Consider the following 57,671-nt stretch of genomic DNA (forward strand, 5'->3'; position numbering starts at 1 on the left):
TGTCGATCTCCTCGACGACCCGCACCGGAGCCTGGACCTCCCGCGGCAGCACGGCCTGGGACTCGGCGAGCTCGAAGTGGTCGGCGACCCGCCCGGCCAGCACCCTGGCCTGCTTGACGAACGTCGTGTAGTTCTCGAGCGTCTCGTTCGCCAGGCGCTGCCGCAGCCACTTCTCGAACTCGGCCCAGTTCTTGGCCGGGTCACCGTCTTCGATGGCCTCTTCGGCCTCGTGCAGCACGCCGCGGGAGCGGGCGCGCAGGTCGTAGTCCACATCGGACGAAATGTCGGCGAAGCCGTCGAAGAGGAGCTGCTGCCACTTGGCGGACTGGCTGCGCAGCGCGTCGACGCGGTCGTTGACGCGCCCGAGCTCCGCGACGAGCGCGGCGGACTGCTCGGGGTGGGCGAGCGCGGTGCGGCGGGCGCGCAGGCCGGCGTGCAGCTGCCCGACCGCGGACCCGACGTGCAGGCCGACGGCGTTGAGCGCGGATCGCTCGGCGTCCCCGACCACGCCCTGCAGGCACTTGACCAGCTCCGGGAAGCCGGACTCGACGTTCATCCCCTGGTCGGCCGAGCGGGCCGCGATGGTGCGCAGCTCCGAGGACACGGCGACGGTGTCGATGCCGATGCCGCACGCTTCGAGGTGGCCGGCGTTGAGCTCGAGGATGCGCCGCCACTGCGGGTAGAGGTCGATCTTGGTGAGGACGAAGAAGACGCTCGGGCAGAGTTCTTTCACCGTCCGGAGGAACCGCAGCTCGGCGCCGGTGAGTTCCTGGGAAGCGTCCGAGAGGAACAGGACGGCGTGCGCCCGCGGGAGCGAGCTCACGGTGACGGCGTTGTGCAGCGAGCCGAGCCCGCCGACGCCGGGGGTGTCGACCAGCACCAGCCCACCGGACAGCAGCTGGCGGCTGATCGACGCGGTGACGGTTTTGAGCTTGCGGACGTTGCCCGGGTTCCCCGCCTCGCTCACGTGGGATGGGAGGTCTTCGAGGGAGATCCGCTCGGTCCACGGCGGCGACGACGGGTCGGCAGGTTCGTAGGTCGCCAGAGCCCCGGACTCCGGCGCGTAGCGGACGACGGTCGGCACCGCGGTCGCGATGTCGTCGTCGACCGGGCAGATCTTGGCGGTCAGCAGTGCGTTGATGAGCGAACTCTTGCCCTGCTTGAACTCCCCGACGACGTAGACGGTGACGTCCGGTTCGGACAGCAGGCGCCGGGCGTCGGTGAGGCGCTGGACGAGATCGTCCCGCCCGTAGGCCTTCGCCCCCTTGACCGCGAGGTCGAGGGTGTCGAGGGCGACGCGCCCCCCGCCACTCGGCTCCTGCATGACCGCTCCTCGTTCTTACGCCGGCTCAGTAGTGGTCGACGTCGTGGTGGTGGTCGGCGTGGTGGTCGTGGTCGTGCCCGCCGTGGTGGTGCTCGTGTTCGTGGCCGTGGTGCTCGTGGCCGTGGTGCTCGGTGGCGGCCTGCTCGTTGAACTGGTTGCCGCCGTGGTGGCCCTGGGCCTGCTCGTTCTGGAAGATGTTGCCGTGGCCGCCCGTGGAGGCCTGCTCGTTGAACTGGTTGCCGCCATGGCCGCCGGAACCCTGCTCGTTCTGGAAGATGTTGCCGTGACCGCCCGTGGAGGCCTGCTCGTTGAACTGGTTGCCGCCATGGCCGCCGGAACCCTGCTCGTTCTGGAAGATGCTTCCCGAGCCACCCGTCGACGCCTGCTCGTTGAACTGGTTCCCCCCGTGACCACCGGAACCCTGCTCGTTCTGGAAGATGTCGCCGGAGCCGCCGCCGGTCGAGGCCTGCTCGTTGAACTGGTTCCCACCGTGACCACCGGAACCCTGCTCGTTCTGGAAGATGTCGCCGGAGCCGCCGCCGGTCGAGGCCTGCTCGTTGAACTGGTTCCCACCGTGACCACCGGAACCCTGCTCGTTCTGGAAGATGTCGCCGGAGCCGCCGCCGGTCGAGGCCTGCTCGTTGAACTGGTTCCCACCGTGGCCACCCGAGCCCTGCTCGTTCTGGAAGATGTTGCCTACGCCGCCCGTGGAGGCCTGCTCGTTGAACTGGTTGCCGCCGTGGCCACCGGCACCCTGCTCGTTCTGGAACACGTCACCGTGGTGGCCGGCCGACGCCTGCTCGTTGAACTGGTTGCCGCCGCGGCCGGAGCCTTGCTCGTTCTGGAAGATGTCGCCGCCGCGCCCACCCGTCGAAGCCTGCTCGTTGAACTGGTTCCCCCCGGCACCACCCGAACCCTGCTCGTTCTGGAAGATGTCCCCACGGCCGCCTGTGGAAGCCTGCTCGTTGAACTGGTTCCCCCCGGCACCCCCGGAACCCTGCTCGTTCTGGAAGATGTCGCCGCCGCGGCCACCCGTCGAAGCCTGCTCGTTGAACTGGTTCCCCCCGGCACCACCCGAACCCTGCTCGTTCTGGAAGATGTCCCCACGGCCGCCTGTGGAAGCCTGCTCGTTGAACTGGTTCCCCCCGGCACCCCCGGAACCCTGCTCGTTCTGGAAGATGTCGCCGCCGCGGCCACCCGTCGAAGCCTGCTCGTTGAACTGGTTCCCCCCGGCACCCCCGGAACCCTGCTCGTTCTGGAAAACGTCGCCCGATGAAGTCGTCATCGTGTGCACTCCTGACATTCGGATCGGTGAAGCCCGTGCCCCTCCGTTGTCCTCAAGTCTTGGGCCGACAACCCCCGCCGTCATGAGTAGCTGCCTACTCGGCTTCGCCGGGCGCACCACCGCCGACTACCTACGGGCCGTCGGCCGCGCTACTCCCCACCTCCGGCTGCCCCACCACCGAAGCGAGTTCCCGCCGCCCCGAGATACCCAGCTTCGCGTAGACGCCGTGCAGCACGTTGTCGACCGTGCGCACCGAAACCACCAGCCGGTCCGCCACGGCGCGGCTCGTCAGGCCCGTCGCCACCAGGCGGGCGATCTCCAGCTCGCGGACCGTCAGGTCGAGCGGGGTGTCCAGCAGCGCCAGCGCCGGCGTCGCGGCGTCCGGGCAGGACGCCAGCCACGACTGGGCCCGCTGGGCCGAACCGACCGCGCTCCCCAGCTTCCCCGCCGCGCGGTGGGCCCGGGCCGCCTCCGCAGCGACCTCCGCGGCGAGCAAGCGCGCCCCGAGGCCGGCGAACGCCGTCGCGACCTCGTCCAGTGCCACCGCGTCCCCCGAGGACAGTGCCCGCGCGTGCGCCGCGTACACCGTCACCAGTGGCCCGTCCAGGTCCGACGAGAACTCGAGGACGCCGAAGCGGACCAGGTCGTGGCGGATCTCGGCCGCGATCGCCGTCCGGCCCGCCGACTCCGCCGCCGACGCCGCTTCCGAGGCCAGCGACGCCGCGCGCGTCAGCTCGCCGCGGGCCGCGCACGCCCAGGCCGTGGCCCACGAGCCGAGCGGGCCGGGCAGGTCGGCCGCCGGGGGCTGCCCGGTCATCGCGCACGCCCGGGCCAGCGCGCCCAAGACCGCCGGGCGGAACTCGTGCGGCTGGTCGTGTCCCTCCACCGCCAAGGCTTCGCGCAGCCGGCGGATCGCCGCCCGCACGTTCCCGTACGCCAGCGCGACCGTGCCGAGGGACGCCGCAGCGGCCGCCAGTGCCGGGGCCCAGCGGTCGCCGACGGCGTCCCGGTAGTCGTCGCCCGCCAGGTCTTCGGCCTCCTCCAGGCGGCCGGCCCGGCACAGCGCCACCACCCGCGCGTGCTCCAGCCGGACCCGCGCGCCCGGCACGGACGCGTCCGACGCTGTGATCGCCAGCCCCTCCTCGACGACGGCGAGGCACGCCTCCGTGCGGCCGGACTCGGCCAGCGCCCCGGCCGCGACCACCAGCGCCCCGAGGCGCAGCACGTCGCCGCGGGTGCGGTCCAGCACCGGGCCGAGCAGGTCCAGCGCCGCCCGGCAGGCACCCTCCGCCGCGCGCAGGGCCGCACGGGCGACCACCAGTTCGTCGGCCGTGCCGGACACCGCCGTCTCGGCCGTGTCGAGCACGGACTCCGCCTCGTCGAAGCGGTTCAGGCCGAACGCCAGGTTCCGCGCCCGCGTCCCGGCGACGCGCGCGTGCTGCGCGTCGGACACCGTCTCGCCGGCGAGCTCGGCCAGCAGCGCGTCGGCGTCGGCGTGCCGCCCGCCCGCGATCCGGACCTGGGCCAGCAGGTACTTCGCGGCGAACCCGCCGCCCAGCCGGACGGCTTCCGCGGCCAGCTGCTCGGCCTGGGGGAAGTCCTTGCGCAGCAACGTCTCCGCCGCAGCGCGGACGAGCTGCGGGTCGGTCGGCAGCCCGGCGGCCAGCCGCCAGCGGACCAGCCGCGGCTTGTCCTCGGCGCGGCGCGCGCCGGTCATGTCCAGCGTCCTGGCCAGGATGCGGTAGGTGTCGCGCTGCCGCAGCGGCGACGTGCGGCGCCGGATGACCTCGGCGTAGAGCGGGTGCGCCAGGCGGACGTTCAGCCGCCGTCCGGTGCGCTCGGAAACCACGAGCCCGGCCCGCTCGGTGGAGGCGAGGACGCTCGCCGCGCCCAGCCGGACCAGCGGTTCGCTGCCGAGGGGCTCGCCGAAGGCCAGCAGTTCCAGCAGCCGCCGTTCGTCGGCGTCGACACGGTCGGTGCGGGTTTCGATCAGCTCGACCAGCCGCGGCGTCGCGACGAGGGCGCCGCTCCACCGCCACAGCCCGTCCGCGCCCGACAGCGAGCCGCTGTCGAGTCCACCCTGGACGAGCTCGCGCAGGAACAGCGGATTCCCGAGGGTCAGGTGCCACAGCCGGTGCTCGGCGCCGTCGTCCAGCCGCCCGCCCAGTGCCGCGGTGACCAGCTCGATGGTCTGCGCCCGGGACAGCTCGCCGACGTCGAGCCGCTCGGCGACGCGGTCCTTCCACATCGCGAACACCGGGTCGGGCACGCTGACCCCGTGCGGCGCGATCACGATGACGAACGCCGAAGCCGTCGCGGCCAGCTGGTGCACCAGCGTCGCGGACAGGTCGTCGAGCAGGTGCGCGTCGTCGACGCACAGCACCAGCCGCCGCCCTTCCGCGCCCCGGGTCAGGTGGCCGGCCACCTGGTTGAGCCGGTGCGCGCGGTCGGCCGTGCCGCCGGCGCTGCCCGGCAGGAGGTGGGCGAAGGCGCCGAACGGGATCGTCGACGCGGACGACATCGCGCGCACCCAGTGCGTGCGCGCCCCGCCGGCGGCCAGCTCGGCCAGCAGCACCTTGGCCAAGCGGGTCTTTCCGGCGCCGGCGCGCCCGGTCAGCAGCAGGCCGCACACCTCGGTGTCGGCCAGCGCGCGGCGCGCGAACGCCAGCTCTTGTTCACGGCCGACCAGCGGCCAGTCGTTCGCCACACCCACTGCCTCCCCGCCTGCGCACAGTCGTTCTCCGGATAATGACAACGGCGGGCCCCGCGAAGTACCGAATCCGCGCAGCGATTTGGCATAATTCGCCGAGCGGCTCGACAAACAAGACATAACGGACACTCGATCCGGTATTCCGTGAGCATTTTCCGGCCATTCTCCCGGCACCGTGATCAACCGTTTTCGCGGAATTCAAGACAACTACTCGCCGGACGGCCAGGATGGGGTCCGCCCCGTTCCCCGAAGTGAGGACCCGAGCATGATCCGCCTGCCCGCACTGGCCTTCGCCGCGCTCACCGCTTCCGCGCTGCTGACCGGGACGGCCCACGCCGCGAGCCCGCCGTTCACCGCGTCGGTGTTCCGGGCGACGCACAACAGCTATTCGGGCAACGTCGACGGCGCCAAGAACTCGATCGCCTACCAGCTCGACCACGGCGTCCGGTTCATCGAGCTCGACGTCCACGACAACGGCTACGCGACCACCCACGACTACGGGGTCGGCCACGACTCCCCCGGCAACCTCGTCGACCACAGCGGCGGCAACCCGGCGTCGAACGACCTCCGCGACTGGCTGACCGCGGTGAACACGTGGTCGGCGCAGCACCCGGCCGCCGCGCCGATCGTCGTCATGCTCGACCTCAAGGACGACCTCACCGACAACCCCTCGTTCGCGGCCGGCAACCTCACCGCCGTCAACCAGGAGCTGGAGTCGGTGTTCGGCGGCCGGCTGCTGCGCGCGCAGGACTACCCGGCCGGGCAGCCGACCGTGGACGCGCTGCGCGGGCGCGTGCTGCCGTTGCTGTCCGGGCACGCCGGGAGCCGCGCCGAGTACAAGCGGGACGTCGGCTACCACCCGGCGGTCGCGCTCAACGGGCGCGGCCAGATCGTCGAGGTGCACGACTCCGGCGGCGGCGCGCTCTGGTACTGGACCGGGACGTACGGCGCCGACGGGCGGGTCACCTGGCTGCGGCACGGCAAGTACGACAGCGGGCAGACGCCGGCGGTCGCGCTCAACGACAACGGTGACCTCGTCGAGGTGCACCAGTCGCAGAGCGCGACCACGCTCTGGTACCACGTCGGCAAGCTCGGCGCGGACGGCGAGATCACCTGGCAGGCGTCCCACCAGTACGACAACGGCGTCCAGCCGACGGTCGCGTTCACCGACGGCACGCACCTGCGGGAGATCCACCAGAGCCAGAGCAGCAGCCAGAACTGGAGCTGGAACGGCGCCCTTGCGGCCACGACCGTCGCCTGGACCGGGAACGCCAAGACGTCCGACGCGCGCTTCCCCAAGGACGTCGCCTCCAACGGCACGCCTCGGGTGCGGGTGTGGACCGGCGCCGACGGCCCGACGCCGTCGAACACGCTGCGCGCGGACACCGCGAGCGTCACCGGCGACCGGATCCGCTACCGGCAGGTCGCGTTCGACGAGTTCCAGAAGGGCGACAGCGCGGAGCTCCAGCAGGGCGCCCTGTTCTACGGCGCCCCGGCGACCGAGTCGGCGTTCATCACCTCGGCCCGGCAGTCGGGCAAGCTGGTCCGCGGCTGGGACTTCGACTCCGCGAGCCAGGCGACCACACCCTTGGCGAACTACCCGGCGACCAACCACCCGTACGACGCCTGGTACCAGTCGCTGCTGACCGGCGCCGCCGAGTAGGCCGTCAGCGCTTCGTCAGGGGCCGGTAAGCGTCCCTGGCGAAGCTCGGCGGCATGAAGAACCTCTCCGTCCTGATCTCCGGCGCGAGCATCGCCGGCCCCGCGCTCGCCCACTGGCTGACCCGCTACGGCTGCACCGTCACCGTCGTCGAACGCGCACCGGCGGTGCGGCCCGGCGGGCAGGCCGTCGACTTCAAGGGCGCCACCCACCGGACCGTGCTCGACCGCATGGGTATCCTCGGCGACGTCCTCGCGCGCCAGACCGGCGGGCAGGACCAGACGATCGTCGACGCCACCGGGCGGCCGCGGGCGGTGATCCCCGGCGAGTTCACCGGCGGCGACATCGAGATCCGCCGCGGTGACCTGGCCGGGATCCTCGCCGCGCACACCGACTGCGAGTACCTGTTCGGCGACACCGTCACCGCGCTGACCGAGACGGCGGACGGCGTCGACGTCACGTTCGCCGACGCCGGGCCGCGCCGGTTCGACCTCGTCGTCGGCGCGGACGGGATCCACTCGAACGTCCGGCGGCTGGCGTTCGGCCCGGAACGCGACTACGTCCGGTACCTCGGGTACCACTACGCGCTGGCCGAGCTCGGCGAGGACGTCGCCGACGGTGAAGCGGTGATGTACAACGAGCCGGGCCGGATGGCGGCGGTCGGCGGGCCCAAGGCTTCGGCGTTCTTCGTCTTCGCCGCACCCGAGCTGGACTACGACCGCGGCGACACCGAGCAGCAGCGGAAACTGCTGATCGACGCCTACCGCGGCGCCGGCTGGCGGGTGCCCGAGCTGATGGCCAAGGTCCCCGGCGCCCGCGAGTTCTACCTGGACTCCCTCAGCCGCGTCACGATCGACCGCTACTCCCGCGGCCGCGTGGTGCTGCTGGGCGACGCCGCCTACGGCAACACCCTGGGCGGGTTCGGGACCGGGCTGGCGATCGTCGGTGCCTACGTCCTCGCCGGGGAACTGCTCGCCGCGGACGGCGACCACCGTGCCGCCTTCGCCCGCTACGAAGACCGGTTCCGCGGCTACGCCGAAGTCGCCCAGCGCGGCAGCGCGGGCCCCTTCCTCGCACCGCCGTCCCCGCTGCGGATCAAGCTGCGGGACTGGACGTTCAAGTCTCGCTTCCTGCTCGGTCTGATGCTCAAGGCGACCGACAAGTTCGCCACGGACATCGAGCTGCCGGACTACGCCTTGGGCTCGTAGGCCAGGTTGGGCCGCAGCCACTGCTCGACCTCGGCCACTTCGACGCCCTTGCGCCGCGCGTAGTCCTCGATCTGGTCGCGGCCGAGCCGCCCGACGGTGAAGTAGCGGGAGTCCGGGTGGGCGAAGATCAGCCCGGACACGCTCGCCGCCGGCGTCATCGCGTACGACTCGGTCAGCGCCATGCCCAGCTCGTCCGATCCCAGCAGCTCGAACAGCTCGCGCTTCTGGCTGTGGTCCGGGCTCGCCGGGTAGCCCAGCGCCGGGCGGATGCCGCGGAACCGCTCCGCGTGCAGGTCTTCCAGCAGCGGCTCGGCGTCGGGCTCGAACCAGTCGCGGCGCGCCCGCAGGTGGATGTGCTCGGCGAAGGCCTCGGCGAGCCGGTCCGCCAGTGCCTTGACCATGATCGCGCGGTAGTCGTCCTGCTCGGCCTCGTACTTCGCGGCGAGCTCGTCGGCACCGTGGATGGCGACGGCGAACCCGCCGAGGTGGTCGCCCACCGGCGCGATGTAGTCGGCGAGGCAGCGGTTCGCGCGGTCCGCCGGCTTCGACGTCTGCTGCCGCAGCATGGGGAACCCGACGTGCGCGTAGTCGCCGTCGAGCAGGATGTCGTCGCCTTCGCGGTGCGCCGGCCAGAACGCGTACGCGCCCTTCGCGCGGAAGCTGCCGTTCGCGATGATCTCGTCGAGCAGCGTGTTCGCGTCGTCGAACAGCTCACGGGCGACCGGCTGCTCCAGGATGGCCGGGTACTTGCCCTTGAGCTCCCAGGCGAGGAACAGGAACTGCCAGTCGACCATCTCGCGCAGCTCGGTGATGCTCGGCTCGACGACGCGGCGGCCGGTGAACGCCGGGGTCGGCAGGCCGTCGAACGACACCTTCTCCGGGTTCGCGCGCGCCTGCTCCAGGGTCAGCATCGGGCGGCGCTGCTTGCTCGCGTGCTGCTCGCGCAGCACCTCCTGGTCGGCCCGGTTCTTCTCGGCCAGCGCGATCGACCGGTCCGCGTCGAGCAGGTCCGACACCACGCCGACCACGCGGGAGGCGTCGAGCACGTGCACGGTCGCGTTGTCGTAGGCCGGGGCGATCTTGACCGCGGTGTGCTGGCGCGACGTCGTGGCGCCGCCGATCAGCAGCGGCAGCTTCAGCCCGCGCCGCTGCATCTCCGTGGCGACCGCGACCATCTCGTCGAGCGAGGGCGTGATCAGCCCGGACAGCCCGACGGCGTCGGCGCCCTCGGTGACCGCGGTGTCGAGGATCTTGCCGGCGGGCACCATCACGCCGAGGTCGATCACCTCGTAGTTGTTGCAGCCCAGCACCACGCCGACGATGTTCTTGCCGATGTCGTGGACGTCGCCCTTCACCGTGGCGAGCACGATCTTGCCCTGGCCGCCGGTCGACGCGAGCCGGCCCTCCTGGCGCGCCTTCTCCTTCTCCGCCTCCATGAACGGCTCGAGGTAGGCGACGGACCGCTTCATCACGCGCGCGCTCTTGACCACCTGCGGCAGGAACATCTTGCCGGAGCCGAACAGGTCGCCGACGATCTTCATGCCGTCCATCAGCGGGCCCTCGATGACGTCGAGGGGGCGGGCCAGCTGCTGCCGCGCTTCTTCGGTGTCGTCCTCGATGAAGTCGACGATGCCGTGCACCAGTGCGTGGGACAGCCGCTCCCCGACCGTGCCTTCGCGCCAGGACAGGTCGACGACGCGCTTGGTGCCGCTGCCCTTGACGTTCTCGGCGAAGCTCACCAGCCGGTCGGTGGCGTCTTCGCGGCGGTCGAACAGGACGTCCTCGACCAGTTCGAGGAGGTCCTTCGGGATGTCCTGGTAGACCGCGAGCTGGCCGGCGTTGACGATGCCCATGTCCAGGCCGACCTGCACGGCGTGGTAGAGGAACGCCGAGTGCATCGCCTCGCGGACGACGTCGTTGCCGCGGAAGGAGAACGAGAGGTTCGAGATGCCGCCGCTGATGTGCACGCCGGGGCAGCGTTCCTTGATCCGGGGCAGCGCGTCGATGAACGCCTTCGCGTAGCCGTTGTGCTCGGCGATGCCGGTGGCGACGGCGAGCACGTTCGGGTCGAAGATGATGTCCTCGCCCGCGAAGCCGGCCTTCTGCGTGAGGATGTCGTACGCGCGGCCGCAGATCTCGACCTTGCGGTCGGCGGTGTCGGCCTGGCCCTGCTCGTCGAAGGCCATCACGACGACACCGGCACCGTAGTCGCGGATGGTGCGCGCCTGGGCCAGGAAGGGCTCCTCGCCCTCCTTGAGGCTGATCGAGTTGACCACGCCCTTGCCCTGCAGGCAGCGCAGCCCGGCTTCGAGCACGCTCCACTTGGAGCTGTCGACCATCACCGGGATCCGCGCCACCTCGGGCTCGGTGGCGATCAGGTTGAGGAACGTGGTCATCGCCTGCTCGGAGTCGAGCAGGTCGGCGTCCATGTTGACGTCGAGCAGGTTGGCGCCGCCGCGGACCTGCTCGAGCGCGACGTCCACGGCGCCCTGGTGGTCGTCGGACTCGATGAGCCGGCGGAACCGCTTGGAGCCGGTGACGTTGGTGCGCTCGCCGATCATCACGAACCCGGTGTCGGCGCCGATGCCGAACGGCTCGAGCCCGCTGAACCGGGTGTGCGTGCGCGGTGCGGGCACCTCGCGCGGGCCGGCTGCCTTCGCGGCGGCCGCGATCTTCTCGATGTGCGCCGGCGTCGTGCCGCAGCAGCCGCCGACCAGGTTGACCAGGCCGTCCCGGGCGAAGCCGCCGATCAGCCCGGCGGTCTCCTCGGGCGTCTGGTCGTAGCCGCCGAAGGCGTTCGGCAGCCCGGCGTTGGGGTGGCAGGCGACGTAGGCGTCGGCGATCCGGGCGAGCTCCTCGACGTGCGGGCGCATCTCTTCGGCGCCCAGCGAGCAGTTCACGCCCACGACCAGCGGTTTCGCGTGCTCGACCGAGCTCCAGAACGCCTCGACGGTCTGGCCCGAGAGCGTCCGCCCGCTGAGGTCGACGATGGTCACGGAGATCCACAGCGGCAGGTCCGGCGCCACCTCGCGGGCAGCGGCGATCGCGGCCTTGCAGTTCAGGGTGTCGAAGATCGTCTCGATCAGCAGCAGGTCGACGCCGCCTTCGGCGAGCCCGGCGATCTGCTCCGCGTAGGACGCCTTGACCTGCTCGAACGTGACCGCCCGGTACGCCGGGTCCTCGACCTTGGGCGACAGGCTGAGCGTGACGTTGAGCGGGCCGATCGAGCCCGCGACGAACCGGCCGCCGAACTCGTCGGCAGCCTGGCGGGCGAGCTGCGCGCCGCGGACGTTCATCTCGTGGACGTGGGACTGCAGCCCGTAGTCGGCCTGGCCGATGCTGGTGGCGGTGAAGGTGTTGGTCGTGGTGATGTCCGCGCCCGCGGCCAGGTACTGCCGGTGGACGTCGAGGATGACGTCCGGGCGGGTGAGGTTGAGCAGGTCGGGGTCGCCGGTGACGTCGTGGGTGTGCTCGCCGAAGCGGTCGCCGCGGTAGTCGGCGGGGGTCAGCCCGGCACCTTGCAACATGGTGCCCCAGGCGCCGTCCAGCACCGCCACCCGCTGGTCGAACAGCTCGCGCAGGCGCGCTGTCGAGTCGAACGCGGTGGACTCTCGCGGGGTGTTCACCGGCAGCCTCCCTCAGTCGGGAGGCGCCCTTGGTTGGTCAATCCCGGCCGAGCGTGGCGGACCAGGTGGTCCGTTGCAGCGCCTCTCGGCCTGTGGTCCACGGTATCGGATCCGGGACCGGGCACGCCATCCCGCCCCACCCGGGTGTCCACTGACTGGGACACCTTCTGTCCACAAAGGATTGACACGTCGCCTCCCCGTTCGTCGCGGGTCCCTCCACCGTGCCCGTGACGTGACCCGTCGCTCTGCTCCCCGCCTGCCCGGTCCCGCCGCGTCGAGCGCGACTCGACCGGCACTGGACAAGGTCACCAAGAGTACTCGATCGGCGACCCTCCGCAGCACCGGCTCGACCTTGAAAACTGAAACACGTTCTAATACGCTCGCCCCGTGGACTACGGAATCGTGCTGTTCACCAGCGACCGGGGCATCACCCCGGCGGCCGCCGCGCGCGTCGCGGAGGCCGCCGGGTTCGCCACCTTCTACGTGCCCGAGCACACGCACATCCCGGTGAAGCGGGAGTCCCCGCACCCGCGCACCGGCGACGCGTCCCTGCCCGACGACCGCTACAGCCGCACCCTCGACCCGTGGGTCGCGCTGGCGACGGCCGCCGCGGTGACGTCGCGGATCCGGCTGTCCACGGCGGTCGCCCTGCCGGTGGAGAGCGACCCGATCACGCTGGCCAAGACGATCGCGAGCCTCGACCACCTCTCCGGCGGCCGCGTCACGCTCGGCACGGGCTTCGGCTGGAACGTCGACGAGCTCAACGACCACGGCGTGCCGGGCAACCGCCGCCGCACCGCGCTGCGGGAGTACCTCGAGGCGATGAGTGCACTGTGGACGGAGGAGGAAGCGGCCTACGACGGGGAGTTCGTGTCCTTCGGGCCGAGCTGGGCGTGGCCCAAGCCGGTCCAGGCGCACATCCCGGTGCTGCTCGGCGCGGGCCCGACGGAGAAGACGTTCCGCTGGATCGCCCGCCACGCCGACGGCTGGATCACGACGCCGTCCGACACCGACCTCGACGGGCACGTGGCGTTGCTGAACGAGATCTGGGCCGCGGAGGGCCGCACGGGAGCGCCGCGGATCTGCGCGCTCGGCGAACGGCCGGATCCGGAGCGGCTGGCGCACCTGGACGCACTCGGGGTCACCGAGACGATCTTCGGGCTGCCGGACCGGGCCCCGGAGGAAGTCGAAGCGTGGGTCGGCCGCCTCGCCGGCAAGCTCGGCCTGGCCGCCCCAGTGGGCTGAAGGGGACGTTCCTGTCATGTGACGACAGGAAAGTCCCCTTCAGCTCATCAGATGAGATGAACGTCCCCTTCAGCCCTTCGCGGCCACCCCTTGCCGCGCGCGGAGGTCGAGCTCGATCTGCTCCAGCGTGCGGCCCTTCGTCTCCGGGACCAGCCACTTCGTGAGCACGAACAGCACCACGTTGATCCCGGCGAACAGGAACATCGAACCGCCGATGCCGAGGGACTTCGGGTCGGAGATGATCGGGAACACCGCGCTGACGATCCCCGTCGCCGCCCAGAGGACCACGCTGCTCACGCCCATGCCGGCCGCGCGGACCTTGAGCGGGAAGACCTCGGACATCATCACCCAGACGACCGCGCCCCAGCCGAGCTCGTAGCCGACCAGGTACAGCACCATCATCACCAGCATCAGGATGCCGCGCAGGCCGGTGTCGTGGACGTTGAGCACGACCAGCCCCGCCGCGGTGAGCGTCAGCACCATGATCACGTTGCCGATGAGCAGCAGCGGCTTGCGGCCCCAGCGGTCGACCACGAACACGACCCACGCGGTGAACAGGAACTTCGTGACGCCCAGGAGCACGCCGGACAGCAGCGCGGCCTGGGTGGCGAAGCCGAGCCCGATGAGCATGGTCGGGAAGTAGGCGTTGATCGCGTTGACGCCGCTGAACTGCTGGCCCACCGCGAGCAGCACGGCGACGAACAGCATCGGCCGCACCCAGCCGGCGAACAGGTCGCGGAACCGCGGCTTCTCCTCGGTGTCCATCCGGATGACGTCGCGGATGGTCGAGATCTCCTCGTCGAGGTTCACCGAGTTGCCGTGGGCGCTGGCCAGCACCCGCCGGGCCTCCTCCTCGCGGCCGTTCTTGACCAGCCAGCGCGGTGTCTCGGGCAGGAACGCCAGCCCGACGAGCAGGATCGCCGCGGGCACGATCGCGCCTGCGAACATCCAGCGCCACGCCGAAACCGGGCCGAGCCAGTAGCTCACCAGGAACGCGATCAGGATGCCGCTGACGATGAAGATCTGGTTCAGCGCGCCCATCGCGCCGCGCAGCCGGGCCGGCGCCAGTTCGGACAGGTACGTCGGAACCGTCGACGAAGAAAGCCCGATGCCGAGCCCGATGACCAGGCGGGAAAGCACGAGCAGCGTGAACGTCGGCGAGAACGTCGCCGCCAGGGTGCCCACGATGACGATCGCCGCGGCGACCATGATCGTGCGGCGCCGGCCGAGCGCTTCGTTGGTGCGGCTGGAGAACAGCGCACCGACGATGGCACCGACCGACAGGCTGGCGGTGATCACGCCCTTGTCCCAGCTGGTCAGCGCCCACAGCTTCCCGATGAACGGGAGCACCCCGGAGATCACGCCGAGGTCGTAGCCGAAGAGGATGCCGCCGAGCGCACCGAAGAAGTACAGGGTGGTCCGGCTGATGTGCCGCGCCGGGGCTGTCTGCGTCATTGCCGGGTCGCCTCTTTCGTAGGTCCAGTCCAGCCAGCGGGCACCACACTCACACGCCGGAAAAATCCCGACAAGACGCTGCGTGATAACAATTCAGAAACCTGATCGTCGTTCACATATGTGACACCGCAAAAGCGACCTCGAATCCACTGTGGACAGTTCCGGCAACGAAATCATCGAACGCTTTACAACGTTCAAAGGCCTGGTTTACCGTCCCTCTGGAAGCGCTCCCAGAGTTGTGGAGGCCGACGTGAGACGACTGCTTTTTCCCAGCGCACCACGGGCTCGCCGGCTCCTCGCGGCGGCACTCGCCCTGCTCCTGCCCACCGCCGTCGCGATCACCGCCGGCGCACCGGCCGCCCCCGCCGCACCGGCGTCCTACGCCTGGCGCAACGCCGAGATCGGCGGTGGCGGGTTCGTCCCCGGCATCGTCTTCAACCAGACCGAACCCGGGCTCGTCTACGCCCGCACCGACATCGGCGGCGCCTACCGCTGGAACCCCTCGACCGGGCGCTGGCTCCCGCTCCTCGACTCGGTCGGCTGGACCGACTGGGGCCACAACGGCGTCGTCAGCCTCGCCACCGACGCCGTCGACCCGAACCGGGTCTACGTCGCCGCGGGCATGTACACCAACAGCTGGGACCCGAACCCCGGCGCGATCCTGCGCTCGGCCGACCGCGGCGCCACGTGGCAGGCCGCGACACTGCCGTTCAAACTCGGCGGCAACATGCCCGGGCGCGGCATGGGCGAGCGGCTGGCGATCGACCCGAACCGCAACAGCGTGCTGTACCTCGGCGCGCCCAGCGGCAACGGGCTCTGGCGCAGCACCGACTCCGGCGTCACGTGGGCGAAGGTGACCAGCTTCCCCAACCCCGGCGACTACGCGCCCGACCCGAGCGACCCGTCGGGCTACTCCAGCGACAACGAAGGCGTCACCTGGGTGACGTTCGACCCCTCGACCGGCGCCCGCGGCAGCACCACGCAGACGATCTACGTCGGCGTCGCGGACAAGCAGAACACCGTCTACCGCAGCACCGACGGCGGCGCGACCTGGGCGCGCCTGGCCGGCCAGCCCACCGGCTACCTGGCGCACAAGGGCGTCCTCGACCCGGTCGGCGGCTACCTCTACCTCGCGACCAGCGACACCGGCGGCCCCTACGACGGCGCGAAGGGCGACGTCTGGAAGTACGCCACGAAGACCGGCGCCTGGACGCGGATCAGCCCGATCCCGGCCGAGTCCGCCGACGACTACTTCGGCTACAGCGGCCTGACGATCGACCGGCAGCACCCGAACACGCTCATGGTCGCCACGCAGGTCTCGTGGTGGCCGGACGTGATCTTCTTCCGCAGCACCGACGGCGGCGCCACCTGGACGCGGATCTGGGACTGGACGAGCTACCCGGACCGCTCGCTGCGCTACACCCAGGACATCTCCTCGGTGCCGTGGCTGTCCTTCGGCGTCCAGGCCGCTCCCCCGGTGCCGTCGCCGAAGCTCGGCTGGATGACCGAGTCCGCGGAGATCGACCCCTTCGACTCGAACCACCTGCTCTACGGCACCGGTGCGACGATCTACGGGACGGCCGACCTCACGAGGTGGGACAGCGGCGGGAAGATCACGCTCAAGCCGGTCGTCGGCGGCCTCGAAGAGACCGCGGTGCTCGACCTGATCAGCCCGCCCTCGGGCGCTCCCCTGCTGTCCGGCCTCGGCGACATCGGCGGGTTCCGGCACGACAGCCTCGACGCCGTCCCGGCCACGATGTACACCCAGCCGGTCTTCACCACGACCACCAGCCTGGACTACGCGGAGCTGAACCCGGCGACGATCGTCCGGGCCGGCACGCTCGACCGGAGCGCCCGGCCGAACGACAACCGGATCGCGTTCTCCACGGACGGCGGCAAGAACTGGTTCCAGGGCGCGGAACCGTCCGGCGGCGCGAGCGGCGGCACGGTGGCCGCGGCCGCCGACGGCAGCCGGTTCGTGTGGAGCCCCGACACCGGCGCGGTGAGCTACTCGATCGGTTTCGGGTCGTCGTGGACGGCTTCCACCGGCCTCCCGGCCGGCGCGGTCGTCGAATCCGACCGCGTCGACCCCAAGCGGTTCTACGGGTTCGCCGCCGGCAAGTTCTCCGTCAGCACCGACGGCGGCGCGACCTTCGCCGCGACCGCGGCCACCGGGCTGCCCACCGGCTCCGCCCACTTCAAGGCGCTGCCTGGGGTGGCCGGCGACGTCTGGCTCGCCGGCGGCTCGGGTGCGACGTACGGCCTCTGGCACTCGACCGACTCCGGAGCGTCCTTCACGAAGCTGACGGGGGTCGCCGAGGCCGACAACATCGGGTTCGGCAAGGCCGCCACCGGCCGGACGTATGCGACGTTATACACGATCGCCAGGATCGGGGGCGTGCGCGGGATCTTCCGGTCGGACGACGCGGGCGCGTCGTGGACGCGGATCAACGACGACCAGCACCAGTACGGCAACATCGGGGCGGCGATCAGCGGGGACCCGCGGGTGTACGGCCGGGTCTACGTGGGCACGAACGGGCGCGGCGTGATCGTGGGCGACTCCGGGGGCACCGAGCCGCCACCGACGACGACCACGGCCACGACGACCACCCCGCCCACCACCACGACCACGCCGGCGCCGTCGGGGTCCTGCTCGGCGGCCTACACGGTCACGAACCAGTGGCAGGGCGGGTTCCAGGCGGCGGTGAAGGTGGGCAACACCGGCACCGCCAGCGTGACCGGCTGGACGGTGGCGTGGACCTACGCGGACGGCCAGCGGGTGACGCAGGCGTGGAACGCGCAGGTCACCCAGACCGGCACGGCGGTGTCGGCGGTCGACGCGGGCTGGAACAAGACGATCCCGGCGGGCGGCAGCGCGGAGTTCGGCTTCACCGGCACGTCCGGCACGTCCAACACCCGGCCCACCGCGATCTCCCTCAACGGCCGGCCCTGCACCACCACCTGAGCCCGCCACGGCAGGTCGTGAGTGGGGAACAGGGTCAGAACGGGCGGGAAGGGGGTTTCAACCCACCCCCAGGCGGTTGAAACCCCCTCCCCGCGCCCCCAGTCCCGGACGCTCCGCCCGAGCAGCCGCAGCCTGCTCGGGCGATGTCCTGGTGTCCACCACTCTCCCTGGTGCCGACAGCGGCCGCCATTCCTGCCGAAACGCGACTTTTTCGCCCGAACCCACCACCGCTGACCTGCGAAAAGGAGGGCACCGGGTACGGATATACCCAGCCGGGACGGCAAAAGTTACCCGGGACGGCGGGCCGTTCAGTCGCTTTCGAGCACGACCTTCCCGATGTGGCTGCCGGACTCGAGGTGCTTGAGCGCCTCTTCGACCTCGTCGAAGGCGAACCGCCGGTCGATCACCGGCCGGAGCCCGGTGTGCTCGATCGCCCGGTTCATCGCCTGGAACGTCTCGCGGGAGGCGTTGGTGAGCCCGCGCAGGGTCAGCTGCTTGACCAGCACGAGGATCGGGTCGGCGGCGCCTTCGTGGGTCAGGACGCCGGCCACGCTGACGTGCCCGCCGTAGCGCGCGGCGATCATCGACTGGCCGATCGTGCCGCCCCCGCCCACGTCGACGACGTGGTCGACGCCGCCGCCGGTCAGCTCGGCCACCGCGGCGCCCCACTCCGGCGTCGTCGCGTGGTTGAGCGTCCGGGCGGCACCCAGTTCGCGGAGCCGCTCGAGCTTCTCGTCCGAGCTGGACGTCGACACGACGTGGGCGCCGCCGAGCGCGGCGAACTGCAGCGCGAACGTCGACAGGCCGCCGCTGCCCAGGGTGAGCACGGTCTGGCCCGGCACGAGCCCGCCTTCCTCGACGACCGCGCGCCACGCCGTGACACCGGCGCTGGGCAGCGTCGCGGCTTCGGCGTAGTCGAGGTGCGCCGGGACGCCGACCAGCGCGTCCTCGGCGAAGACGGCGTACTCGGCGAGCACGCCGTCGAGGGTGCCGGCCAGGTCGTCCGCGGTCTTCTCGGGCGTTCCCGGCCCGGACAGCCAGTCCGGGAAGTAGGTAGCGGCCACCCGGTCGCCGGTGACCCAGGCGCGCACGCCGTCGCCGACCGCGACGACCTCGCCCGCGCCGTCGCTCAGCGGCACGACGTCCGGCTTGACCGGCTTCGGGTAGAAGCCCTTGGCGATCATCAGGTCGCGGGCGTTGACCGCCCACCCGCGCAGCCGGACCAGGACCTGCCCGGGACCGGGTTCGGGCACGTCGCGCTCGCCCAGGACGAGCCCGGCGCCGGGACGGGGCAGGGAAAAGTACTTCACGGGGGCTCCAAGGGTGCGGGGAATCCTCAACGAAGCCAGTGTGTCGAAGTCGCGAGCTCCGCGTCGACGATCGCCACGAGTTCGGGCGTCAATTCGGCGAGCGACGCCGCGAAGTGCCGGACGCCGTGGCCGGCCATGAACTCCCGCTGCCGCGCGTGGGCCGGGCTCGACGGGAACCCGATGAACCCGGCGCCGTGCGCGCGGGCGTCCTCGGCCACCCGGCTGACGTCGTCGACGAACACGACCTCGTCGAAGCCGGCGCCGAGCACGGTCCGGGCGATGTGGTCGACGCCCGGGCGGTGCTCGTTGATGCTCACGTACGGCACCTCGGGGTCGAGCAGGTCCACGAAGTCGCCGAGGTACCGGTCGAAGGTGTGCTCGCGGGTCCGGCCGCCGTAGCAGACCAGCCGCAGGGGGAGCTTCGAGAGCGCTTCCAGGCAGTCCCACGCCCCTTCGGCGACGCGGATCGGATGCTCGGCGAGGTACTCCTGCCGCGCCGCCCAGAGCTGCTTGAGCGTCTCCTCGGCCGGCTGGTCGAGGCCGCACAGCGCGGTGACCTTTTCGGCGACGACGATGTCGCGCAGCCCGATCACGTCCCGCTCGGCCGCGGCGTCGTAGACCCCGCCGTGCTCGGTGACGAACCGGGCGATCATGGCCAGGTAGGTGTCGTCGATGAGCACGCCGTCGCAGTCGAGCGCGACGACGCGCAGCTTTTCGAGCGCGCTCACCGCTGCGCGAACACTTCGCGCGCGGCGCCGATCGCGTTGAGCGCGGCCGGGAACCCGCAGTAGAACGCCAGGTGCAGGACGGTCTCGACGGCCTCCTTCTCGGTGCCGCCGACGTTGAGCAGCCCGTGGATGTGCACCTTCAGCTGCGGCAGCGCCGTGCCGAGCGCGACGCACGCGGCGATCGTGACGAGCTCGCGGTGGCGCAGGCTCAGCCCCGGCCGGCTGTAGAGCTCGCCGAAGGTGAACTCGATGATGTAGGTGGCCAGGTCGGGCGCGATGTCGGCCAGTGCGGCGGCGACCTTCTCCCCCGCCTCGCCGTCGACCGCCTTCATCGCGGCCAGGCCGCGCTCGTAGCGGTCTTCGATCCCCGCCCACGGCACTTCGGCGGGCTCGGGCGCCGGCTCGTCCGCCGGCAGGCCCTCGAACGCCGCCTTGAGCGCCGTGAGCGCGTTGAGCGTGGCGGGGAACCCGGCGAACGAGCTGACGTGGATGACCGCCTCGACCAGCTGGCGCCGGGTGCAGCCGACGTTGAGCGCGGCCTTCGCGTGGAACTGCAGCTGCGAGCCCGCGTAGCCGAGCGCGGTGAGCGCGGCGACGGTCGTCAGCTGCCGCTCCGGGAGCTCGAGCCCGGGCCGGTGGTAGACGTCGCCGTAGATGAACCCGACGCACTGCTCGCCGAACTCGGCCTCGCCGATGCTCGCGAACAGGTCCAGCACGGCCGGCCGGTCCACCCCGCCGAGCTGCTGGATGAGTTTCAGTCCCTGGGCGAAGGACGCCGAACGGTCCGGCTCTTCGGACATCGTGGTGTGGTTTCCCTTCCGGAGTGGGTTTCGGCTCAGCCGAGGTAGGCCCGGGTGGCCTGGTCGGCCTTGCGGCGTTCCAGGGCGTCGATGCGCCCCTGCGCGATCATCGAGTACTCGATGACGGCGGTGGCCACGGTGCGCCCCTGCTGGCGCACCGCCGTGGTGGCGCGGAACTTCAGGTTGGTTTCGCGGCCGAGGTCGGACTCCTCGATGAGCGACTCGACCGTGGCCGGGAGCGGGAACAGGAAGTCCTGGAAGGACAGGTCGATCCGCTTCCAGACCCCCGCGTACGCGGCCGTGGCCAGGCCGGGGCGGATCGCGGTCTCGAACTGGGCGATGCAGATCTGCCGCATCGCCTCGACGATCACGATGCCCTGCACGTGCTCGCCGGTGTGGTGGTCGAGGATGAGCTCGTTGTCGCGGTGGATCCGCAGCTCGGCCAGGCAGTACCCGGCCGACGGGCTGTGCACGCCCGCCAGCAGGACGTTCTCGGGCCGGTCCTTGTGCACGAGCACCGAGCGCTCCGGGACGCGCCGGAACGCCGCCGGGTCCGCGAAGGTCACGGTGATCCCGCTCTTCTCGCGGGCCGCTTCGAGCAGGTCGTGGTCGGTCGCGTCGACGCCCTGGCCGAGGTGGACGACCCAGTGGCCGGCGTCGGTGTCGGCGTCCGGGTCGCCGGCCGCGAGCAGGGCCAGGAGGCCGGACACGGTGAGCACCCGGTCGCCACGGGCGAACTGCGCGAAGCGGTCGGCGACGACGACCACGTCCCGGCGGGTGTGGCCTTCGAGCACCCAGGTGTCGCCGGGCGCGGTGCCGGTGCGCTCCGGCGCCGCGGCTGCGGGCGAGGCACCCTTCAGGCGCGGGGTGTCGTCCGGCGCCACCGAGGGCGTCTCCGCCCGGGTCGGGTCGCCCGTCACGGGCGCGCCGAAGCGTGGGCGTCCAGGACCGCCTCGGCGAGGTTGCGAGCCGTCACCGCCTTGCGCCAGCGGGGCTCGTTCAGCTCCGTCGCGAGCACCTTCAGCATCGCGTGCACCATGTCCGGCTGCTTGCCGACGTCCGCGGCCAGCACCTGCTCCACCTGCGCGGCGGCGCCGTCGAGGTCGCCGAGCCTCAGGTGCGCGCGGCCCGTGTCGATCCGGATCATCGGGTCCATGGCCTCCCAGCGGTGTTCCAGAGACAGCTTCTCGTAGGCCTCGCGGGCGGTCGTGAACTCGCGCAGCGCGGCGGACGCCTGCCCGACCGACAGCAGCGACGTCCCGGCCATGTAGTGCCGCCGGTCCTTCGTGATGTTGAAGAACCGGTCTTCGCCGCCGGCCCCGAGGTCCGGGTCTTCGATCGTGGTCCAGCGCGCGATCGCGTCCAGCACCTGCGGCTCGGCCTGCACCGACGACCAGCCGCGCGCTTCGGCGAGGATCAGCGGCGCGTCCGTGAGGCGCCCGCCGACGTGGTAGCTGAGCCCGTCGGCGGCCAGCCGCGCGGACTCGACGCCGTTGCCCGACCAGAACGCCACCCGCGCCTGCGACGTGCGCACCCAGCGGCGGGCCAGGAAGTCGTCGGCGTACTGGGTGTAGAGCCACGCCGCGGAGTTCAGCTGCCGGGAAAGCCGGTAGCGGCCGAGGTCGCCCGCGATCCACGCCATCATCGCCGAGCACTTCGCCCCGACGAGCAGCAGGTCCTGGGTCTGCTTCGGCCGCTGCCGCCCCTTCAGCAGCGCCGAGGTCCGCTCGTCGATCACGGCGAGCTGGCCGAGGATCGCGTCGGGCGCGGTGCGGGTGTAGGCCCCGCCCAGGAAGTCCAGGTCGGACCACAGGTCGTCGAGCTGGACGTCGTCGACGTTCGTGGTGGTCCGCTGAATCGCGTCATCGAGCGCACTTGCCCCGATCTCGTCGTCCGGGCCGGCTTCGACGCGTGCGGCGGTGCGAGCGGGCGGCGCGGCCGACGGCGCCACCGCGGCCGGTTCCGCGTCGGCGTGGTACTCGGCGAGGTCCTTGGCCGGCAGCTGCTCGAGATCTCGCAGGCCCAGCAGCGATTTCCAGCTCGTGCCGTAGACCCCGGCCAGCACCCGCAGGGCCGCGACGGTCGGCCGCACGCCGCGTTCGGGCCACTGCTCGTACTCCCAGATCCGGGTGCCGCGCATCCCCGCGCGGGGATCGCCGGTCGCGGCGTTGTAGTGGTGCGCCGCGACGTCGAGCGAAAGCTCGGACGCCAGCCGCCACGCGGTGCGCGGCGGAATCCCGCATTCGACCACCAGGTTCTCCGCCACCCGGGCCGGAATCGCCTCTTCGGGGAAGCCCAGTGCGGCCAGCCGCTCGCGCAGTTGTGCACGGTACGGCTTACTCCCTGGCTTGACCTGTCGGCTCATCGTTCACCCAGTGCGGTTCGGAGTACTGGTGCACACGGAAGACAGTACCCCAGCGTGACAGCGGGAGCCCAGGGCGTCACCGATGCCGGGACAGTGTGATTTCCGAGATGTTGAGCCCGCAACAAGGGTTTTGGCACGCGGCTTCGACGCGCGCGCGGGCCGATCCGTTCCACATAGGACTCGAACGTTCAGGCGGAGATGGATGAGAGCGCTCCCATCCGGCCGGGTCGCCCCCTCCTCGCCACCCCGGGGTGATCTTGGACCGGATTCCCGGAATCCACCCCAACGGCGGCACCGGCGGGCCGGCGGCGGTAGCGCAGCGCGACCACCGCACCCGTTGCCCGCCAACGGGTGCGGCCGTTCAGTACGGTTCAGTGCCCACCCGCGGGTGCGGGGGCACCGGAAACCGGGCCACCGGATCGCGGCGCGTCCGGGTCCCGCTTTACAAGAGCGACATGCGGGGGTTACTTTTTCGGCGGCTGGAAGCGCTCCCATGCCAGGTCGCCTCGCCAGAACGCGGCCACCACCCAGGGGCGTCGTGGTGCAGGCCACGGCGCCCCTGTCCGCGTCCCGGGAGGATCCCGATGCCCCGCAGGTTCGCCGGCGCCCTCGCCGCACTCTGCCTCGCCGCGGCGGGCACCACCGCGGTCCTCGCCGCCGGCCCGGCCGCCGCCGCGCCCGCCTGCTCGGTCGCCTACCGGGTCAACCAGTGGCAGACCGGCTACACCGCCGACCTCACCGTGACCAACGGCGCGACCACGCTCCCCTCGTGGACCCTCACCTGGCACTACGCCGGCGGCCAGACCGTCACCTCGGCGTGGAACGCCACCGTCCACCAGACCGGGACCGCCGTCAGCGCGGAAAGCCTGCCCTACAACGCCGCCCTGCCCGCCGGCGGTTCGGTGTCCTTCGGCCTGCAGGGCACCGGCAGCGGCCCCGATCCCACGGACTTCGCGCTCAACGGCGTCGCGTGCGGCGACCCCGCTCCCCCGGCCACGACGACCGCCACCACGCCGATCACCCTGCCCACGACGACGACGTCGGCGCCACCGCCCGCGGGCTGCGCGGACGCCGCGCTCTGCGACGACTTCGAGCAGCAGACCGGCGGTACCCCGGGTGGCCGGTGGACCGTCGGCGCGGCGAACTGCCAGGGCACCGGAACGGTGACCGTCGACGCCTCGGTGGCGCACTCGGGCAGCCGCTCGGTCAAGGTCACCGGCCAGGGCGGCTACTGCAACCACGCGTTCCTCGGCACGGCCGTGACCGGCTCCGGCGCGCTGTACGGGCGGTTCTGGGTCCGGCACACCACGGCGCTGCCCGCCGGGCACGTCACCTTCCTGGCGATGCGCGACAGCACCGACGGCAAGGACCTGCGAGCCGGCGGGCAGAACCGCGCGCTGCAGTGGAACCGCGAGTCCGACGACGCCACCCTGCCCGCGCAGAGCCCGGCCGGCGTCGCCCAGAGCGTCCCGCTGCCCACCGGCACCTGGTCGTGCTTCGAGTTCCGGCTCGACGGCGCGGCCGGGCAGCTCCGGACGTGGCTGGGCGCCGCCGAAGTGCCCGGGCTCGTGGTCGACGGCGTCCCCACCCCCGACGTCGACCAGCAGTGGCTCGCCCGGTCCTGGCACCCGGCGGTGACCGACCTGCGGCTCGGCTGGGAGAGCTACGCCGGCGACGCCGACACGCTGTGGTTCGACGACGTCGCCGTGGGCCCGTCCCGGATCGGCTGCTGAGCTACCGGGCGGCGAGCCGATCGATCTCGGCCAGCTCGTCGTCGGTGAAGTCCAGGTTCGCGGTGGCCGCGACGGTGTTCTCCAGCTGCGCGACGCTGCTGGCGCCGATCAGCGCGGACGTGACGCGCCCGCGGCGCAGCACCCAGGCGATGGCGAGCTGGGCCAGCGTCTGCCCGCGCCGCTCGGCGACGTCGTTCAGCGCGCGGATGGTGCCCAGCGTCTCCCCGGTGAGCCGGTCGCGGGTGAGGAACGGGCTCGCGCCCGCCGCCCGCGAGTCGGCCGGGACGCCGTCGAGGTAGCGGTCGGTCAGCAGGCCCTGGCTCAGCGGCGAGTACGCGATCGAGCCGACGCCGTGCTCGTCGAGGGTGTCGAGGAGCCCGTCCTCGACCCAGCGGTTCAGGATCGAGTACGACGGCTGGTGGAGCAGCAGCGGCGTGCCCAGCTCGCGCAGCACCCGGATGGCGGCTTCGGTCTGCTCGGGCGAGTAGTTGGAGATCCCCGCGTACAGCGCCTTCCCCGAGCGGACGGCGGTGTCGAGGGCGCCCATGGTCTCCTCGATCGGCGTCTCCGGGTCCGGGCGGTGGGAGTAGAAGACGTCGAAGTGGTCCAGTCCGGTGCGGGCCAGGCTCTGGTCCAGGCTGGCGAGGAGGTTCTTGCGCGACCCCCATTCGCCGTACGGGCCGTCCCACATCAGGTAGCCCGCCTTCGACGACACCAGGATCTCGTCGCGGTACGGGCGGAAGTCGGCCGCGTAGTGCCGCCCGAAGTTCGCCTCGGCCGCGCCGGGCGGCGGGCCGTAGTTGTTGGCCAGGTCGAAGTGCGTCACGCCGAGGTCGAACGCCCGGCGCAGCACCGCGCGCTGGACGTCGAGGGGCTTGTCGTCCCCGAAGTTGTGCCACAGCCCGAGCGACACGGCGGGCAGCTTCAGCCCGCTGCGCCCGGCCCGCCGGTACGGCATGTCCGCGTACCGGTCCCCGGCGGCGGCGAAAGGCGACATGGTTCTCCTCGATCGACTGGTCGTGCGCAGTCTAGCTACGCGGCCCGGTTCGGCGACCAGCGAGCTGAAGGGGACGTTCGGCTCATGAGATGCGAGGAAAGTCCCCTTCAGCTCATGAGACGCGCTGAACGTCCCCTTCAGCCCGGCGGCGCCGGGGTCCAGCTACGCGGGGCGAGCGCGCCGGCGAACGACGCGGCCGGTGGCAGCGCGGGCAGCAGCGTTGCCTGGTAGGCGTGGTAGATGTCCGGCTTGCCCGCCCACACCGTCGCGGCCGGGCGGTTCTCCGGGTCGAGTTCGTGGTGCCACGAGCCGCGTTCCCGGTCGGCGAAGCAGGCCTCGGCGTGCGCGCACCACTCCTGGAACCGTTCGAGGTACGCCGGCTCGCCGGTTTCCTGGTGCAGCGTCCACGCGGCGGCGATCGCCTCGGCCACGACCCAGTGCAGCCGGGTGCGCACGACCGGCGTCCCGGCGAAGTCGGTGGTGTAGACGAACCCGGGGCGCCCGTCGACGGCCCAGCCGGTCCGGGTGGCGGTCTCGAACAGCGCCGCCGCGTCCGGGACCAGCCAGTCCGGGGCGTCGCCGCCGAGCGCGCGCTTGAGGTGCACGGCCAGCCGCGCCCACTCGAAGAGGTGCCCGATCGTCGCGCCGAACGGGCGGAACGGGTGCGCGGGCTCGGCCCGGTTGAACTCGAGGCGGACCCGCCAGCCCGGGTCGTAGTGCTCGGGCAGCAGCCAGCCGTGCGCGCGGGCCTCGCCGTGCACCAGATGGTCCACAATGGACAGCGCACGGCGGGCCCAGACCCGGTCGCCGGTGACGTCGGCGGCGGCGAGGAACGCCTCGACGGTGTGCATGTTCGCGTTGGCCCCGCGGTAGTCCTCCAGGTGCGTCCAGCCGCGGTCCCAGACGTCGGCGACGAGTCCCGGTCCCGGTTCCCAGAAGCGGCGTTCGACGACGTCCAGCGCCTCGGCCAGCAGTTCTTCCGCGCCCTCGGCCCCGGCGGCCGCCGCGCTCGACGCGGCCAGCACGACGAAGGCGTGCTCGTACGCGCGCTTCTCTGACAACGTTGTCGACGCGTACCAGCCCCCGTGGTCCGGGTCGCGGAGCAGGCCGGTCAGCGCCTCGACACCGTGGGCGACCTGACCCTCGGCCGGCGCACCCTGCAGTTGTGCGAGCGCGAAGACGTGCGTCATCCGGCAGGTGATCCAGGTTTCGACGGGCCGGTCGAGCACCGGCCGCCCGGTGTCGTCGAGCCAGGCGAACCCGCCGCCGGGGTGCGCCGCGCGGGCGGCGAATCCGAGCAGCCGGAGGGGTTCGGCCCGCACCCAGGCGGGGACCGGAGACGGACTTTCCACGCTGTGCCTTTCTCGGTGATCGACGACCTCCGCCAACGTAGGCCAAGGCGGCCACCCCGGTCACCGCGGGCTGTTCCGGAAGTGACCGCCACCGCGTAAGCTGACCTTGAGAGCGCTCCCAGTCTTCGACGCACGCTACCCGACGAAGGGACAGACGTGACCAGGAGACGAAGTACGATCCTCGCCGCCGTCACCGTGCTGCTGGCGAGCCTGACCGCCATCCTGCTGAACACCGGCACCGCCGAGGCGCACGGCGCCATGATGAAACCGGGCAGCCGGACGTTCCTGTGCTGGCAGGACGGGCTCAGTTCGACCGGCCAGATCATCCCGCAGAACCCGGCCTGCTCGGCCGCGGTGACCACCAGCGGCGCCAACTCGCTGTACAACTGGTTCGCCGTCCTGCGCTCCGACGGCGCCGGGCGCACGCGCGGCTTCATCCCGGACGGGAAGCTCTGCTCCGGCGGCAACCCGGGCTACGCCGGCTTCGACCAGGTCGGCGACTGGCCCCTGACCCACCTGACGTCCGGCGCGACGTTCGACTTCTCCTACAACGCGTGGGCCGCGCACCCGGGCTGGTTCTACACCTACGTCACGAAGGACGGCTGGAACCCGAACCAGCCGCTGACCTGGGACTCGCTGGAGGACCAGCCGTTCCTGACGATCGACCACCCGCCGGTCACCGGCCAGGTCGGCACGGTCGAGGGCCAGTACAAGTGGAGTGGCGCGCTGCCGTCGAACAAGTCCGGCCGGCACATCATCTATTCGGTGTGGAAGCGCTCCGACAGCGCCGAGACGTTCTACGGCTGCTCGGACGTCACGTTCGACGGCGGCCACGGCGAAGTCACCGGCGTGAAGGACCCGGGCACGCCGACGACGACGCCGACCACGCCGACCAGCCCCCCGCCGCCGGACGGCTCGTGCATGGCGATGTACGAGATCACCAACGCGTGGAGCGGCGGCTACCAGGCCACGGTGACGGTGATGAACCACGGCACGACCGCGTACAACGGCTGGCAGGCGGGCTGGACCCTGCCCGCGGGCCAGACGGTCGGCAGCGTCTGGAACGGCACGCTGAGCCAGTCCGGTTCGGTGGTGACGGTCCGCAACGCCGACTGGAACGGCCGGATCGCCCCGGACGGCCAGACGACATTCGGGCTGGTCGTCAACGCGGCGGGCAGCAATCCGGCGCAGCCTTCGCCATCCTGCCGGGGAACCTGACCGTCCGCTGTGGACAGCCCAAGCGCCCCAATGTGGCGTTCGGTGCGTCTGACGCACCGAACGCCACATTGGGTGCACTGGATGCACCCAACGCCACATTGGGGTGCTCCGGGGCTCACGGCCTCGCGGGTCCGGTGCTTCCGCGGGTGATCAGCGCGGGGCGCGGCGCGCACACGTCCACCGCCGCCTCGCCCACCAGGAGCTCCCGCAGCACCACCGCCGCGAGGGCGCCCAGCTCCGCCAAGGGCCGCCGGACCGCCGTGAGCGCCGGGCGGACCAGGCGGCACAACGGCGAGTCGTCCCAGGACACCACCGAAACGTCGCCCGGCACCGCCAGGCCCAGCTCGCGGGCCGCGGCGACGGCGGCGACCGCCAGCACGTCCGTGTCGCAGACCAGCGCCGTCGGTGGACGGGGCACCGCCAGCAGGCGGTGGGCCACCCCGGCGCCCGCCTCTGCCGTGCTCGCGTCGGCTGTGCCCACCTCCAGGAAGCCCATGCGGGCCGCCGCCGCGGTGAACGCGTCCGCGCGGGCGCGCGGGTCGGCGAAGACCGCCGTGCCCGCGATCCGGACCACCCGGCGGTGCCCGAGCGCGGCCAGGTAGCCGAGCACCTCGCCGGCCGCCGCGGCGTCGTCCACCCACACCGACGGGACGCCCGGTGGCCCGGGCGGTCCGCCGAGCAGCACCGCGGGCACACCGGGCGCCGGCACCGCGCACCGCGGCCCCGCGAGCAGCAGCCCGTCCACCTTGCGGTGCCCCGCCCCGCGGACGGGCAGCAGCAGCGACACCGGCCCCAGCTCGCGCTCGACGCCCTCCAGCAGCGCCACCAGGAACGGCTCGACGCCGAGCACGTCCGGGGGCCGGTCGAGGACCAGGCCGATCGCCCCGGTCCGGCCGCCGGCCAGCGCCGCGCTGCTCGGCGCCCAGCCGAGCCGGCGGGCGATCTCGGTGATCCGCTGCCGGGTCGCCTCGGAGACGCCGGGGCGGCCGTTGAGCGCGTAGGAGACGGCGCCCTTCGACACCCCCGCTTCTCGCGCGATGTCAGTGATCGTCGGCCGCTTCACCGCGCTCCTCCGTTCGCCCGGTGTCCGTCCGGACACCCGCCGTCGCGCACCTTGACACCCGCCGCACCCGGAACGAGACTCCCTTCCGGGAGCGCTCCCAATCACGAGGGAGTGAGTCGTGGACGGGGAGTGCGCGCACATGAAGCAGATCCGAAGACGGCTGGCTCACGCCGTCACGTTCGTCCTGCTGGTCCTGACCGCGGGCTGCGGGCCGGCCACGCCCGAGAAGATCACGCTGACCCTGGCGACCTTCGGGCAGTTCGGCTACGAAGACCTGATCCCCGGTTACGAGTTCACCCACCCCGGCCTCACGGTGCGGCAGGTCCGCACCGAACAGGGCGGGCCCTACCACCAGGACCTGCTGGCCAAGCTGCAGAACGGCCAGGAGCTCGCCGACGTCCAGGCCGTCGAGGAAGGCCACCTCGCCGACGTGCTCGCCCAGGCGGGGAAGTTCACCGACCTGGCCAAGGCCGGCCCCGCCGACGTCCGGCCCGGCCGCTGGCTGGAGTGGAAGTACGAGGCCGGCCGCAGCAAGGACGGCAAGCTCGTCGGCTACGGCACCGACATCGGTCCGCTCGCCATGTGCTACCGCAAGGACCTGCTCGAAGCGGCCGGCCTGCCCACCGACCCCGGTTCGGTGAAGACGATGTTCGCGTCCTGGAACAGCTACTTCCAGGCGGGCGAGCGGTACGTCAAGCGCGCCAAGGGCAAGGCGTGGTTCGACTCCGCGGCGCAGAACTTCAACGCCATGGTCAACCAGCTCCCGACCGGCTACCTGGACCGCGACGACCACTCCACGCTGGAGACGAACACCGCGCTGCGCGACGCCTGGAACCAGGTCACCACGGCGGTGAAGCAGGGCCAGTCGGCGGGGCTCACGGCGTTCGCCGACGACGGGAACAACGGCCTGCGCCTCGGCGCGTTCGCGACGAAGGTCTGCCCGTCCTGGATGCTCGGCGTCATCGAACAGCAGGCCGGCGTCGGCAACGCGGGCAAGTGGGCGATCACCGACGCCTTCCCCGACGGCGGCGGCAACTGGGGCGGCTCGTACCTGACCGTCCCCGCCTCGAGCGCGCACCCGAAGGAGGCCGCCGCGCTCGCCGCCTGGCTGACCGCGCCCGAGCAGCAGCTGCACGCGTTCCGGGTGAGCGGGAACTTCCCCAGCCAGGTCGACGCCTTCACCTCCCCCGACCTGCTGAGCGAGATGAACGGCTACTTCGGCGGCGCTCTGAGCGGCCAGGTCTTTGTCGCCCAAGCGCAGAAAGTCGGGAAGCCGCAGTACAAGGGCCCGGGCGACGGCAAGATCCAGGAGACGGTGATCGCGCCCGCGCTCAAGTCCGTCGAGCAGGGCGCCGACCCGGCCGCGGTCTGGCAGCAGGTGCTGATCGGGGTGCACCGTCTGGTGCCCTGAGGCGAAACCCGCTCGCTTCGGTCCGGGCCCGTTGGCAGGGTGGGCGCCATGACCGATCTCGCGCCGCTCCTCGGCCACGCCGTCCGCCGCCCCGGGCCGGACGACCACCTGCCCGTGCTCGCCGTCCTCGACAGCTGGTGGGGCGGGCTCGGTGGTCCCGAAGGTTCCCGGCAACGGGCCCTGCTGCTGCCGAAGCTCATGTTCCAGCACTTCACCGCCAGCAGTTTCCTGGTGACCGGCGACGACCGGATCGTGGCGTTCCTGATCGGGTTCCTCTCGCCGTCGCGGCCGGCCGAGAGCTACATCCACTTCGTCGGGGTCGATCCCGCCGAGCGCGGGCGCGGCCTGGGTGCGGCGCTGTACGAGCGCTTCTTCGCCCACAGCCGCGAAAACGGGCGGTCGGTCGTACGAGCGATCACGTCGCCGGTGAACAAGGGTTCGCACGCGTTCCACACCCGGATGGGGTTCGTCACCGAACCAGGGCCGAAGGAGTTCGAGGGGTTGCCGGTCCAGCCCGACTACGACGGGCCGGGCCTGGACCGGCTGAGTTTCCGCAAGGACCTGTGAGTGGAGCCCGGGCCGGGCGGCGGCTGCGCGGCACCGCCCGGCCCGGAAACCGTTACTGCACCGCCGGGTAGGCGTTCTGGACCAGTTCCTCGAACTGGGCCTGGAACCACTTGCCCGACAGCGGCGAGTTCGGCAGGGCGCCGGTCAGGTTGCCGCCGTTCGCCTGGTCGCTGCCGTGGTAGGTCGGGTCGCACATCCGGTCGAAGCCCTTGCCTTCGTCGTTCGGGATCTGCGAGCTCGCGCCGTCGGACTCACCCGGCGGCTTGATCCAGACGTAGGCGTCGAAGTGCGCCGCGGGCGAGGCCGTCGGCCGCACGCCCAGGCCGGCTCCGCTCTGGTTGCACCAGTTGCCGCGGTGCAGCCGCCGGTCGATCCGGCCGGAGTTGACGTAGCTGTCCACGGTGGACCCCGACGCGCCGCTGGGCCGGGCCGCGCCGCCCCAGCCGTTGCGGGAGGTGTCGACCAGCATGCCGATGCCGCTGGGCAGGCCGGCCGAGACGAACGCGTTGTACATCGCCGTGGCGAACGGCACCTCGGCGAAGTACGGGTTCCACTGGTAGAAGGTCGCCGACTTGATCTGCTGCCCGCCGACGGTCAGGTTCGGGTCGGGCAGGTTCGGCTCGGTCAGCGGGGTGTAGTTCGCCGTGTCGCTGATGAAGCCGTCGATGCTGTTCACCCCGGCCGTCGTGCCCTGCAGCGTCTGCTTGACCAGGTTGACGAACGGGCCGAAGTTGCTGTCCCAGCCCAGCCACGCCGAGTGCGCGATGTCCAGGTAGTTGTAGACGTTGGAGATCGCGTGCAGCTTGTTCAGCGCGTACTGGATGCCCTGCGTGTACGCCCCGGTCGACTGCGCTTCGGCGCACTTGGCCGTCGCCGTGTTGGTGATCAGGTTCGGCAGCGAGTCCGGCTCGACGACCGCCACGACCCGCAGCGGCGCGTACTTCGCGTCGGACAGGATCGAGGCGATCGGGTCGATGTACTCGCTCTTGTACCGGGCCAGGCCGTTGGAACCGGCCTGCAGCTCACCGTTGGACGCCAGCGCAGCGCAGTCGCGGTTCGGCAGGTCGTAGACGACGATCTGGATCGTCACCGGCGTGCCGCCGCTCGCCTGGCTCAACGCCGCGTCGAGGTGCCCGCGCAGGCCGCGCGCGCTCGACGTGCCTTCGATGGCCGCGATCCGGTCGAGCCAGACGGCCGTGGAAGTGTTGGCCACCTTGGCCATCTGGGCGCCGAGCGTGCCGCCCTTGGCCGCGGCTGCCGCGCTCACCTCGGCCGACCAGTCCGGGTTCACGTACCCCTTCGCGCCGGCGTATGGGTTGTCCACGTGGGTGCCCGGCTGCGGCGTGGTCGTCACCGTGGTGGGCGTGGTCGGGGTGGTCGGCGTCGTGGGGGTGGTCGGGGTGGTCGGGGTGGTCGACGGGCCGCCCGTGCTGCCGTCGCAGACGACGCCGTTGAGCGTGAACGTGCCGGGGACGGCGTTCGTGCCGGAGTACGAGCCGTTGAAGCCGAAGCTCGCCGTCGCGTTCGACCCGAGCGCGCCGCCCCACGACGGGTTCTTCGCGCTCACGTGCTTGCCGCTCTGGCTGAACGTGGCGCTCCAGCCCTGCTGCACCTGCTGGTTGCCGGCGAAGTCCCACTGGACGTCCCAGCTCGTGAGGGCGTCGCCGAGGTTGGTCACCGCGAGGTTCGCGGTGAAGCCGGTGTCCCACTGGTTGACGGTGTAGGTGACCTTGCACCCGGTGGCGGCGGTCGCCGGGCTGCCGCCGGCCACCAGCAGCCCCGCGACGACCGCGGCGGCCGTCACCGAGGAAGCCGCGGCGAGCCGCACTTTCCTCTTCGGGGACCAGAATTCACTCCTCATCGAGTGTGCTCCTTCGTGTTCGGTGGACGGGTCAGGTGGTGCACGCGGTCGCGCCGACGGCGAAGCCGCTGGGCGAACCGGCCGAGGCGCCGGTCGCCTGGAAGCCGATCGACGTCGAAGCGCCGCCGGCGAGGTCGGGCGCCCAGGTCGGCGCCTTCGCGGTCGCTTGCTGCCCGGACTGGGTGACGGTGGCGCCCCAGCCGCCGGTGATCTGCACCCCCGCAGGCTCGGTCCAGCCGAGCGCCCAGGTCTTCAGCGGCGAAGTCCCGGTGTTCTTGAGGGTCACCGAGGCGACGAACCCGCCCTGCCAGGTGTTGTCGACGTGGTAGGTGACCGCGCAGCTCACCGCCGGCGGCGGATCGGTCGTCCCGCCGCCCGAACCGACCGGCGGGATCAGGTACGGCTGCAGGATCGCCTGCTTGGCCTGGTTGACCGTGGTCCAGTCGTCGTTGAGGATGCCGCCGGTGTCGCCCGAGTTCGGGTTCCACGACCAGTAGGTGAAGCTCATCCCGGAGGTCCCGGTGCCGGCGTACTTCATCAGTTCCTGCAGCCAGGTCTTGTCGCGCGGGTCGGCGAGCGTGCTGCCGAACTCGCCGAGCAGCACCGGCGCGATGTTCTGCTTCTGCAGGTAGCCGAAGAAGTGGTCCCACAGCGCCGGCAGGTTCGCCGGGAACGAGGGGTCGGAGAACCACGGCTGCGCGAACACCGAAGTCGCGTACTCGTGCGCGGAGTAGACGAGCTTGTCCGGTTTGGACAGTCGCACCGGGAACTGCCGGGCCCCGGAGAGGTTCCCGCCCCACCAGCCGCACTGCGGGTCGCCGGTGCCGCTGACGCAGTCGATGCCCTCGACGACGATCAGCCAGTCCGGGTTGGCGGCCAGCACCGCGTTGCCGGCGCGTTCGGCGGCCAGGCGCCAGTCGGTCGCGGTGTCCCCGCAGCCCCAGCACGCTCCCCCGCCGCCCTGGATCGCGTGCGGTTCGTTGTGCAGGTCCGCACCGATGACCGTGGTGTTTCCCTTGTAGTGCTGCGCGAGCATCGTCCAGTCGGAGATCCAGCGGCTCTCCGAGTACGCGGCCGTGTACCAAAGTGGCGATTGCGCGCCGGAGTCCGGCCGGTGCCGGTCGAGCAGCACGCGCATGCCCTTGGTGCCGGCGTAGGCGATGATCTTGTCGAGCACCTGCAGCCCGGACAGCCCCTGCAGGTCCGGGTTCTGGACGGCGTCGATGCTGGTCGGTTTCGACCCGCTGTCGAACAGCTGGTTCGAATACGGCAGCCGCAGCGTGTTGTAGCCGAGGCCGGCCATCTGGTCGAGCATGTCCCGGTAGTTGCGGCTCCACAGGCCGTGCGGCGAGTAGTTGCCGGTTTCGGCGCCGAACCAGTTGATCCCGGTCATCCGCACCGGCGCGCCGGTCGCGTCCACGAGCTGGGCACCGCTGGCGTGCCAATAGCCCGTCCCGGTTCCCGAGGCCGCACTTTCACGTGAAAGTGCGGACCCCAGGTGGGCACTTTCACGTGAAAGTGCGGGAGTGGGGGCCGCGGCGGCCGGGGACGCCGTGAGAACGGCGCCCCCGACCAGTGCGGCGACCACCAAGGAGAGCAGTCGCTTCATCGAGTGCCTTTCAGCCGAACAGGGCGACGTGCGCGGCGAACGCCGTGGCGATCTCCGACTGCGCCCAGAACCGGTGGTAGGTGAACGTCGGCGCGGCGCCACCGTCCAGGTAGGACTGCACCTTCGGCCACTGCGGGTCGCTCTTGTAGAAGGAGCGGATCGAGGTGAACGTCGAGCTCGAGGTGATCGGGTCGCCGTTCGGCATCGTGCCCGTCCAGCCCGAGGGCACGTACAGCCCCTGGTCCGTGGTGGCGTTGTAGGCGTCGTCGAACCGGTTGTAGTCCGACCGGGTCTCCGGCACCGCGATGCCCTGGGTGTCGGTGTTCGCCGACAGGGCCGTCAGCAGCTGCTCGCCGACCGTCTTGGCCTGGGCGTTGCTCGACCCGGACGCGTAGTAGAGCAGCGTCTTGGCGAGCGAGGCCGCGACCCCGACGTCGTTGCTGTAGTTCTTCACCGTGACGTGCAGGCTCGTGTTCGAGCCCGGGCTGGTCGCGTTCCAGGTGTCCGGCGCGCCGGACCACGTCAGGTCGGCCGGGATCTGGAAGCTCCCGCCGGCACCGACCGTGGTGTTGGCGATCGCCCAGGGGACCCACTTGTCGAGGATCTTCTTGGCGCGGGCGTCGTTCGTCGCCTGGTAGTACTCGGCGATCCGCTCCATGCCCCACGTCTGGAAGCCGAACCACTGGTTGCTCGGCGGGTCGTGCCAGACCGGCTGCTGGTCGTAGAACATCCCGTAGAACGTCGGGGTGCCCGACGGCGGGGTGCCGTACTGGCCGTCCCAGCTGTTGGTCGCGCCGCCGGCGAGCCCGCCTTCGGACGACTGCAGCCACTGCAGGAACTCCAGCTGCCGGCCGAGGCTGGTCGCCCAGTCGCTCGCGCCGGTGGCCGAGGTGACCTTCAGCCCCGGGTCCGCCGAAAGCGCGTACGCGGCCAGGGGGTTCTGGTAGCCCTGGTGGGCCGCGCCGTCCCCGATCCGCCACGCCCAGGCGCTGGACGAGTCCATCGAGCCGCCCCAGGCGTAGTACCAGGAGACCAGGTAGTGCTCGCTGTCCTTGCCGGTGCCTGCCGCGCAGCTGGACGCGCCGACGCAGTTGCCGATCTTCTTGAAGTACTTGTCGAACAGCGAGTACCGGAGGTAGTCGCCCATCTTCGACGCCTTCTTCACGACCGCCGAGACGTCCGCGCTCTTGCCCTGCGCGGCCGCCCACTTCTCGGCCTGGAAGGCCACCTGCACGGCGCGGGCGTCCGCGTCGGGCGCGTTGGTGTACTTCCACTGCTTCGCGTACGACGAGTCGCCGGTGAACAGGTCGAGGTAGCCGTTCTTGCCGCCGAACTTCAGGATGTCGCAGCTGGGCTGGGTGACCGTCTCCCAGACCGACTCCTGCGAACCACGCTGGAAGGTGTTGATGAACGCGGGCGCGGTGTTCGTGCCGTCCTCGCAGTGGCCGAACTTGTAGATGTTGTCGACGTCGAGCAGCCAGTGCATGCCGTAGACGTCCGCCGAGCCGTAGGCCGCCTTCAGCTCCGCCGCGATCGGGTCGGCCCCGACCGAGACGTTGGTCTGCAGCTGCGACGGGTACTGCTTCGGGCTCGGGTACTCGGCCGCGTAGGTCGCCGGCTTGCTCGCGTTGTAGCCGGAGTTGCCGGGCTGGTCGGCCGCCGACGGGATCGCGTAGGTCTCGATCGACGTCCAGGCCTGGTTGAACGGGGCCCAGTCACCGGTGACCCGGCCGTAGGACGCCTCCAGCCACAGGTAGTAGCTGAACGCCTCCGACGTCGTCTCGTGCCCGTGGTCCGGCGCCTCGACGATCAGCGTCTCGATCGAGTGGTAGGGCACCAGGATGTTCCCGAACTTGCGGAAGTAGCCGTTGTTCGGATCCTTGATCTTGTTGTACTGCGTGAGGAACGCGAGCTGGTAGTCCGATGTGGACGACGAGATCTCGTTCACCGTCACCGTGGCCGCGGTGTAGCCGGAGCTGCTCGCGGTGAAGGTGGCGCTGCCGAGCGCTCCCCCGTTGTCCGCGCTCTTCACGGTGACGTTCTGCGGGGTGTTCCAGTTCGTCGTCGAGAAGGTGAGGCTCGCGGGGGTCGCGGTGAGGTCGGTGCTGCCGGCCGTCCGGGCCACGGCGACGGTCACCGGGGCGGTGGGCGCGCCGGCGAGGCTGACCGCGAACGTCGTCGTGCCGCCCTGCTTGACCTGCGCGGTCGCCGGGGTGGCGACGATCGTCGGTCCGGAGAGGACCTTCACGCTGACCGGGCTGGACGACATGCTCGCGCCCTTGTTGTCGTAGGCCTTGGCGGTGATCGAGTAGGTCCCGGCCGGGACGTTGCCCCAGCTGCCTTCGAACGGCGCGGCCGTGTCGGTGGCCAGCAGCGTGTCCCCGGCGTAGAACTCGACCTTGCTCACGGTGCCGTCGCTGTCCGCGGCGGTCGCGGCGAGCGGGACCGTGGCGGGGGCGTAGTAGGTGCCGCTCGCGGTGGGCGAGGTCAGCGTGACCGTCGGCGCCTTGTTGGCCCCGGTGCACGCGGTGCCGTTGACGGAGAAGTCGGTCGGCGGCCGGTTGGCGGAGCCCTTCGTGCCGTTGAAGCCGAAGCCGGTGCTCGCCCCGGTGTCGAGGTGGCCGTTGTAGGAGAGGTTCGACGCGGTGACCGCGGCGCCGGTCTGGGCGAAGGTGGCGCTCCAGCCCTGCTGGACCTTCTGGCCGTCGAGGAAGGTCCAGCCGACCTTCCAGCTGTCGAGCGGCGAGCCGTCGTTGCGCAGCGAGACGTTGGCGGTGAACCCGGAGTCCCAGTCGTTGGTGGTGTAGGTGACGGAACAGGCGACGTCGGCGCCGAGCGCCGGAGGTGGGGCGACCAGCGCGGCGGCGGCCGCGACCGTGGCCGTGACCAGGGCCAGGCCGCGCGACCGGCGCAATCTGCGCCATCGGGGTGAGGAACGCATGGCTGCGGAACTCCTTTGTCCGTAGGGAGCCAGCGATCTGGGAGCGCTTCCAGGCGCAGACGGTAGCCAGCCGGAAACCTGGATGTAAAGAATCGAGTCAGAAGGACACCTCGGCCGCGGACGTCACTTCTGCGCGCCGGGCGAACGACGGCGCACTGAACACTCCTGAACAGCCCCACCCGATGGTGGGCTTGTCACTCGTTCAGTCCAGCGCGGCGGTGACGGGGAGTGGTGAGGAAACGCTGTTTAGCGCCGAAGGCGTGCATCTCGGGCGGACGGGTGCCACTCACCGAGACCGCACATTCGACGCCGGGTTCGCGAGTGCTGGGGATCGGTGCGCGTCCGAACGGCCGCACGGGGTGGCCCGAGGACCCGTCCGGCACCCCGGGAGGCTTCGGCGAGGCGGCACCCGCACGGTCCCGAATGAGTCATTCGCGACCTCCGCGGCGGCGCGGGGAGCGCATCCGCACGCCCGGCGGCTCGGCGAACGTCTCGAATGAGTCATTCAGGACCTCGGAGGTCCCGAATGACTCATTCGAGACACCTCGGCCACGGCCGGCGGCGCGGGAAGAGTGCGGTGCGGGCGGCCGGCAGTGCTGGAAGCAGGCGGCCGGCGGTGCGGGGAACCGGCGACGCAGGGAGCGTGCGGCGCGGCGCCTGACGGCAGCCGGGAGACGGCGGCGCGGGCGGCCGGCCACGGGAAACGTGCGACGCTGGGCGGGGGCCGCCCGCGGCACGAGGAGCCCGCAGCGCAGGGAGCCCGCAACGCGGGGAGCCCGCAGCGCAGGCGCCGGCGGCGCGGGCGCCCGGAGGCGCGAGGAAGCCGCGGCGCAGGGAGCCCGCAGCGCAGGGAGCCCGCAGCGCAGGGAGCCCGCCGTGCGGGGAGCCCGCGGTGCGGGCGCCGGCGGCGCAGGCGCCCGGCGGTGCAGGCGCCCGGCGGTGCAAGGAACATGCAGCGCAGGGCAACGTGCGGCGCGGGGAGACCCTCAGCTCGAGGCGCGCACCGCCAGCGAAACCGGCAGGACCTGCTGCCGCGGCTTCAGGCTCTGGTCGTCGAGCAGCTGCAGCAACGTCTCCACCATCGCGTGGACCTGCTCGCGCGGGTCCTGGTGCACCGACGTCAGCGGGGGGTCCATCGCCGGGGCCAGGGTGGCGTTGTCGTCGAAGCTGACCACTGCCACGTCGGCCGGGATGCGGCGGCCCGCCGCGTCCAGGGTGCGCAACGCGCCCACCGCCATCATGTCGCTCGCGACGAACACCGCGTCGAGGTCCGGGTGGCGGGCGAGCAGGGCGGACATCGCGTTCGCGCCGCCGGACAGCGTGAAGTCGGCTTCTTCGGCCAGGTCGGCCGGGTCGAGGCCGGCGTCCAGGAGCGTCTTGCGCCAGCCGGCGAGGCGGTCGATCGAGGCGCTCTGGTCCTGGGGGCCGGCGATCGTGCCGATCCGCCGGCGCCCGGCCGCGACCAGGTGTTCCACCGCCAGGCGCGCGCCGCCTTCGTTGTCGAAGTCGACGACGTGGACGCCGCGGCGGATGCCGGCCGCCTGGCCGCCGAACACGACCGGGATGCGCAGCAGGCGCAGGGCCTTGGGGAGCGGGTCGGCCCGGTGCGGCGCGAACACCAGCGCGCCGTCGACGTGCCCGCCCTCGAGGAACCGGACGGTCTTGCTCAGGTCCTCGCGCGTGTCGCTGAAGATGAGCACCATCTGGCGGCCGACGTCGGCGAGTTCGCGGTACCCGGCGCGCATGACGGACGTCCGGTACGGGTCGTCGAGGAGCCGGTTTTCCGGCTCCGAGAGCACCACGGCGATCGCGCCGGTGCGGCGGGTGACCAGCGAGCGGGCCGCCTGGTTCGGGGAATAGCCCAGGTCACGGGCCGCGGCTTGGACCTTCTCGCGCGCCGCCGCGCTGACGTACGCGTCGTCGTTCAGCGCGCGCGACGCCGTCGACCGCGACACGCCGGCGAACGCCGCGACGTCCTCCAGCGTCGGCCGCTCTTCATCCCCTGCTCGAGGCCCCACACCTACCGCCCTCGCTCCCACAACCACCCGGACGTCGACAGCTTAACCGGCGAGCGGGGACTAAGTCCGGGAGCGCTCCTCGCAGGAAACGCTCCGGTTACGACCCCTTGACACCGGTGAGACCCCCAAGCAGACTCTGCGACACCTGGGAGCGCTCCCAGATCGGCTCCCAGCAGTGAGAGCGCTCATTCCCGTCAACAAGGTGGTTGGACACGTGAGAACGATCCGGAACGGCCTGGTCCTGGCACTGGGCATCACGATGACGGCGCTCGGCGCCACGGCCTGTGGTGGCGGCGGTGACGCAACGCCCCCCGCCGCGGGTCCGAACGAGCACGTAGACCTGACGCTGGCGACGTTCACCGAGTTCGGCTACGAGGCCCTCATCCCGGAGTACGAGCGGCTGCACCCGAACATCAAGATCACCCACCGCAAGACCGGCCAGGGCGGCCCGTACCACGAAGAGCTCGTCACCAAGCTCGCCGCCGGCTCGGGCCTCGCCGACGTCACGGCGCTCGAAGAGGGCCACCTGTCCGACTTCCTCGACAAGGGTTCGAAGTTCAACGACCTGAGCAAGATCGGACCGGCCGACGCCTCCCCCGACCGCTGGCTGAGCTGGAAGTACGACGCCGCCAAGACCAAGGACGGCAAGCTCATCGGCTACGGCACCGACATCGGCCCGCTCGCCATGTGCTACCGCAAGGACATGTTCAAGGCCGCCGGCCTGCCGGACGACCCCGAAGCGGTCAAGCCGCTGTTCGCCACCTGGGACAGCTACTTCGCCGCGGGTGCGGACTTCGTGAAGAAGAGCAACGGCAAGGCGTGGTTCGACTCGGCCGCGCAGAACTTCAACGCCATGGTCAACCAGCTCCCCCAGGGCTACATCGGCAGCGACGACAAGCTGGCCGTCGAGGGCAACCAGGGCATCAAGGACGCCTGGACCAAGGTCACCGACGCGGTCGCCAAGGGCGAGTCGGCCAAGCTCACCGCGTTCAGCAACGAGTGGAACACCGGCTTCAAGCAGGGCGCGTTCGCCACGAAGGTGTGCCCGGCCTGGATGCTCGGCGTGATCAAGGAGCAGGCCGGCCCGGAGAACGCCGGCAAGTGGGCGGTCACCGCGGCCTTCCCCGGCGGCGGCGGGAACTGGGGTGGCTCGTACCTGACCGTGCCGACGCAGTCGAAGCACCCGAAGGAGGCCGCCGAGCTCGCGGCCTGGCTGACCGCCCCGGAGCAGCAGATCAAGGCGTTCCAGGCCAAGGGCACGTTCCCGAGCCAGGTCAAGGCCCTCACCGACCCCGCGCTGCTGGGCAAGACCGACGACTACTTCGGCGGCACGAAGGTCGGCGAGCTGTTCGCCGAGCAGGCCAAGAAGGTCCAGAAGCCGCAGTACAAGGGCCCGGGCGACGGCCAGATCCAGGAGAACGCGTCCAGCCCGGCCCTGCAGGCGGTCGAACAGGGCAAGTCGGCGGCGGACGGCTGGAACCAGATGGTCGAAGCCGCGAAGAAGATCACGCGCTGAGCCGATGACCGTCCTCGACAAGGTCGCGCCGGAAGGGAGCAAGGCCGGGGAGCGCACGTCTCCCCGGCCCACCTTCCGTCACCGGTTGAGCCGGTGGGACGTCAAGGTCTCGCCGTACCTCTACATCGCGCCGTTCTTCATCCTCTTCGGGATCGTCGGGCTGTTCCCGCTGCTCTACACGGCGTACGTCTCGCTGTTCAAGTGGGAGGCCGGAAGCGACGATCCCGACTTCATCGGCCTCGACAACTTCAAGGAGCTCTTCGCCGACGCGCAGTTCTGGAACGCGCTGACGAACACGATCAGCATCTTCCTGCTCTCCAGCGTCCCGCAGATCATCATCGCCGTGCTCCTGGCGGCCCTGCTCGGCGCCCGGTTGCGCGGTGCGACCGGCTGGCGGGTGGGCATCCTGCTGCCGTACGCGGCCAGCCTCGTCGCCATCGGCATCATCTTCGCCAACCTGTTCGGACCCAAGTACGGGCTGATCAACGGCGTGCTGCAGACCATCGGGCTGGACCCGGTCGACTGGCAGGCCAACCGCTTCGGCAGCCACGTCGCGATCGCGATCATGGTCAACTGGCGCTGGACCGGCTACAACGCCCTGATCGTGCTGGCGGCCATGCAGGCCATCCCGAAGGAGCTGCACGAAGCGGCGCTGATCGACGGCGCCGGCACGTGGCGCCGCTTCTGGAACGTCACCCTGCCGCTGCTCCGGCCGACGCTGATCTTCGTCACCATCACCTCGACGATCGGCGGCCTGCAGATCTTCACCGAGCCGAAGCTGTTCGACGCCATGCCCGGGTCGAACAACGGCGGTTCGACCAACCAGTTCCAGACCGTGACGCTGTACCTCTACCAGACGGCGTTCCAGAACGCCGATCTCGGCTACGCCTCGGCGATCGCCTGGGTGCTGTTCCTGATCATCGTGCTGATCGCGCTGGGGAACTTCTTCCTCACCGGCCGGCTCGCCCGTCCCCAGGCGGTGAAGAAGAAATGACGACGCTCCAGAGTGAGAGCCACAAAGCCGGACTACGGCAGAAGGTCGCCACGCTCGGCAAGCCACGCAAGGCGACCTACGTCGTGCTGGCGATCTTCGTGCTCGGTTCGCTGTTCCCGTTCTACTGGTCGTTCCTGGTGGCCAGCCGCGACAACGGGATGCTCACCGAGCGCATCCCGCCGTTCGTGCCCGGCGGCAACTTCTTCGCCAACGCCTCGCGGGTGTTCGACACGGTGCCGTTCTGGAAGGCACTGGCCAACAGCGTCATCGTGTCCGGCACGGTGACCCTGACGACGGTGCTGTTCTCGTCGCTGGCCGGGTTCGCCTTCGCGAAACTGCGGTTCCGGGGGCGGAACAAGCTGTTCGTGTTCATCGTCGTCACGCTCGCCGTGCCCACCCAGCTGGGCATCATCCCGCTGTTCATCGCGATGTCCGAACTGGGCTGGACCGGGACCCTGACGGCGGTGATCGTGCCCAACCTGGTCACCGCGTTCGGCGTGTTCTGGATGCGGCAGTACACAGTGGACGCACTGCCGTACGAGCTGATCGAGGCCGCGCGCGTCGACGGCTGCAGCATGATCCGGATCTTCTGGAACGTCTGCCTGCCCGCGGTCCGGCCGGCCGCCGCGATCCTGGCGATGTTCACGTTCATGATGTCCTGGAACGACTTCCTGTGGCCGCTGGTGGTCCTGGACGCGGGCAACCCGACCGTCCAGGTCGCGCTGGAGAAGCTCCAGAGCGGCTACTACGTCGACTATTCGCTGGTGCTGGCCGGCACGACCCTGGCCACCATCCCGATCCTCATCGTCTTCGTCCTCCTCGGCCGCCAGATCGTGGCCGGGATCATGCAAGGTGCCGTGAAAGGGTGAACATGTCCGTACATCCCGACAGCGTTCGGGCGGAGACAGCGCTGATGTTCCCGCCCGGATTCGTCTGGGGCGCCGCCACCGCGGCGTTCCAGGTGGAAGGAGCCACCACGGCCGACGGGCGCACGGACTCGGTCTGGGACGTCTTCGCGCGCCGTCCGGGTGCGGTCGTGGGCGGCGACACCGGCGACCCGGCGGCCGACCACTACCGCCGGTACGCCGAGGACGTCGCCCTGATGCGGCGCCTCGGGCTCGGCGCCTACCGCTTCTCGCTGGCCTGGCCGCGGGTCCGGCCGGACGGCGGCGCGCCGAACGCCGCCGGGCTCGCCTTCTACGACCGGCTGGTCGACTGCCTGCTGGAGGCGGGCGTCCAGCCGTGGGCGACGCTCTACCACTGGGACCTCCCGCAGGTGCTGGAGGAGCAGGGCGGCTGGACCTCGCGGGACACCGCGTACCGGTTCGCCGAGTACACCGAGACGGTGCTGGAACGGCTCGGTGACCGCGTCGCGAGCTGGTCGACGCTGAACGAGCCGTGGTGCGCGGCGATGCTCGGCTACGCGGGCGGCATCCACGCGCCCGGCCGCACCGACCACCCCGCCGCCGTCGCCGCCACCCACCACCTGCTGCTGGGCCACGGGCTGGCGATGGACGTCATCCGCCGCCACGCCCCCGGCGTCCCGGCCGGGATCACGCTGAACCTGTACCCGGTGGCCCCGCACGACCCGGCCAACGTCGCCGACGTCGCCGCGGCCCGCCGCATCGACGGCCTGCAGAACCGGCTGTTCCTCGACCCGGTGCTGCGCGGCGGCTACCCGGACGACCTGGTCGCCGACCTCGAGCCGTTCGGGCTGGGCGACGTCGTCGAACCCGAGGACAGCGCGATCATCGCGGCGCACGTCGACTGGCTGGGCGTGAACTACTACCGCGACTACCGCGTCGCGGGCCGCCCGGTGCCGGGCAGCGAACCGGCGGGCCCGGAGTGGGTCGGCGCCGGCGACGTCCACTTCGTCCCGGACCCGGCGGCTCCGCGCACGGACTCGGGCTGGGAGGTCCAGCCGGCCGGCCTGACGGAGTCGTTGCTGCAGGTCCACCGCGGCTACCGGCGGGTCCCGCTGTACATCACGGAGAACGGGGCGGCCTACCCCGACGTCGTCGGCGACGGCGGTGACATCGTCGACACCGACCGCGTGGCCTTCCTGGACTCGCACCTGCGGGCGGCGCACGACGCGCTGGAGGCGGGGGTGGACCTGCGCGGGTACTTCTACTGGTCGCTGCTCGACAACTTCGAGTGGGCCGAGGGGTACGCGAAGCGGTTCGGCCTGGTGCACGTGGACTACGCGACGCAGGTCCGGACGCTGAAGCGCAGCGCGCAGTGGTACTCCCGGGTGATCGGGATGAACGGCCTGGGCTGAGCCCTGGTTGGTGGCGGGCGCCGGCGCGGGCGCCCGCCGCGAACCGGGGCGTGCATTCCCGGACCGCCGTTGCCAGACTGGCCGGTATGGGACTGCGCAGCGAAGCTTGGTTCAACAACCCCGCCGACCCCGGGATGACCGCGCTCTACCTCGAGCGGTACCAGAACTGGGGTCTCACGCGGGAGGAGCTCCAGTCCGGCAGGCCGATCATCGGGATCGCGCAGACCGGCTCCGACCTGTCGCCCTGCAACCGGCACCACCTGCAGCTCGCCGACCGCACCCGCGAAGGCATCCGCGAGGCGGGCGGGATCGCGATCGAGTTCCCGGTGCACCCGATCCAGGAGACCGGCAAGCGCCCGACCGCCGCCCTCGACCGGAACCTCGCCTACCTCGGGCTGGTCGAGACGCTCTACGGCTACCCCCTCGACGGCGTCGTCCTGACCACCGGCTGCGACAAGACCACGCCCGCGTGCCTGATGGCCGCCGCGACCGTCGACCTCCCGGCCATCGTGCTGTCCGGCGGCCCCATGCTCAACGGCTGGTACCGGGGCGAGCGCACCGGGTCCGGCACCATCGTCTGGAAGGCCCGCGAGCTGCTCGCCGCCGGGGAGATCGACGACGCCGGGTTCATGGAGCTCGTCGCGTCGTCGGCGCCGTCGCCCGGGCACTGCAACACCATGGGCACCGCTTCCACGATGAACGCGCTCGCCGAAGCGCTCGGGATGAGCTTGCCCGGCTGCGCGGCCATCCCGGCGCCACACCGCGACCGGGCGCGGATGGCCTACCGCACCGGGCTGCGGATCGTCGAGCTGGTCCGCGAGGACCTCAAGCCGTCCGACATCCTGACGCGCGAAGCCTTCGAGAACGCCATCGTGGTGAACTCGGCGATCGGCGGCTCGACCAACGCGCCCATCCACATCGGCGCCATCGCCCGGCACATCGGCGTCGACCTGCCGCTCGACGACTGGCAGCGGCTCGGCCACGCCGTCCCGCTGCTGGTCGACCTGCAGCCCGCGGGCAAGTACCTCGGCGAGGAGTTCCACCGCGCCGGCGGCGTCCCGGCGGTCGTGCACGAGCTGATGCGGCACCAGCTGATCCACGAGGACACCCGCACCGTCAACGGCCGCACCCTCGGCGACAACTGCCGCGACGCCGAGGCCGGCGACCGGGACGTCATCCGGACCTTCGGCACCGCCCTCACCGCCGACGCGGGGTTCCTCGTCCTCAAGGGCAACCTCTTCGACGCGGCGATCATGAAGTCCAGCGTCATCTCGCCGGAGTTCCGGCGCCGCTACCTGGCCGGCGGGGTCTACGAGGGCACCGCGGTCGTGTTCGACGGCCCGGAGGACTACCACGCCCGCATCGACGACCCGGGCCTCGGCGTCGACGAGCACTCGCTGCTCGTGATGCGCGGCACCGGCCCGCTCGGCTACCCGGGCTCCGCGGAGGTCGTGAACATGCGGCCGCCGGCGGAGCTGATCAAACGCGGCGTGCACGAGCTGCCCTGCCTCGGCGACGGCCGCCAGTCGGGCACCTCCGGCTCGCCGTCGATCCTCAACGCCTCCCCCGAGGCCGCGGCGGGCGGCGGGCTCGCCGTGCTGCGGACCGGCGACCGCGTGCGGATCGACCTGGCCGCGGGCACCGCCGACGTCCTGATCCCCGACGAGGTACTCGCGCTGCGCCACAAGGAGCTCGCCGAAGCGGGCGGCTACCCGGTACCGGAAGCGCAGACGCCGTGGCAGGAGGTCCAGCGGTCGATGGTCGACCAGCTCTGCGACGGCATGGTGCTGCGGCCGGCGGTGGCGTACCAGCGGATCGCGCGGACGAAGGGCATTCCCCGCGACAACCACTGACTTTCGCGCGCCGGCCCGCTTCGAACCGGCTCCGAGCGGGTACCACTCCGGTAGCCGAGGCGAGGAGGACCCATGCTTCCGGAGCGAGAAGACCACGCGCTGCGCGAAATCGAAGCGGAGCTGCGGGCGAGTGATCCCGCGTTCGCCGCCGCCTTCACCGGCCGCGAGCTGCGCCGGATCAGGCGCTCGAACCTGCTGCTCGTCCTCTGCGACGTCACGGCCGTCGTGATGCTGCTCGTCGGCCTCTTCGCCAGGGACGCCGCGCTCGTGCTCTGGGGCACCGTGAGCGCGGGGGCGCTGGTGGCGTGGCACATCGCCCGCGCCGAAACGGCCCGCCAGGCCACCGAAGACGGCGCCGCCCCCACCGCGGGAGCCCGCTAGTCCACAGTGGACCAGCCGGTCGCCTTCGCCGCGCCCGCCACCGCTTCGGCCATCGCGGGCACCAGCGCTTCGTCGAACACGCTCGGCACGATCCGCCCCGGCGCCAGGTCCTCCCCCACGACGTCCGCCAGCGCGCGGGCCGCCGCGATCAGCATGTGCCCGGTCACCCGCGGCGCGCCCGAGTCGAGCAGGCCGCGGAACATCCCGGGGAACGCCAGCACGTTGTTGATCTGGTTGGGGAAGTCGCTGCGGCCGGTCGCGACGATCTCGGCGTGCCGACCGGCGGCCTCGGGATCGACCTCCGGGTCCGGGTTGGCCAGCGCGAAGACGATCGGGCGCGCCGCCATGGCCTCGACGTCCTCCGCCGCCAGCAGCCCGCCGGCGCTCACGCCGACGAAGACGTCCGCGCCGCGCAGGGCGGCTTGCAGCGTGCCGGTGGCGCCGCCGGTGTTGGTGTTCTCCGCGAGCCAGCCCTTCTCCCCCACCAGGTCCCGGTCTTCGTGCAGGACGCCGTCGCTGTCGCAGACGACGATCCCGTCGGGCCGGTAGCCGGCGCGCAGCAGCAGCCGGGCGATCGCGCTGCCCGCCGCGCCGGCGCCGGAAATGACGACCGACGTCCCCGCCGGGTCGCGGCCGGTCAGCTTCAGCGCGTTGTGCAGCGCGCCGAGCACGACGACCGCGGTGCCGTGCTGGTCGTCGTGGAAGACGGGATGTCGAGCTCGTCGTGCAGCCGCCGTTCGACGGTGAAGCAGCGCGGGGCGGCGATGTCTTCGAGGTTGATCGCGCCGAACGACGTCGCGAGGTCCTTCACCGTGCGGACCAGGTCGTCGGGTTCGCGGCTGACCGGGCAGATCGGCCAGGCGTCGACGTCGGCGAACCGCTTGAGCAGGGCCGCCTTGCCCTCCATCACCGGCAGCGCCGCGGCCGGGCCCCGGTCACCGAGCCCGAGCAGCGCGGACCCGTCGGAGACGATGGCGACCGAGTTGGCCTTGACCGTCTCGCGGGCGAGCACCGACGGGTCGTCGGCGACCCGCTTCGCCTGGTCCGCGACGCCCGGCGTGTAGTGCTCGGCCAGGTCCTCGGGGGTGTCCAGGGCGACGCGGGTCGCCACTTCCACTTTTCCTCGGCTGCGCGTCATACCGGCCGGGTACCCGGGCGGGCGCACGTCAGTCGTGGGAGAGCGCCTCGACGAGTTCGCCGGCACCCGGGTCCGGCAGCGCCCTGGCCACGCCGGCCTGCGCCACGATGCCGGCCAGGTCGTGCCCGTCGATCACCGGCAGCCGGCGGACGCGGCCCGCCAACCCGGGGTCGCCGGGTTTACTCGGCGGCCGCGCGGGGAACTTCGGGGCGCATGCCGGATTTCCGCGGTGCCGAACCGCCGGACACCACCGACCTGGGCAGGTTGCGGTCGGCGGCGTCCGGCTGCCGTGGCTGTGCGTTACACGAGGACGCCACGCAGACCGTCTTCGGCGAAGGCGCCGCCGGGGCGAAGGTCTTCGTCGCCGGCGAGCAGCCGGGCGACAAGGAAGACGTCGCGGGCGAGCCGTTCGTCGGCCCGGCGGGCAAGCTGCTGGACCGCGCGTTCGAGGAAGCGGGTTTCGACCGGGGGTCGCTTTACGTGACCAACGCGGTGAAGCACTTCAAGTTCAAGCGCGAGGGCAAGCGCCGCATCCACCAGAAACCGGGCCGCACCGAGGTGGTCGCGTGCCGTCCGTGGCTGCTGGCGGAACTCCGCGCGGTGCGCCCGGAACTGGTGCTGCTGCTGGGCGCGACGGCCGCGCAGTCGTTGCTGGGCCCGAAGTTCCGCCTCACCGAGCACCGCGGCGAGCCGGTCTCGCCACCGGCGGAGCTGGCCGAGCTGGTGCCGGCCGCGGTGGCGACGGTCCACCCGTCGGCGGTGCTGCGGGCGCCCGACCGGGATCAGGCGTACGCCGCCTTCGTGGCCGACCTGAAGGCCGCGGGCAAGCTGCTGGGCTGAAGGGGACGTTCCTCGCATCTGACGCGCTGAAGGGGACTTTCCTCGCATCGGATGCGCTGAAAGTCCCCTTCAGCCGACCTTGGCCAGCGCGGCCTCGGCGGACGCCGCGTGCCGGTCCAGGTCGCGCCACGGGTCGTCCTTGCGGGCCAGGCGCTGCTTCTCCTTCGTCAGGCTCCAGCCGCCGGGGTCGGCCTTGCCGAGTTCGTGCCAGTCCAGTGGGGTGGCGGCCGCCGCGCCGGGGCGGGCGCGCAGGGAATACGGGGCCACGAACGTCTGGGCGTAGCCGTTGCGGTTGGCGTCCAGGAAGATGCGGTCGCCGCGCTTTTCCTTGCGCTGGGCCGTGGTCAGGCGGTCCGGGTCGGCCGCCGCGACGCGGTCGGCCAGTGCCCGGGACAGGTCCAGCACGACCTCGGTGCCGGCCGTCGCGTCCAGAGGTGCCAGCACGTGGAAGCCGCGGCCACCGGTGGCCTGGACGAACGCCGTCAGCCCCGCTGCCTCGTACTCGTCGCGGATGCGGCGGGAAACCGCGCGCAGCTCCGCGACCGGGGTGCCCTCCGGTGGGTCGAGGTCCAGCACCAGCCGGTCCGGCCGGCCGGGTGCGTCCACAGTGGACAACCAGACGTGGAACTCCACCGTTCCCTGGTTCGCCAGGTACTCCAGCGTTTCGGCGTCGTCGCACACCACGTAGTCGTCGGTCCCGCCGTCGCGCCGGGGGACGCGCTCGACGCGGATCGAGTCCGGGAAGTGCTCGCCCGGGTGCTTCTGGAACCAGCCCGGCTTCGCGATGCCGTCCGGGAAGCGCCGCAACGTCAGCGGGCGGCCGCGCAGGTGCGGCACCATCACGTCCGCGACGGTCCGGTAGTACCCGGCGACGTCGCCCTTGGTCAGGCCGTCGTCCGGGTAGAACACCTTGTCCGCGTGCGAAATCTTCATGCCCGCTCCCGTACGACGTCCGCGGCCTTCTTGTCCTCGCGCAGCCCGGCGAACCGCGGGTGCCGCAGCCGCCCGTCGCGCGTCCACTCGGAGAAGTCGATCTGCGCCACCAAGTCCGGCCGGACCCAGTGCGCGCCGCGCTCCCGGACCGGGCCGGCGAACGGCGAGCCCGCGGTCTCCAGCTCCCGCAGCCGCGCGTGCAGCGACGCCAGCAGCCGCTCGTCGAAGCCGGTGCCGACCTTGCCCGCGTACTTCAGGCCGCCGTCTTCGTGGTAGCCGAGCAGGAGCGCGCCGAAGCCGTGCCGCGCGCCCTGGGGGTCGGTGAAACCGCCGATGACGAGCTCCTGGCCGTGCGCGCACTTGAACTTCAGCCAGTCGGGTGACCGCCCGTGGTGGTACGGCGCGTCGGCGCGCTTGGCGATGACGCCTTCCCAGCCCCGCCGGCAGGCTTCCTCGAAGAACTTCTCGCCTTCGGTGTTGCGGTGCGCCGACAGCCGCAGCGGGTCGCCGAAGTCGAACGCGTCCCGCAGCAGCGCCTTCCGCTGCCGCAGCGGCAGGCCGGTCGTGTCGCGGTCGTCGAGGTGCAGCAGGTCGAACAAGTAGTAGTAGACGCGGACGCCGGTCGCGCGGGCGCGGTCCGGGTCGCTCACGTGGATCCGCGGCTGGAGCGCGGCGAAGCTCGTGTTCGCCCCGTCGAACGCGACGATCTCGCCGTCGGCGACGAAGCGCGGGCCGCCGCGCGCGGCGAGGGCCTCGACGATCTCGGGGTAGGCGTCGTCCATCACCTTGTGGTTGCGCGAGTACAGCGTCGGCGCACCGGCGTCGCGGACGCAGATCGCGCGGACGCCGTCCAGCTTGCGCTCGAAGATCCAGTCCTCGCCGGAGAACCGGCGGTCGGTGAGCGTGGCCAGGGTGGGCTCGCGCCAGCCGGGTCCGGTCACGAGGCCTTCAGCGCCTTTTCCAGCTCGGCGCGCGTCATCTTCGACCGGCCCTTGACGCCCTGCTCGCGGGCGAGCTTCTCCAGGTCCGCCTTGGACAGGTCGCCGAGCTCGCGCTTGGCCGGCTTCTTGCCGCCGCCCTTGCGGTTCTTCACGCTGCGCGACAGCGCCTCGAAGAGGTCGACGACGTCGGCCGAGGGCTCCGGCTCCTCCTCGTGCGTGATCTCCTTGCCCGCCTCTTTGGCCTTGATCAGCTCTTCGACGCGCTTCGAGTACTCGTCCCGGTAGACCTCGGGCTTCCAGGGCGCGGTCATCTCGTCGACCAGCGCGAGCGCCATGTCGAGCTCCTTGGGCCGCGGCTTCGGCAGCTCGGGCAGCTTGCCCATGACGTCCTTCGGCTTCCGCAGGTCCGCGACGAAGTGCAGGGTGTTGAGCACCATGACGCCCTCGCCGGCGCGGACCGCCGCGAGGTACTCCTTGCCGCGCAGCACGAACTTCGCGACGCCGGCCTTCTCGCTGCGGTCCATCGCCTGCAGCAGCAGGCCGTACGCCTTGGCGAAGTCCTCCTTCGCCGGCTTGAGCCAGTACGTCTTGTCGAAGAACCACGGGTCGATGTCGTCGAGCTCGACGAACTGCTCGATGTCGATCCGGCGCGAGCGTTCGGGCGCGATCTCGTCCAGCTCGTCCGGCTCGACGAGCACGTGGTCGCCACCGCCGAGGTCGTAGCCTTTGACGATCTCGTCCTGGCCGACCTCGTCCCCGGTCCGCTCGTTGACCCGGCGGTTGCGGATCCGGTCCGACGTGCCGCGTTCGAACTGGTGGAAGTGGATCGTGTGGTCCGCCACCGCGGGGTACAGCTCCACCGGGACGGTGACCAGCCCCAGGCTCAGCGCGCCGCTCCAAACCGGTCTCGCCATGTCGACCTCCTCACGGGCAGCGATACCCGTGCGGCGGCTCCCCGAAACTCAGCGTGACGGGTGTCAGGCCACTTCGCTCGCGCGGCCACCGCGGTGCAGGCCGAGCATCTCCAGCAGCCGCGCGCAGTCCTCCGGGTCCTTGGCCCGGGCCGCGACGGCCAGCGCCGCCTTGTGCCGGGTGCGCTCCTGCTCCGGGGAGTCACCGCCCTCCAGCAGGAGGTCCGCCACCGGTCGCAGGTCGTTCCGCTTGTCTCGCATCTCCGCTCCCCTCCGGGCATCCGCCTGTGCGTCCTCGCCGGCCGAATACCCCGGATCACTCCGTGAAACACAGGAGGCACCGGACGGCGTTCCGGAGACACCGGACGTTAGGCCGAACGAGTGAATTCGCCCGGTGCGAGCCCCGGAGACGGCAAGGTAGGTGAGACCCACGTCACACCAGGAGGCCGGATGGGCACCCAGATCCGCATCAGCCGCGAAGACGGCTCACTCCCCTGCGAGGTCTGCGGCTTCCCGACGATGCACGTGGCGAAGGTCGTCGCGGACGACGGGACGGTGCTCGGCCGCACGCTGGTGTGCACGACCTGCCAGCTCGGCCGGAACCGCCAGGAACCGGCCGCGGAGCCGGACGCGCCGCCGGGCGAGGTGCCGGCGAGCTGACAGCGTCGTTCAGCGCGCGGTGAGCGGGGCTCACGCCGTCGTCGTCGCCACCGCCGCCACGAACTCCGCCGCCACCTCGTGCAGCTTGCGGTTCCCGTCCTGCGACCGCTTCACCAGCCGCTGGAAGGCCTCCTCCGCCGTGATCCGGTGCGCGGCCATCAGGATCCCCTTGGCCTGGTCGATCACCGCGCGCGTCTCCAACGCCCGGTTGAGCTGGTCGACCAGCTCACGAGCCGCGAAGTACCGCCGCGCGCTGCGCAGGCCGAACACCACCGTCGCCGTGTACAGCTCCAGGATCTTCGTGCCGAGCTCGCTGAAACCGTGCTCGCCGAAGCCGAAGAGGTTGACCGCGCCGGACATGTCTTCGTCGACCGTCAGCGGGGCGGCCAGGAAACTGGCCACGCCCAGCTGCTCGGCCGACGTCACGAACTGCGGCCACAGGTCCCCCACCGCCCCGACGCCGACCCGGACCGGCTGGCCGGTCTCGGCGGCGCGCAGGCACGGGCCGTCGCCGATGCGGTACTGCTCGCGGTCGAAGTTGACCGCTCGCTGGTCGGTGCTGGCGACCGTTTCCGGTACGCCGTCGCGCACGAGGGTGATGCTCGCCATGTCGGCTCCCGGCACCACGTGCACCACGTGGTCGCAGACCGCCTGCAACATCTGGCCGAGGTCGAGCTCGGTGTCCAGCATCGCGGTCAGCGACTCCATCGCGACCGTGACTTCGTCCAGCCGTGCGGTGAGCTGCTCGTGGCCGCCCGTCATCCTGGTGACGCCCCTCATCCTTTGCTCAGGGCGCTCAAGACCAGGGAGGACCCGGGCGCGCGCCACTAGTGGGCCGCTAGCGCTTTAACGGGTCCAGCGCGAGATTACTGCATCGCGATCGGCGCGGGCGCGAGCGGTCACCGCGGCGGCGCGCCGCGCGGCCGTTCGGAGCAACGGCGGTCGCGCGACGCGGGCAAGTCCACTTCGGACAGGCGAGAACGGGGCGCGCCCGCCCGTCAGCCGCGCAGCGCCGGGAGCAGCTCCTTCTCGGCGAAGTCGAGGAAGCCCTCCTGCTGGTCGCCACCGATCTGGACGAGCGCGACGTCGGTGAAGCCCGCCTTCTCGAACTCGCGGACACCTTCGACGATCGGCTCGACGCCGGGGCCGCAGGCGATCGAGCCGGCGACGTCCTCCTCGCGGATGAACTGCGTCGCCCCGGCGAACCCGGCCGGGCCCGGCAGCTCGGCGTTGACCTTCCAGCCGCCGGCGAACCAGCGGAACTGCTCGTGCGCGCGCTTCACCGCGGCCTCGCGGTCGGGGCCCCACGAGATCGGCAGCTGCGCGATCTTGCGGGTCGGCGGCCCGAGCCGGGTCGCGTCCCACTCCTGCGCGAGCTCGACCTTCGGCTCGACGGCGATCATCGCGTCGGCGACCGGGGCGAACCGCCGCACCGACTGCGAGCCGGACACGGCGACGGCGACCGGCGTGCGCTTCTCCGGCAGGTCCCACAGCTTCGCGGAGTCGACGCGGAAGTGCTTGCCCTCGTAGTCGAAGTACCCGCCGTCGAACAGGCCGCCGATGATCTGCACGGCCTCGGCGAGCATGTCGTGCCGGACGTTGGCCGGCGGCCAGCCGCGGCCGACGACGTGCTCGTTGAGGTTCTCGCCCGCGCCGAGCCCGAGGGTGAACCGGCCGGCCGAGAGCGCCTGCACGGTCGCCGCCTTCTGCGCCACCACGGCCGGGTGGTACCGCATGATCGGGCAGGTCACGTACGTCATCAGCTCGACGCGCTCGGTGCTTTGGGTGACCGCGCCCAGCACGCTCCACGCGTAGGGCGCGTGCCCCTGCTCGGCCAGCCACGGCGAGTAGTGGTCGCTCATCACTTCGAAGTCGAAGCCGGCGGCTTCCGCACCGGCGGCGAACCGGACCAGTTCGTTCGGCCCGGTCTGCTCGGTCATCAGGGTGTAGCCGATCCGCATCGGCGCCTCCTCTCGTCAGCCCGTCGCGTACCCGGCCGATGCGGCAGGCAACCACCCGGGAACGACGTTTACCGGGTGATCAACCGGGTACCCGTACCCGCGAGGAGAAGGGAGCGGTCATGCCCCAGTCGTGGAGCGGCAAGCGCGAACGCCAGTACGAGCACATCAAGGACTCCGCCGAAGACCGCGGCGCGAGCACCGGGCGGGCCAAGGAGATCGCGGCCCGGACCGTGAACAAGAACCGCGCCCGGTCGGGCGAGTCGCGCCAGGCGAGCAAGACGTCGGTCAAGGACAAGTCCCCGCAGCAGCGCGGCGGCGAGCGGTCGGGCAACCGCAAGGGCCCGGGCGGGCCGACGAAGGACCAGCTCTACAACGAAGCCAAGCAGAAGAACATCGACGGCCGTTCGAAGATGACCAAGAAGGAACTCGAACGGGCGCTGGGCCGGTGACGCTGCGGCCGATGAACGACCCCGAATCCCCCGAACCCCGAGTGTCAGCGTTCCCCCAGATGGGTAGTACCTCCGGCATGGAAGAAACACGTGGCTCGTTCGGCGGCAAACCGACCGTCGACGAGATGCTCGACGAGCTGGTCGAGCTGCGGCTCCCCGCGATGGCGGAGCAGATCCCCCTGGTCCGCATGCTCACCCACGGCGTGGTCTCGCGCGCGGATTTCGGGCTGGACGCCATCGCCGACGCGAAGATGGCCGTCGACGAGGCGTGCGCTCAGCTGGTCCAGCTCGCCGAGCTCGGTTCGCAGCTGCACTGCCGCTTCCGGCTCGCGGTCGACGGGCTGCACGTCGTCGTGTCGACCCGGTCGACCGAAGCGCGCCCGCCGAGCGACCGCACGTTCGGCTGGCACGTCCTGACCACGCTGAGCCGCTCGGTGACCGCGCACTGCGACGTCCTCCCCGGTGGCGGCGCGGGCATCGTCACGATCGAACTGGTGCTCAACCCGGGCACGAGCGCGTGAGCGGCGAGCGCAAAACCGTCCTCCACCGCCCGGACGAATACGCCCACTGCGAGCCGTTGTTCGCGGAGCTGGGCGAGCTCGACGCCGACGACCCGCGGCGGGACGCCGTCCGGAGCAAGCTGGTGACCGAGCTGCTGCCGCTCGCCGAGCACATCGCGACGCGGTTCTCCGGCCGCGGCGAGCCCCGGGAGGACCTGGTCCAGGTGGCGCGGATCGGCCTGATCAACGCCGTCGACCGGTTCGACCCCAGCCGGGGCCACGACTTCCTGTCCTTCGCGGTGCCGACGATCATGGGCGAGGTCCGCCGGCACTTCCGCGACACCGGCTGGTCCGTGCGCGTCCCCCGCCGGCTCAAGGAACTGCACCTGTCGCTGAGCCAGGGCTCCGCGGCGCTCTCGCAGCGCCTGGGCCGTGCCCCGACGCCGACGGAGCTGGCCGAGCACCTGAGCCTGGACGTCGACGAAGTCCGCGAGGGCCTGATGGCGGGCAACGCGTACCAGGCCCTGTCGGTCGACAAGCCCGTTCACGACGACTCGGAAGCGCTGTCGCTGGCGGACACGATGGGCGAGCCGGACCACGAGATGGCGATGGTCGAGAACCACGAGGCCCTCCAGCCGCTGCTGCAGGAACTGCCCAAGCGCGAGCGCGCGATCCTGGTGATGCGGTTCTTCGGCGGACTGACCCAGACCCAGATCGCCGACCGCGTCGGCATCTCGCAGATGCACGTTTCCCGGCTGCTGTCGCAGACCCTCGAGCAGCTGCGCGGCAAGCTGACCGGCGAAGGTTAGGCGGCGGCCGGCCCGGTCCGGGCCGGCCGCGATGTCACCCCTTCCGCAGCCGCCGCCACTCTTTCGCGAACTGCTTCCGCAGCCGCTCCGCCCGCTCGGTGTCCTGGGCGTGCAGCATCCCGAAGGTGAAGGTGTTCTGTCCCTCGCCGTGCCCGGCGATGGCGAGGTGGCGCAGGACATCCCGGCCGATCACGGTGTCCTGGTGCGCGCCGAGCGTCTGCTGGACCGCCTTGACGTTCTTGCGCCACTTCCGCACCTTCTTGCCCGACACCGGCTTCACGGTGTCAGCGGCGTACCGGGCCCGCTTCGCCTTCTTCCGGACGTCGTGCAGGGCGTGCGCCAGCTCCTCGCCCGCGAGGCCGTGGGTGGCCGCCTCAGCGCGGGTCAGCTTCCGGGCCGCCTTGCGCAGCGGCTTGCGCAACCCGGCCTTCGCGGGCCTGCGCGCCTTGGCGGTCGACGGCGGGTCCGTCACCACGGCGTCCAGCTTGCGCAGCAGCGCGCGGTAGCGCTTGCCGGTCAGCGCCGTCAGCGCCCGCTCGCGCCCCTCCTCCGCCTCGCGGGCGAAGTGGCGGGTGAGGAACTGGCGCAGCGGCCCGAGCACCAGCTCCGGCGGCACTTCGTCGAGCTGTGCGCGCAGCCGCTCTTCGGCGACTTCGGCGTCCCTGGCCGGGGCCAGCTGCCGCCCGAGCCACTGCAGCTCGCCCGCGAGACCCGCGGTCCTCTCCGTGCCGAGCACCGGCTCGAAGGTGCGAAGCGTGCTCCGCAGCTTCCGGGCCGCGACGCGCATCTGGTGCACGGAATCCTCGACGTCGAGCCGCACGCCGACGTCCGCGCGGCGCAGCCGGGCCGCGTGCTCGCGCAGCGACGCCACCACCACGTCCCCCGCCGACGGCTTCTTGCCGAAGCGCGGTGGCGCCGGGACGCGGTCGCCGACCAGGCGGCGGAGCTTCGACGACCACGGCGAGGCCGAAGCGCCGGCTTCGCCCAGCGCGCGGTCGAACTCCTCGAGCAGGCCGGGTTCGGTGCCCGGGTCGAGTTCCAGCTCCACCTCGCGCCACTCGTCCAGCCGCGCGGCGTCCCCGCCCGCCTCGCCGGTCACGTGGTCGTCGGTGAGGGTCGCGATCGTGCGGCCGTCGGCGTCCGCCAGCCGGTGGGCGAAGCGGTCGGTGCGCAGGTGCGCGATCGGCATCAGCTTCTCCCCCAGCGTGTACGCGCGCACCAGGCGCCGGAACCGGCCCGGCACCTTGTGGACGTCGCCGCCCAGCGGGAGCTGGATCTCTTGCCGCTCGTCGGCCGAGACCGGGAGCTTGAGGTGCCAGCCCGCGTCGTGCCCGCCGACGCGGCGCCGCAGCGTGATCCCCGCCGCCGCGAGCCGGAAGCCCTCGGTGTCGTAGTAGGACGCGTCGAGGATCTGCTCGACCGGATCGTCCTGCGCCACCACCCCCGCCACGCCGATCAGCCGGGGTACGCCGGTGCCCGCCACGATCTCGTACTTGCGTTCGCGCTCGATCACCGACGACGGCGCTGCCATGGTCGTCCTCCCTGGGGTCCGGTTCTCCTTGGTGCATACCCGGCGCGCGGTCCGCCGACACGGGATTCGGCGCGCGAGCAGCGGGTATCCGTGCCGGAAACCCGAGCCCGGACCAGGAGCGTGCATGAACGGCAGCCACCCCGCAACCGACCTGACGATCGTCCTCGCCGGTGACCACCGGGAGCTCGACCGGCTCTGCACCGAGCTCGAACTCGGCCAGGGCAGCCCGGAGAACCGCAAGGACCTCTCCGACCACCTGATCGCGGCGCTGGTCCGGCACACCGTCGCCGAGGAGCCCTTCCTCGACGGCGAAGGCGACCTCGCCGAAGCGGACCGGCTGATGCGGCAGCTGGAGGGCGCGGGACCGCAGGAGACCCGCTTCGAGCGGCTGCTGGGCGGGCTCATCCGCGCGGTCCGGCGGCACGTCCGCGACGAAGGGCCCGCGGCCGTGACCGAGGTGCGGCGCCGTTGTTCCCCCGAACGGCGGGACACGCTGGGCCGGGCGGTCCTCGAGGCCAGGGACGC

At 71.5% G+C, this 57,671-nt stretch carries 46 protein-coding genes, 1 pseudogene and 1 riboswitch (2 of these 48 only partly in view); of the genes and pseudogenes, 21 read left to right on the top strand and 26 right to left on the bottom strand.

All coding sequences use genetic code 11. From position 1 onward, the window contains the following. On the bottom strand, window positions 1–1,324 hold the 5' portion of the coding sequence (locus tag AB5J73_RS38090; RefSeq protein ID WP_370963657.1) for a dynamin family protein. It extends 515 nt beyond the left edge of the window; the window shows 1,324 of its 1,839 coding nt (coding positions 1–1,324); its start codon is at window positions 1,322–1,324; its stop codon lies off the left edge, out of view. A gap of 31 nt (window positions 1,325–1,355) precedes the next feature. Here AB5J73_RS38090 and AB5J73_RS38095 point away from each other — a divergent pair, with 31 nt between their 5' ends. Then, complete coding sequence (locus AB5J73_RS38095) at window positions 1,356–2,600, top strand: hypothetical protein (protein ID WP_370963658.1); 1,245 nt, start codon at window positions 1,356–1,358, stop codon at window positions 2,598–2,600. Between the two features lie 139 nt (window positions 2,601–2,739). Here AB5J73_RS38095 and AB5J73_RS38100 read toward each other — a convergent pair whose 3' ends face one another. Further along, complete coding sequence (locus AB5J73_RS38100) at window positions 2,740–5,316, bottom strand: AAA family ATPase (protein WP_370963659.1); 2,577 nt, start codon at window positions 5,314–5,316, stop codon at window positions 2,740–2,742. Window positions 5,317–5,584: 268 nt separating this feature from the next. On the opposite strand from AB5J73_RS38100, the gene AB5J73_RS38105 reads away from it, so the two are divergent. Together AB5J73_RS38105 and AB5J73_RS38110 are read left to right on the top strand one after the other, a co-directional pair. Beyond that, window positions 5,585–6,982: a hypothetical protein gene (locus AB5J73_RS38105; RefSeq protein ID WP_370963660.1), complete on the top strand. Its 1,398-nt coding sequence runs from the start codon at window positions 5,585–5,587 to the stop codon at window positions 6,980–6,982. A 53-nt stretch (window positions 6,983–7,035) separates the two neighbouring features. Next, window positions 7,036–8,187, top strand: coding sequence for an FAD-dependent monooxygenase (locus tag AB5J73_RS38110; RefSeq protein WP_370963661.1), 1,152 nt, complete (start codon window positions 7,036–7,038; stop codon window positions 8,185–8,187). On the opposite strand, the gene metH is transcribed toward AB5J73_RS38110, so the two are convergent. Continuing rightward, complete coding sequence (metH, locus tag AB5J73_RS38115; protein WP_370963662.1) at window positions 8,169–11,813, bottom strand: methionine synthase; 3,645 nt, start codon at window positions 11,811–11,813, stop codon at window positions 8,169–8,171. The two genes, AB5J73_RS38110 and metH, sit on opposite strands and share 19 nt — an antisense overlap. 14 nt (window positions 11,814–11,827) lie before the next feature. Then, a riboswitch (S-adenosyl-L-homocysteine riboswitch) is annotated at window positions 11,828–11,906 on the bottom strand. Window positions 11,907–12,200: 294 nt separating this feature from the next. On the opposite strand from metH, the gene AB5J73_RS38120 reads away from it, so the two are divergent. Next, the gene (locus AB5J73_RS38120) at window positions 12,201–13,058 is read left to right on the top strand and encodes an LLM class F420-dependent oxidoreductase (RefSeq protein ID WP_370963663.1); all 858 of its coding nucleotides are present in this window, start codon (window positions 12,201–12,203) and stop codon (window positions 13,056–13,058) included. Between the two features lie 69 nt (window positions 13,059–13,127). Here the strand turns inward: AB5J73_RS38120 and AB5J73_RS38125 are convergent, their stop codons facing one another. After that, complete coding sequence (locus AB5J73_RS38125) at window positions 13,128–14,513, bottom strand: sugar porter family MFS transporter (RefSeq protein WP_370963664.1); 1,386 nt, start codon at window positions 14,511–14,513, stop codon at window positions 13,128–13,130. A 250-nt stretch (window positions 14,514–14,763) separates the two neighbouring features. Between AB5J73_RS38125 and AB5J73_RS38130 the strand changes: the two genes are divergently transcribed. Next, the gene (locus AB5J73_RS38130; RefSeq protein WP_370963665.1) at window positions 14,764–17,478 is read left to right on the top strand and encodes a cellulose binding domain-containing protein; all 2,715 of its coding nucleotides are present in this window, start codon (window positions 14,764–14,766) and stop codon (window positions 17,476–17,478) included. Between the two features lie 308 nt (window positions 17,479–17,786). Here the strand turns inward: AB5J73_RS38130 and AB5J73_RS38135 are convergent, their stop codons facing one another. Genes AB5J73_RS38135 through AB5J73_RS38155 form a run of 5 tightly spaced genes read right to left on the bottom strand, consistent with a single transcriptional unit; the run spans window position 17,787 to window position 22,681 of the window. Continuing rightward, a complete protein-coding gene (locus tag AB5J73_RS38135) occupies window positions 17,787–18,788 on the bottom strand; it encodes an NAD(P)-dependent alcohol dehydrogenase (RefSeq protein WP_370963666.1) in 1,002 nt (333 codons plus the stop codon). 26 nt (window positions 18,789–18,814) lie between these two features. Further along, window positions 18,815–19,516, bottom strand: coding sequence for an HAD family hydrolase (locus AB5J73_RS38140; RefSeq protein ID WP_370963667.1), 702 nt, complete (start codon window positions 19,514–19,516; stop codon window positions 18,815–18,817). Beyond that, the gene (locus tag AB5J73_RS38145; protein WP_370963668.1) at window positions 19,513–20,316 is read right to left on the bottom strand and encodes a carboxymuconolactone decarboxylase family protein; all 804 of its coding nucleotides are present in this window, start codon (window positions 20,314–20,316) and stop codon (window positions 19,513–19,515) included. The genes AB5J73_RS38140 and AB5J73_RS38145 overlap by 4 nt, the downstream gene beginning before the upstream one ends. A gap of 35 nt (window positions 20,317–20,351) precedes the next feature. Then, on the bottom strand, window positions 20,352–21,236 hold the full coding sequence (locus tag AB5J73_RS38150) for an AfsA-related hotdog domain-containing protein (protein ID WP_370963669.1): 885 nt from the start codon (window positions 21,234–21,236) through the stop codon (window positions 20,352–20,354). Continuing rightward, window positions 21,233–22,681 carry a hypothetical protein gene (locus AB5J73_RS38155; RefSeq protein WP_370963670.1) on the bottom strand — a complete coding sequence of 483 codons (1,449 nt, stop codon included), beginning with the start codon at window positions 22,679–22,681 and terminating at the stop codon, window positions 21,233–21,235. Before AB5J73_RS38155 ends, AB5J73_RS38150 begins: the two co-directional genes overlap by 4 nt. A 584-nt stretch (window positions 22,682–23,265) precedes the next feature. Here AB5J73_RS38155 and AB5J73_RS38160 point away from each other — a divergent pair. Then, complete coding sequence (locus AB5J73_RS38160; RefSeq protein ID WP_370963671.1) at window positions 23,266–24,414, top strand: cellulose binding domain-containing protein; 1,149 nt, start codon at window positions 23,266–23,268, stop codon at window positions 24,412–24,414. Between the two features lies 1 nt (window position 24,415). Here the strand turns inward: AB5J73_RS38160 and mgrA are convergent, their stop codons facing one another. Further along, window positions 24,416–25,411, bottom strand: coding sequence for an L-glyceraldehyde 3-phosphate reductase (gene mgrA, locus AB5J73_RS38165; protein ID WP_370963672.1), 996 nt, complete (start codon window positions 25,409–25,411; stop codon window positions 24,416–24,418). Between the two features lie 137 nt (window positions 25,412–25,548). Continuing rightward, window positions 25,549–26,763 (bottom strand): AGE family epimerase/isomerase, encoded by a 1,215-nt coding sequence (locus tag AB5J73_RS38170; protein WP_370963673.1) that lies wholly within the window; start codon window positions 26,761–26,763, stop codon window positions 25,549–25,551. 156 nt (window positions 26,764–26,919) lie between these two features. Here AB5J73_RS38170 and AB5J73_RS38175 point away from each other — a divergent pair, with 156 nt between their 5' ends. Continuing rightward, window positions 26,920–27,981: a lytic polysaccharide monooxygenase gene (locus tag AB5J73_RS38175; protein WP_370963674.1), complete on the top strand. Its 1,062-nt coding sequence runs from the start codon at window positions 26,920–26,922 to the stop codon at window positions 27,979–27,981. A 115-nt stretch (window positions 27,982–28,096) separates the two neighbouring features. On the opposite strand, the gene AB5J73_RS38180 is transcribed toward AB5J73_RS38175, so the two are convergent. Next, complete coding sequence (locus tag AB5J73_RS38180; protein WP_370963675.1) at window positions 28,097–29,044, bottom strand: LacI family DNA-binding transcriptional regulator; 948 nt, start codon at window positions 29,042–29,044, stop codon at window positions 28,097–28,099. Window positions 29,045–29,183: 139 nt separating this feature from the next. On the opposite strand from AB5J73_RS38180, the gene AB5J73_RS38185 reads away from it, so the two are divergent. Both AB5J73_RS38185 and AB5J73_RS38190 read left to right on the top strand, forming a co-directional pair. After that, a complete protein-coding gene (locus AB5J73_RS38185; RefSeq protein WP_370973455.1) occupies window positions 29,184–30,455 on the top strand; it encodes an ABC transporter substrate-binding protein in 1,272 nt (423 codons plus the stop codon). A gap of 48 nt (window positions 30,456–30,503) precedes the next feature. Beyond that, window positions 30,504–31,022 carry a GNAT family N-acetyltransferase gene (locus AB5J73_RS38190; protein ID WP_370963676.1) on the top strand — a complete coding sequence of 173 codons (519 nt, stop codon included), beginning with the start codon at window positions 30,504–30,506 and terminating at the stop codon, window positions 31,020–31,022. A 52-nt stretch (window positions 31,023–31,074) separates the two neighbouring features. Here the strand turns inward: AB5J73_RS38190 and AB5J73_RS38195 are convergent, their stop codons facing one another. The 4 genes from AB5J73_RS38195 to AB5J73_RS38210 all read right to left on the bottom strand — a co-directional run bounded on the left by AB5J73_RS38195 (window position 31,075) and on the right by AB5J73_RS38210 (window position 39,415). Next, a complete protein-coding gene (locus tag AB5J73_RS38195) occupies window positions 31,075–32,883 on the bottom strand; it encodes a glycoside hydrolase family 6 protein (RefSeq protein WP_370963677.1) in 1,809 nt (602 codons plus the stop codon). A gap of 31 nt (window positions 32,884–32,914) precedes the next feature. After that, on the bottom strand, window positions 32,915–34,492 hold the full coding sequence (locus AB5J73_RS38200; RefSeq protein ID WP_370963678.1) for a cellulase family glycosylhydrolase: 1,578 nt from the start codon (window positions 34,490–34,492) through the stop codon (window positions 32,915–32,917). 10 nt (window positions 34,493–34,502) lie between these two features. Further along, complete coding sequence (locus tag AB5J73_RS38205) at window positions 34,503–37,433, bottom strand: glycoside hydrolase family 48 protein (RefSeq protein ID WP_370963679.1); 2,931 nt, start codon at window positions 37,431–37,433, stop codon at window positions 34,503–34,505. A gap of 986 nt (window positions 37,434–38,419) precedes the next feature. Beyond that, on the bottom strand, window positions 38,420–39,415 hold the full coding sequence (locus tag AB5J73_RS38210) for a LacI family DNA-binding transcriptional regulator (RefSeq protein WP_370973457.1): 996 nt from the start codon (window positions 39,413–39,415) through the stop codon (window positions 38,420–38,422). Window positions 39,416–39,665: 250 nt separating this feature from the next. Here AB5J73_RS38210 and AB5J73_RS38215 point away from each other — a divergent pair, with 250 nt between their 5' ends. From AB5J73_RS38215 to AB5J73_RS38240, 6 genes are all read left to right on the top strand, one after another. Further along, on the top strand, window positions 39,666–40,967 hold the full coding sequence (locus AB5J73_RS38215) for an ABC transporter substrate-binding protein (RefSeq protein ID WP_370963680.1): 1,302 nt from the start codon (window positions 39,666–39,668) through the stop codon (window positions 40,965–40,967). Window positions 40,968–40,971: 4 nt separating this feature from the next. Then, window positions 40,972–41,961, top strand: a complete 990-nt coding sequence (locus tag AB5J73_RS38220; protein ID WP_370963681.1) for a carbohydrate ABC transporter permease — start codon at window positions 40,972–40,974, stop codon at window positions 41,959–41,961. Beyond that, a complete protein-coding gene (locus tag AB5J73_RS38225; protein ID WP_370963682.1) occupies window positions 41,958–42,830 on the top strand; it encodes a carbohydrate ABC transporter permease in 873 nt (290 codons plus the stop codon). The genes AB5J73_RS38220 and AB5J73_RS38225 overlap by 4 nt, the downstream gene beginning before the upstream one ends. Before the next feature lie 44 nt (window positions 42,831–42,874). Beyond that, window positions 42,875–44,239: a GH1 family beta-glucosidase gene (locus AB5J73_RS38230; protein ID WP_370963683.1), complete on the top strand. Its 1,365-nt coding sequence runs from the start codon at window positions 42,875–42,877 to the stop codon at window positions 44,237–44,239. Window positions 44,240–44,325: 86 nt separating this feature from the next. Continuing rightward, complete coding sequence (locus AB5J73_RS38235) at window positions 44,326–46,092, top strand: IlvD/Edd family dehydratase (protein WP_370963684.1); 1,767 nt, start codon at window positions 44,326–44,328, stop codon at window positions 46,090–46,092. Between the two features lie 72 nt (window positions 46,093–46,164). Next, window positions 46,165–46,473: a DUF3040 domain-containing protein gene (locus tag AB5J73_RS38240; RefSeq protein ID WP_370963685.1), complete on the top strand. Its 309-nt coding sequence runs from the start codon at window positions 46,165–46,167 to the stop codon at window positions 46,471–46,473. Here the strand turns inward: AB5J73_RS38240 and AB5J73_RS38245 are convergent. The 3 genes and pseudogenes from AB5J73_RS38245 to AB5J73_RS38255 form a co-directional block, all read right to left on the bottom strand. Further along, complete coding sequence (locus tag AB5J73_RS38245; protein WP_370963686.1) at window positions 46,470–47,144, bottom strand: malic enzyme-like NAD(P)-binding protein; 675 nt, start codon at window positions 47,142–47,144, stop codon at window positions 46,470–46,472. The genes AB5J73_RS38240 and AB5J73_RS38245 overlap by 4 nt on opposite strands. Continuing rightward, on the bottom strand, window positions 47,117–47,584 hold the full coding sequence (locus AB5J73_RS38250) for a hypothetical protein (RefSeq protein ID WP_370963687.1): 468 nt from the start codon (window positions 47,582–47,584) through the stop codon (window positions 47,117–47,119). The genes AB5J73_RS38245 and AB5J73_RS38250 overlap by 28 nt, the downstream gene beginning before the upstream one ends. Before the next feature lie 55 nt (window positions 47,585–47,639). Next, a pseudogene (locus tag AB5J73_RS38255) lies at window positions 47,640–47,765 on the bottom strand (CBS domain-containing protein); the annotation flags it as partial. A gap of 59 nt (window positions 47,766–47,824) precedes the next feature. On the opposite strand from AB5J73_RS38255, the gene AB5J73_RS38260 reads away from it, so the two are divergent. Further along, complete coding sequence (locus AB5J73_RS38260) at window positions 47,825–48,451, top strand: UdgX family uracil-DNA binding protein (protein ID WP_370963688.1); 627 nt, start codon at window positions 47,825–47,827, stop codon at window positions 48,449–48,451. Between the two features lie 69 nt (window positions 48,452–48,520). Here the strand turns inward: AB5J73_RS38260 and ligD (AB5J73_RS38265) are convergent, their stop codons facing one another. The 4 genes from ligD (AB5J73_RS38265) to AB5J73_RS38280 all read right to left on the bottom strand — a co-directional run bounded on the left by ligD (AB5J73_RS38265) (window position 48,521) and on the right by AB5J73_RS38280 (window position 51,497). After that, window positions 48,521–49,384, bottom strand: coding sequence for a non-homologous end-joining DNA ligase (ligD, locus tag AB5J73_RS38265; protein WP_370963689.1), 864 nt, complete (start codon window positions 49,382–49,384; stop codon window positions 48,521–48,523). After that, a complete protein-coding gene (ligD, locus tag AB5J73_RS38270; RefSeq protein ID WP_370963690.1) occupies window positions 49,381–50,325 on the bottom strand; it encodes a non-homologous end-joining DNA ligase in 945 nt (314 codons plus the stop codon). The genes ligD (AB5J73_RS38265) and ligD (AB5J73_RS38270) overlap by 4 nt, the downstream gene beginning before the upstream one ends. After that, window positions 50,322–51,239, bottom strand: coding sequence for a Ku protein (locus AB5J73_RS38275; RefSeq protein ID WP_370963691.1), 918 nt, complete (start codon window positions 51,237–51,239; stop codon window positions 50,322–50,324). The genes ligD (AB5J73_RS38270) and AB5J73_RS38275 overlap by 4 nt, the downstream gene beginning before the upstream one ends. Before the next feature lie 63 nt (window positions 51,240–51,302). Beyond that, window positions 51,303–51,497 (bottom strand): hypothetical protein, encoded by a 195-nt coding sequence (locus tag AB5J73_RS38280; RefSeq protein ID WP_370963692.1) that lies wholly within the window; start codon window positions 51,495–51,497, stop codon window positions 51,303–51,305. A gap of 189 nt (window positions 51,498–51,686) precedes the next feature. Here AB5J73_RS38280 and AB5J73_RS38285 point away from each other — a divergent pair, with 189 nt between their 5' ends. Beyond that, complete coding sequence (locus AB5J73_RS38285; protein ID WP_370963693.1) at window positions 51,687–51,896, top strand: hypothetical protein; 210 nt, start codon at window positions 51,687–51,689, stop codon at window positions 51,894–51,896. A 30-nt stretch (window positions 51,897–51,926) separates the two neighbouring features. On the opposite strand, the gene AB5J73_RS38290 is transcribed toward AB5J73_RS38285, so the two are convergent. Next, window positions 51,927–52,658 (bottom strand): ANTAR domain-containing response regulator, encoded by a 732-nt coding sequence (locus AB5J73_RS38290; RefSeq protein ID WP_370963694.1) that lies wholly within the window; start codon window positions 52,656–52,658, stop codon window positions 51,927–51,929. Window positions 52,659–52,894: 236 nt separating this feature from the next. Next, window positions 52,895–53,857 (bottom strand): TIGR03557 family F420-dependent LLM class oxidoreductase, encoded by a 963-nt coding sequence (locus AB5J73_RS38295; RefSeq protein WP_370963695.1) that lies wholly within the window; start codon window positions 53,855–53,857, stop codon window positions 52,895–52,897. A 119-nt stretch (window positions 53,858–53,976) separates the two neighbouring features. Between AB5J73_RS38295 and AB5J73_RS38300 the strand changes: the two genes are divergently transcribed. The 3 genes from AB5J73_RS38300 (at window position 53,977) to AB5J73_RS38310 (ending at window position 55,615) form a co-directional block, all read left to right on the top strand. Then, window positions 53,977–54,306: a plasmid stabilization protein gene (locus tag AB5J73_RS38300; protein ID WP_370963696.1), complete on the top strand. Its 330-nt coding sequence runs from the start codon at window positions 53,977–53,979 to the stop codon at window positions 54,304–54,306. 77 nt (window positions 54,307–54,383) lie between these two features. Further along, entirely contained in the window at window positions 54,384–54,827 is a 444-nt protein-coding gene (locus tag AB5J73_RS38305; RefSeq protein ID WP_370963697.1) for an anti-sigma factor, read from the top strand. After that, the gene (locus AB5J73_RS38310) at window positions 54,824–55,615 is read left to right on the top strand and encodes a SigB/SigF/SigG family RNA polymerase sigma factor (RefSeq protein WP_370963698.1); all 792 of its coding nucleotides are present in this window, start codon (window positions 54,824–54,826) and stop codon (window positions 55,613–55,615) included. Before AB5J73_RS38305 ends, AB5J73_RS38310 begins: the two co-directional genes overlap by 4 nt. Window positions 55,616–55,649: 34 nt before the next feature. Here AB5J73_RS38310 and AB5J73_RS38315 read toward each other — a convergent pair whose 3' ends face one another. After that, window positions 55,650–57,146 carry a CHAD domain-containing protein gene (locus AB5J73_RS38315; protein ID WP_370963699.1) on the bottom strand — a complete coding sequence of 499 codons (1,497 nt, stop codon included), beginning with the start codon at window positions 57,144–57,146 and terminating at the stop codon, window positions 55,650–55,652. A 124-nt stretch (window positions 57,147–57,270) separates the two neighbouring features. On the opposite strand from AB5J73_RS38315, the gene AB5J73_RS38320 reads away from it, so the two are divergent. Then, window positions 57,271–57,671: the 5' portion of a hemerythrin domain-containing protein gene (locus AB5J73_RS38320; protein ID WP_370963700.1), read on the top strand. 142 nt of this gene lie beyond the right edge of the window; 401 of the gene's 543 nt are visible here — the first part of the coding sequence; the start codon lies at window positions 57,271–57,273; its stop codon lies off the right edge, out of view.

Origin of the sequence: Amycolatopsis sp. cg9 (assembly GCF_041346945.1) — a bacterium.
In the GTDB taxonomy this organism is placed as follows: Bacteria; Actinomycetota; Actinomycetes; order Mycobacteriales; family Pseudonocardiaceae; genus Amycolatopsis.

Coding starts and splice junctions, on each gene's coding strand:
- AB5J73_RS38105 (WP_370963660.1), top strand. CDS start 5,585: ATGATCCGCCTGCCCGCACTGGCCTTCGCCGCGCTCACCGCTTCCGCG.
- AB5J73_RS38110 (WP_370963661.1), top strand. CDS start 7,036: ATGAAGAACCTCTCCGTCCTGATCTCCGGCGCGAGCATCGCCGGCCCC.
- AB5J73_RS38125 (WP_370963664.1), bottom strand. CDS start 14,513: ATGACGCAGACAGCCCCGGCGCGGCACATCAGCCGGACCACCCTGTAC.
- AB5J73_RS38145 (WP_370963668.1), bottom strand. CDS start 20,316: ATGTCCGAAGAGCCGGACCGTTCGGCGTCCTTCGCCCAGGGACTGAAA.
- AB5J73_RS38155 (WP_370963670.1), bottom strand. CDS start 22,681: ATGAGCCGACAGGTCAAGCCAGGGAGTAAGCCGTACCGTGCACAACTG.
- AB5J73_RS38160 (WP_370963671.1), top strand. CDS start 23,266: ATGCCCCGCAGGTTCGCCGGCGCCCTCGCCGCACTCTGCCTCGCCGCG.
- mgrA (WP_370963672.1), bottom strand. CDS start 25,411: ATGTCGCCTTTCGCCGCCGCCGGGGACCGGTACGCGGACATGCCGTAC.
- AB5J73_RS38185 (WP_370973455.1), top strand. CDS start 29,184: ATGAAGCAGATCCGAAGACGGCTGGCTCACGCCGTCACGTTCGTCCTG.
- AB5J73_RS38190 (WP_370963676.1), top strand. CDS start 30,504: ATGACCGATCTCGCGCCGCTCCTCGGCCACGCCGTCCGCCGCCCCGGG.
- AB5J73_RS38195 (WP_370963677.1), bottom strand. CDS start 32,883: ATGAGGAGTGAATTCTGGTCCCCGAAGAGGAAAGTGCGGCTCGCCGCG.
- AB5J73_RS38200 (WP_370963678.1), bottom strand. CDS start 34,492: ATGAAGCGACTGCTCTCCTTGGTGGTCGCCGCACTGGTCGGGGGCGCC.
- AB5J73_RS38205 (WP_370963679.1), bottom strand. CDS start 37,433: ATGCGTTCCTCACCCCGATGGCGCAGATTGCGCCGGTCGCGCGGCCTG.
- AB5J73_RS38220 (WP_370963681.1), top strand. CDS start 40,972: ATGACCGTCCTCGACAAGGTCGCGCCGGAAGGGAGCAAGGCCGGGGAG.
- AB5J73_RS38225 (WP_370963682.1), top strand. CDS start 41,958: ATGACGACGCTCCAGAGTGAGAGCCACAAAGCCGGACTACGGCAGAAG.
- AB5J73_RS38230 (WP_370963683.1), top strand. CDS start 42,875: ATGTTCCCGCCCGGATTCGTCTGGGGCGCCGCCACCGCGGCGTTCCAG.
- AB5J73_RS38235 (WP_370963684.1), top strand. CDS start 44,326: ATGGGACTGCGCAGCGAAGCTTGGTTCAACAACCCCGCCGACCCCGGG.
- AB5J73_RS38240 (WP_370963685.1), top strand. CDS start 46,165: ATGCTTCCGGAGCGAGAAGACCACGCGCTGCGCGAAATCGAAGCGGAG.
- AB5J73_RS38260 (WP_370963688.1), top strand. CDS start 47,825: ATGCCGGATTTCCGCGGTGCCGAACCGCCGGACACCACCGACCTGGGC.
- ligD (WP_370963689.1), bottom strand. CDS start 49,384: ATGAAGATTTCGCACGCGGACAAGGTGTTCTACCCGGACGACGGCCTG.
- AB5J73_RS38275 (WP_370963691.1), bottom strand. CDS start 51,239: ATGGCGAGACCGGTTTGGAGCGGCGCGCTGAGCCTGGGGCTGGTCACC.
- AB5J73_RS38280 (WP_370963692.1), bottom strand. CDS start 51,497: ATGCGAGACAAGCGGAACGACCTGCGACCGGTGGCGGACCTCCTGCTG.
- AB5J73_RS38285 (WP_370963693.1), top strand. CDS start 51,687: ATGGGCACCCAGATCCGCATCAGCCGCGAAGACGGCTCACTCCCCTGC.
- AB5J73_RS38290 (WP_370963694.1), bottom strand. CDS start 52,658: ATGACGGGCGGCCACGAGCAGCTCACCGCACGGCTGGACGAAGTCACG.
- AB5J73_RS38295 (WP_370963695.1), bottom strand. CDS start 53,857: ATGCGGATCGGCTACACCCTGATGACCGAGCAGACCGGGCCGAACGAA.
- AB5J73_RS38300 (WP_370963696.1), top strand. CDS start 53,977: ATGCCCCAGTCGTGGAGCGGCAAGCGCGAACGCCAGTACGAGCACATC.
- AB5J73_RS38305 (WP_370963697.1), top strand. CDS start 54,384: ATGGAAGAAACACGTGGCTCGTTCGGCGGCAAACCGACCGTCGACGAG.
- AB5J73_RS38315 (WP_370963699.1), bottom strand. CDS start 57,146: ATGGCAGCGCCGTCGTCGGTGATCGAGCGCGAACGCAAGTACGAGATC.